Genomic DNA, 53,450 nt, shown 5'->3' with positions numbered 1-53,450 from the left:
TGCAACCGCACGCAGCGCTGGCAACCAATGGGGTTATTCAATCTGGGAGGTGAGATTGACTGGACTCTAGTAAAAAATAATTTCACTTCTTTTCGGTAATTATTTTTTACAAAGAGAACCGCCCGCGATTTTTTTGCGGGCGGTTTTTTACCAAATACTTCGTAACACGTTTGCCATTAGTGTTCCTGTTTCTAAACAAAAACGCCAACGCCAAACTCGTATCGAAGTAGTTTTGCAAGACAAAAAAGTACTAACAAAAAATCAACTAACGGACGACATATCATGTACAAGACCAAATCACTCTTATTAACGTTATTGCTCTCTCTCGGCCTCAGCAGTGCACTCAGCACCCAAGCGGCTGTTATCACGTTTGACGATTTACCCGAAACCGATATTGGCTCAATCAGCGAAGGTTACGGCGGGTTTAACTGGGGAGATTCCTTCCTGACCAATGTTGCTTACGCACACAAAGATGCAATCCCCGGTACTGGTTTTGAAACCGGTGTAGTGTCGGGCAATTACGCCGCGTTTAATTTCCTCGCCACTACCAGCGTCATCAGCGGTGAAAAATTTGATTTCAACGGCGCTTATTTAACTGCAGGCTGGAACGACGGTTTAAACATCGAAGTCACCGGCTTTTTAGATAACCTCGCGCTCTTCACCAAAACAGTTGTAGTCAACACCAGTGCAGCGCAATGGTTTGATTTCAATTTCGCTGGCATCAACTCACTCAGCCTGCGCGCTTGGGGCGGAGTATCAATTGATCCCAATAACGGTGGTGAATTTTTCGTCATGGACAACTTCACCTTCAACGAAACCCCAGCCGCTGCAGTACCCGAGTCATCCTCGCTCGCGTTGTTACTGCTCGGCGTAGCCGGAATTTTATTAGGCCGCAAAAACAAAAAAGCCTAATTACCCAAGTAGTAATAGCGTCCCTGCTTTGCCGCTCCAAGCAATTGGTAGCGGCGTTTTTGTTTTTGGGGTAGAGTCATCGCCTCACTGACTCTAACGAACACATCGCAGTAAGGACTTGAATAAAAATGGATATAAATACTGAACAATTAGCAGCCAGATTCAGGTTACTTGAAACACATGAGCTGTTACGTCTTTCGTCCACCGAACTTAGTGATGCCGCTCGTGCAATTTTGCAACAGGAATTGACGAGCCGTGACATTCCATCAGCAGCTAAAAATGTGCAAGACACTTCCGCAACGACATCACAAGCACTTAGCGTCTATGCCTCATTACCTGAACGAGCTGCTGCCAGACTAATAGACATAGCAATCATCTATCTGATGGTTCTTACAGCAGAATCAAAAATTATTCCCACCGCAATACCTGTTACTTTAATAGTTTTGTATACGTTATTTCAGGACAGTATTTTTTACGGAAAAAGTATCGGTAAATTCATAATGAAAATCACCGTTTTACGTGAGAAAACAAAACTTACGTGTAGCCCTTGGCAATCGCTGGTAAGAAATTGCTTTTTCATAGTTTTGGGAATTATTGATCTTTTGCTACTCATAAACAAAAAGAATCAACGCATTGGTGATTGGGCGGCGAGAACCGTTGTGATTAATGACAAAAGATTTTCTGAATATCAAAGTAAAAAATAGAGAAGTAAAATGATCTACCAAGGCAGCTGCCATTGCGGTGCAATAAAACAATAATCTCAACATTTACACATTCAATACCGGCGTAACCAAACACAAATTCTGCAAAACCTGTGGGATAAAACCTTTTTATCCCACATTCAAATACCTATGGACTGGAGACAAATTTGCGCTTTTTAACATCACAATCTGAATCAATAAAAAAATCCCTTCACCGCACATCACATCGTCTTTTACTCCAATCGATTGTGGCCTTAGCGGGGCTTTGCACGCTGACCGTTGCGGCGGAGGACGAACAGCGTGTACGAGCGCGTGATTTAGGCGTTGCACCAGGTATCTTCAGCACAGGGACTAACAATGCGATCACTGACGTCGCCGGTGTGCGCGTCGGACAGGTAACTTTGCGGGAAGGCGATAATGTTCGCACCGGTATCACCGCAATCCTGCAACATCCCGGTAATACCTACCGTTCACGGGTGCCTGCAGCAATGCACGTGGGTAATGGCTTCGGCAAATTCATCGGCACCACCCAGATCAACGAGCTGGGCGAACTGGAAAGCCCGATCCTGCTGACCTGCACGTTGTGCGTGTGGAAAGCTGCCGATGCCATGGCCGAGTGGATGCTGGCGCAACCGGATATGCAGCAGGTGCGCTCATTAAATGTGGTCGTGGGCGAAACCAATGACGGCAGACTCAATGACATACGTGCTCGCCCGATTACCGCTGCGGCAGTGCGCACTGCATTGGAAAATGCGAAGAGTGGGCCAGTGCAAGAAGGTAGCGTCGGTGCGGGCACCGGCACTACCGCATTCGGCTGGAAAGCAGGTATAGGAACATCATCGCGCAAACTACCTGAAAGCTTGGGCGGCTGGACAGTGGGTGTGTTGGTACAAGCCAACTTCGGTGGTGTGCTACAGGTGGAAGGCGCGCCCGTGGGGCGTGAGTTGGATCGCTATGCATTCCAAAACGCCGTCGCTGCGCGGGAGAACACACGTGGATTGGCCGATGATCGCGGCGATGGCTCGGTGATCATTATTATTGCCACCGATGCGCCTTTATCGGATCGTAATCTGCAACGTGTTGCCTCACGCGGCATGATGGGACTGGGGCGCACCGGCAGTTCCGCATCCAATGGCAGCGGCGACTACATACTCGCATTTTCGACCGCCGAGTCAGTGCGACGCGAGTTTGATGCCGCGCGTTTGCAAACTACCGAATTGGCGAACGAGCAGATGAGCGCCGTGTTCCAAGCCAGCGTCGACGCGGTAGAAGAATCGGTCTACAACGCCTTGTTTATGGCTACCACGATGACAGGCAATGGGCAGACAGTGGAGGCAATTCCGCTGGATCAAGTGCGGAAAGTTTTGCGTAAACATGGGATAAAAAAATGATTTACCAAGGCAGCTGCCATTGCGGCGCAATAAAATTTGAAGTGGAAGCGGCGGACGACGTTGAAGTAGAAAACTGCAATTGTTCGATCTGCAGTATGACCGGATTTTTGCATTTGATTGTGCCGCTGCGCGATTTCCGCCTCATCAGTGGTGAAGATAATCTCACCACTTACACATTCAATACCGGCGTAGCCAAACACAAATTCTGCAAAACCTGCGGCATAAAACCTTTCTACGTTCCCCGCTCCAATCCCGACGGAATGGACATCAATTTGCGCTGCATAACACCGCAACCCAAATCAATAAAAGTCGTGAATTTTGATGGCCAGAATTGGGAACAACATGCGCATACGATTGCGCATAAAAGCCAATAAATCGTAGCCCGTATGGAGTGCAACGGAATACGGGATTTACCACAGTAATCGGCAATTTAAATACCCCGTATTTCGCTAGGCTCCATACGGGCTACGTTTCGGTGAAATCAGGCTTTATGCCCAAGAATCCGCGCAGGTAAAAACAGCACAGCGCGCAGGAAGGCGAAGAACGCATCAAAGGTGATGCCGATCAAGCGGAATGGGAGAGAGATCAGCCAAACGATTGGCCAGAGAACTAACACCAGTAATGCCAGCGGCCAGCAAATGACCCATAACAATAACCAGCAGATAAACGTCAGCATACCAACTCCTCTTGTGTGTAAGCCGTTTTTATCTTAGATGGGGATTAACGCAGATTGGATTCAACCATCGCCGGATTATTTATCCGGGCGATGGTTGGAACAAGCTTGAACCTCGATCTTACTTCAGGCTACTCGATCTTATTTCAGATTCAGAGTACCAGCCATGATGGCAACGTGGCCTGGGAATGAGCAGAAGAAAGTGTAGGCTTCGCCGTCTTTCAGTTTGCTCACCGGGAAGGTTACCGATGCAGTTTCACCGCCACCGATAATCTTGGTGAAAGCAATTACACGGGCATCATTTGGCTTGAGGTATTCGTTAGCTGCACCTGCCGCCATACCATCGCTCGCTACTGCTTTTGAATCGGCAGTCGTGCTCAGCACCCAGTTGTGCCCCATTACGGTTTTTGGCAGCTTGCCAGTGTGGTGCAGGTTGAGGGTGAATTCTTTACAGGTTTTGCTGACGGTAATCGCCTTTTGGTCGAACTGCATAGCGTCGTTGCTATTCAGGTCAAAGGTGCATTCATCGGCCTGTGCGAACTGCGCGCTAGCCATTAATAATCCAGATAAAACAAGAGCATACTTCTTCATAGTAGAGTCCCCGTAACCTTTTGCGGTCGTTAATATAATAAAAAGCGCTACTTTACCTAAAAGCGGTCAATCCATTCATCGTTATTAATGCTTAGATTGGTTAATTATTGCAGACGAATCTTTACCGAGCCTGAAAACGCTGCTTGTTGTTTGTGCAATTTGTCGTTTATCTTAGCCTCCTGCCTATAACGATCCAGGCGACATAGCCGGGACAGGCGCCCCTCGACCACGAACAGCGAGTAAGCACCATATGGATATCCGCTCCAGCGACGACGAAGTCTACTCTACTCAATACGATCAGTTGTTTGATCTCTATCTAAAAGATCGCTTTCGCGATGCATGGGAGCAAGGCTGCAGCTGGTTTGGCGGCGGCCAATGGCCAACACCGCGCCTGCAGTTGCTGGCCGCCCGCATGCTCGGCCAATTGGGCAACCTGCGCAAAGCAGATGCCGCAATTTATCGCCTCTGGCGCCGCCACCCGCAGCTGCCTGACCTCTCCCACTACGCCGTCGCTATTACCCATCGCCGCCAGGGGCCGCTGGTCGCATTGCGCATGCTGCCTTCAGCCGAGGCGAAAGCCCATCCCAATGCAAAAGACCTCGCTTATTTGCGCGGCGAGCAAGCCGAAATCCTCACCCGCTTTCGCGACTTTTCCGCCGCCGAAGAATGCCTGCAAGCGATAGATGCACAAGGCGAGAACTGGCACTTGCTGGCACAAGCCGAATTGAAATACGCGCAGGATGATTACACCACGGCGATGGAACTCACCAATAAAGTATTGGAGCGCGATCACCAATATCGCTCGGCGCTGCAATTCAAAGCGAACCTCCTGCAATTGCAAAATGATTTGAGCGGTGCGATTCATTTGCTCGCCGAGTTTTGGCAAGAATCGCAATCGTTTTGGGTCGGCAAACAATTATGTAATTTGTATATCGAAGACCAACAATACGCGCTCGCGCATGATTGCATTGCGCGGCTGGAAAAATTGCCGGTAATCGACTGCAAAGAAATGCAGCAGAGCTTGCGTGCGATGCGTGCCGATGTGCTCTGTGCCGAGCAGCGTTATGAAGAAGCGCTGGAATATCTTGAGCAAAAAAACTTTTACAACAAATCAGTCATTGAATCGATCAAACGCGCATCCGACACATCAAAACGAAAAGTATTGAATGTGCCTTTTGTGCGACAACATCACATGACTTGTGGGCCTGCGAGTTTAACCGCAGTATCAACTTATTGGGGCGTGCCCGTAACGCAAGAGCATGTAGTTGAAGCGATTTGCTATGGCGGCACCCAATCGGTAGATGAACGCAAATGGGCGCAAAACAATAACTGGTTTGTGCAGGAATTCGAATTATCCTTTGCCGCATTAAAACAATTAATCGATGCCGATATTCCTGTGCTACTCGCCACCGTTGAACCCGGTAGCGCACACTTGCAAATTATTGTCGGTTACGACGAAGCCATGGGCACTTATTTATTGCGCGATCCCTATTATCGCCGCCTGCAAGAAATGTTGATCGACGGCTGCCATAAACATTACGCCTCAAGCGGCCCGCGCTGCATGGTGGTCGCGCCCTTGGCGCTGGCAGACAATATCAACGCGATGAATTTGCCCTGCCGCGAATTGTACGATCAGCTGTATCAATTGAATCTCGCTCTGGATAATAACCAACGCGATAACGCGCTCGCTGCACTTGCGCAAGCACGTGTGCTTGATCCCGATCATCGCATCACCAAAATTTTCGAGCGATATCTTGCCTTTTATGACAGCGATGAACCACGCATTTTGGCGGCGACTGAAAAATTGCTGGAGCAATTTCCGCAGGATGTTAATTTTCAATTGAGCAAAGCCAGTTCGCTGTCTTCATTTGGCTCGGCAAAACAAACTCGGGATTATCTGGAAACCATTGCAACCGGCGACAACATCCATTTTTTAATCAAGAGCCGTCTCGCCGACAATTTACGCTGGGATCAGCGTGAGCAGCCGCGGGTAGAAAAATTATTTCGCCAACTGCTCAGCTACAATCCGCTGCACACGGATTCGTTATACGCTTATGCGGGCGTGCTTTGGGACAAAGGAAATTTTGTCGAGGGATATCAGCTATACCGCTTTGTCACTTGCCTTGACGATAAAAATGAACGTTACGCCGAAAGCTTTTTTAAAGCAGCGCGCTATCACAAACAAACCGAACTGGGATTAAGTTTCTTACGTGATCGCTTTGCGCGCTTCGGTAAAAAATCCTCCGGCCCAGCTATTTCGCTCTTTAATGCATTGGATGGATTGGAGCGCGCCCACGAGGGTTTACCTATTCTCGACCAAGCCATGGCGCTACGCCCTGATGATGGCGGGTTGATGCTATTTGCCGCGCGCAAATTCCTGTATTTGCAGCAATCAACTAAAGCAGCGCAATTGTTGGAAGCGGCACGGCCTTTTGTAAATCCGGTGCGCTATCACGAATTAGCGGCAGAATTTTTCGAGTATAACCTTGATAGCAAACAGGCGATTAATTGCCTTGAACAAGTATTGCAATTGGAGCCGCTGAGCTACAACGCCAATCACGCCATGATGCGCTTGTATGTTGAAGCCGGGCAACGCGAAAAAGCCGAGCAGTTTATTGCGCAGCGATTAACGCAATTCCCTGACAATGCCATGTTGTTGCGTTTGCACATTAATTGGTTGGAAGATACTGAATACCAGGCGCTTGCCACTGCGTTCCAGAATTTTATCCACTATCACCCGGCCGATTCTTGGGGTTATCGCGGATTATCCAATGCAATGCTTAAATTGGAGCGCAACGATGAAGCGCTCGCAGCCGCATTGGAAGCTGTTGCCATCGAAGCGAATAACAGCGGCAACCACGCACAACTCGGCGATATTTATCTCTCTACCCAAAAGCGCAACCTCGCGCGCGTTTGCTTTCGCAAAGCACTTGAAATTGGTTGCGACTACACCTACGCCTATGAGCGATTGATGCAATGCGGCTTGAACCATGAAGCCCAGCAGAAAGATCTGCAATTTATTTACGAACAACTGATGGCGCAAGTCAGTTACGGCGATGGCATTTTGGAGTATCAAAAAATTGCCTGGCAATTATTATCTGCCGCCGATATTTCACGCTTTCTGCAACATGCTGTCGATGCGCGCCCGGACTTGTGGCAAGCGTGGGTCGCACTTGCCCTCGCCTATCGCAACCAAGGGCAAAATGAACAGGCATTGGAACTGCTCACCACGGCGGCGCAACGTTTTCCTTTGTTGCCGCGCGTTGCATTCGAAATCGCCGAAACCCAGCGCGTGTTAAATCGTTTAAGCGATGCAGAATCCAGCTACAAACATGTGCTGGAACTTTCGCCGGGCTGGACCATGGCGGCCAATAGTTTATGCGAATTACTTGAGCGTCAACATCGTTTTGATGAAGCGATTGATTTGCAAAACAATATGATCGCGCGCAATCCGCTGGCGCCAACGCCCTACGGTTTTCTCGCCGATTTATTATTGCGTAGCGGGCGCAAACTTGAAGCGATTGACGCACTGGAAAAAGGCCTTGCACGGGACCCTCACTATCATTGGGCCTGGACAACGCTTAATGGGTTGCTGACCGGAATGGACAAGCACGACCAAGTGTTGGAAAAAATTAGCGCTGTTAGAAAACAATTTCCCGACGCTGCCTCACTTGCGCTGGTGCACGCCGAAATTTTGAATGATGACTTGCGCGCTTTGGATTTACTGGCCAATTTTTTATTGCGCCAACCTCACAACATCGAAGTTTGTGTTGCTTATGTCCATCGTCAGGCAGATCGGCATCACTTTGATCACGCACTGGAATACACCAGCGAAAACTATTGGAATGGCAATCGCCCCAACGCGATTCTCGGTGCAGAAGCCTGGGTGCTTGCACAACAAGGCAATTTACCCGAAGCCATTAAACGCATGGAGCAGCTCGCGGCGATTAACGAAAACCATTATGACGCGTGGCGATTATTGGCGCGCTGGTACGTCGAGATTAAAGACAAAACCAATGCGTTGCGCGCGATAGACCATTGCCAGCGACTCTACCCCAATGATGCGTCGGTACTGTGTTACGTCGCCGAAAAATTGCAGGCGATTGAGGGCAATAAACAGCGTATCGGCGATTTGTTGCGCCGCGCATTTGAATTAAATCCCCTCAGCCAATACAACGGCCTGACCTTTATCGACTACGCCATTGAACAAGGTGATTACGCGCAAGCGGAACAGGCGTTAATCCTGTTGCACAAACATAATCAGGATGTATACACGCGCTATCGTGAATTACAAATTGCTGTTGCCGCTGAGCGAATGGATGATAGCCTGCAAATTTACCAAGCTATCCTACAAGACAGTGCGACCAATGAATGGTTTGTGCTCAACGGTTGGAAAATTTTGGAGAATGCAAAACAGGCTGCACAGACAGCTGAATTAATTCGTCAGTTGCGCGCATCACAAGCACCTATTGCCAATGAAGCTGGCCGCTGCCTCGCACTTTATGAATTTGAACAAACAAAACCGGCAAAGTTTGAACAGCAATTATTGCAGCGTGCAATCAATGATAACTTTGATCAGCGCTACCTCGAAGGTTATTTACAGGGTTTGGTAAATACCAAACGCGATTTGCCCTGGAATATTTGCGAAAAATTTAAAACAGAATTTGTCGCCGATGTGGAAAATTGGGGTTTGATTGGTTACCACAAAGTATTGCTCGGCCGCTGGGACGAGGCGGTGCGCTGGTTTGCGCTCGGCTACCTCTATCCAAATAATAAACCCCGCACAGATGCCAAAGGCTGGATGCTGTATTTTTACAGCTTGGCCTTGCGTGAAACCGGACGCTGGGACGAAGCCATCAGCGTAGCCGCCGATGCATTCCAGCGCGCACCAGACAATTATCGCGCCGATATTGTTATCTGGTATTCACTGGATCAATTGCTGGAAAATAAACCGGCACCGCTCGCTGAATTGTATTATGTTGATCCAGCTGATCTCGCCGGCATGAGCCGTTATCCGCTCGCGGTGGTAAATACCCTCGCCGCTCTGGATGGCAGGTCATTTGCGGAAGCACACGATGAAATTGCACCGCAATTACGCGAGTGCAAAGCGCAATGGCAAAACCTCAGTTATTCGTCGGCCTGTCGCCAAACCAAAAAGCGCACACGCCGGTTTATGGCCAATGGCATCCAGCAAACCTCGCTGCAAAAATTGCTGTGGTTGTGGAAAATTGCCAATCGATTTTAATTAAAGGAGTAAGCATGATTATTCGCCCCTGTAGCGCCAGCGATGTTGCCGCTGTCTGCGCGATCTACAATCACTACATTGAACACACAGTAATCACCTTTGAAGAAGTACCGCTCACCAGCGCGCAAATGCACGAGCGGATTGATACCTATACGAAACTCTATCCCTGGCTAGTATGCGAAGACGCCGGTGAAATTATGGGTTACGCCTACGCCAGCAAATGGAAAGAGCGCAGCGCCTATAAACACACCGCTGAAGTCACCGTTTATTTGAAGCATGACGCGACACAAAAAGGTTATGGCAGCGCACTTTATGCGGAATTAATTGAACAACTTAAAGCAAAAGGTTGTCACACATTGCTCGGATGCCTCGCAATTCCCAATGAGCCCAGCGCAAAATTGCATGAACGCTTTGGCTTTAAACAAATCGCCCACTTCACAGAAGTAGGCCGGAAATTTGAGCGTTGGATTGACGTAGGTTATTGGCAAAAAGTGCTTTAGCCAAATCCGTTATTTTATTGGCCATCCATTTAAGGAGTCTTAACGATGAACATTAAAATGATTAGCTTATTATCAACGCTAGTGTTAGTAACAACAGCCTGCGGCCCCAAGCAAGAAGACGCAACCAACCCACCACAACACGTTACGGTAACGCCCGCATCTGCAGCTGCTGCACTGGCAGAAGAAGTGAAACAAGCAAAAGAAGCAGAGACTGACAACACGGTTGATCTTGTAAATTCTTATTGGAAACTTATTGAATTAAACAATTCCAAAACCACCGTCAGCGATAACCAGCGCGAACCCCATATTGTGTTGGATGCAGAAAATCGCGTATCAGGCTCCGATGGCTGCAACCGCATGATGGGGAGCTACACACTCGACGGAAACAAACTAACTCTGGGCCAATTAGCCGGCACCAAGATGGCGTGTATGGATGGAATGGAACAATCCGCCGCATTCAATGAAGCGCTGACCAAAGTGGCAACCTACAGTCTGAAAGGCGACCAACTCGACCTGCAAGATAATTCCGGCCAAGTTATCGCCCGCTTCAAATCCGTTGCCCTACCTTAATTCCTACATAATTGCGACCAATAAAAAAGCCCGCTGATTTATCGAGCGGGCTTTTTTATTTAGCCTTGCAAATGATCAGCTTGATTGACTCGCATCACCGCGCTGGCGGAATTCGGTGGGGGTTACGCCTACCATGCGTTTGAAAAAGCGGTGGAAGGCGGAAGGGCTATTGAAGCCGGATTTATAGATGATCTCCAGAATGGTTTCATCTTTTAATTCAGGTGATGCCAACAAACGCTTGGCTTCTTCTACGCGATAGCGATTGATGAACTCGAAAAAATTCGATTGATAGTGCATTTTCAGTATTGCCGAAATATCGCGCGGCTTTAAACCAATCTGCTCGGCAAAACGCTCGAGATTGATATTGCTCTCCAGGAACAATTTATCTTCATGAATCGCTTTTTCAATGATGGTCACTTTGTGATCCATCTTGGTTGGCTGCACGGGTTTGGCAACCGGCACCACATGTACGCTGAGCAATTGGCGGGTGTTGATCAAACCAAACACGAATAACCCGTTAACCAAAATCACGGTGAGATAGTTATCGATAATACCCAGCGTATCGCTCACCGATGCACTCACCATGCCTTCGAGAATATAAGCAAGCAGCGACCAGAGCCAATGCAAACAAAAACCAGCGAGCACTACATCGGCGAGTTTTAATTCCGAGGTAGAAATATCGGCGTACAGGTGTTTTAAATTATCGCGCAATTTATATTCCGCAATCACACACGCGATGATGTAACCGAGCGGCGAGAGTTTTACCAAGGCCCACACGAATGCAACGACTGCGTTTTCTGCGCCGGTTAATTCGGTGACTGGTTGCCACTCAAGGCTATCGATATCAAAGATCACCAATAAAACAGCGGCGATGCACGCGGGCAACAAATGAATCAAATTTCGCCAGCGCAACACTTCAACCGATTGCGAAAGCGAGCGCATATAAAAATAAAGTACCGGCCCTTGCAACAATAAGCAGGCCGATAAAATCGTAATCACAAACGGCGAGTGATTAATCGGAATATCTTTTAGATCGCCATTCCAGACAATCAAGGTGGTTGTCAGTACCAGTGCAATCAACAAAAAAAATGACGATAAAATTCGGCGCGGCTGTAAATGTTTGGCCGGTATCAAATTTAATAATACCGCCAATACACAGCACTCGACCGCGGTGAGGACTAACACCAGGTCGTGGATATTTAGAAAGTTGGTTTTCATTGGGCCTTTCTCATTTAAGCGCGGCCAACCCTCGTGGCAGGGGTAGTCTAACCGGCTGTGGATTCTAATTATAAATGCGAGCCAGTGGCTTATTTAAACACACAATGTTTGGCGTAATCCTTGGCCTCATTCAAGGTGAGATCGCCCTTGGGTTTTTCTTCGATGGCTTTACACCACTCCGGGCTGCCCACCTTGGGTGCGCAAGCGGATACTACGTGAACCAGTGTTACAACCAGCAGTAACTTAACCATTCTTAAAATAGTAGGCATAAAAAATCCGATTATTAATATTATGCAGGCGCCGCTTGCCGTGCGGGCAGAGAGAATTCGTCAGGTGAATTCACGGGACTTTAGTTCACAGACTAAGAATTCCCAGAGCAAGGATAGCAGAGGCTATCACCAATAAAAAACGCCCACGGGATGAACGCGGGCGTTTTCAGACTTGCGGTAGGTCTCGCCGCACTGAAAGGCACAGGCCTTTTGAGCCTATGCCTTTCAGTGGGACTTAGTGCTTATGGCAAGGTTTTCAGGTAGTTACCGACCGGGATGGAGAAGATACGGCCATCTTTCACGTCCCAATTGATCGACCAGGTCATCACGCCACGGAAATCAGCATAGGCAACCAAGGGCACGGTATTCGCGCAATTAGTGCGTTTTGCCAGACATTCAACCGCACGGTTGATATCCGCCGTGCTCGCCTGTCCTGAACCGGCAGCGCGTGGACCAGATGGCAGACCAAGGGCAACCTGATCAGGACGTAGGCCTTTAAATGCACCCGCAGAACCATAGGCCAGTGGGAAGCCTTCAATCAGCATACGTGCCGAGGCCACCATCATGTCCACAGTACCTGCTTGGTAGGCTTGCGCAGAGTATGGAGTCGCCAGACCGCCGTTGTTGTACAGCTGCACGTGTAACAGATCCAACTCGTTACGCAGTTGGTCGATCATCGGCAAGTAAGCGCCCCAGATGCCGGAGTAAGCCACATAACCACCCTGCACATAGGGATGCTCAGGCGCCATAGACACATAGAGATCCGGGAACATGGCATGCAGTTGTTTGATCGCCGACACCATATTGCCGATCACTGGTGCACCGTGCATAACACCAGCGCCGCTTTCCAGATCGATATCCACCCCATCAAAACCGTATTCGTTGACGATTGCCGCAGTGCTGTTAACGAAGTTAGCCAGGTTAGTGGAGTTATTCAGGGTCACAGTGCCTTTCTCACCGCCGTACGACAGCACGATATTTTTGCCTTGCGCGCGTTTTGCAGCAACATCGGCAATGAACTGTGCTTTATTCAGCGCGGGATCAAGACGGAACTCCACGTTACCGTTACCGGCGTCATCCACGAAGGCGATAACAATCACATCCCAGGATGCATCGACATCCGCCAAACGGATCAAACCGCTGCCGTTATCGAAGTTGTGCCAATAACCGACCAATGCATGTTTCGGTAGCGCGGCTGCATCACCCGGAACGCGGCCACCGGTATTACCAGTAGAGCTTGAAGATCTGCTCGATGGAATCGCGGAACGACTTGAAGAGCTGGAACTTGGAGCAACACTGCTGGGCGTACTGCTTGATACCGCACCACAAGAGCGAACCAACTCCCAGGCCATTTGCCAGTGGGCACCAGTACCTGGAGCATAAGCCCATGCAGCGGTAGAACCACACCAACCGGCGACGGTGCAGCGATATTCACTGCCTGAGTTTTGCGCTAGTTGCCCGGCAGAATAATTAGTGCCAGCCGCATATTGTGGCGATGTGCAATTGCCGCCGGAGATAGATGAACTGGTAATTGCAACTGAGCTGGATGAGCGCGAGCTAGGCGCAATACTGGAAGAAGGTTGAGTCGAACTCCTCGATGATGACGACACAGCGCCATCGCAAGCGCCCACTAATGACCACTCTTGCCATTGGCCAGAAAAATTAACCGGATTGTGACCTTGCGACCACCAATTGGCTTTGTAAGCATTTCCCGCTTCTTTTACTTGTGAACCGCTACCGTAGGCAGCTGTGGCATTCCACGCGGGCAAACTTGAACAATCGACTGCGAGCGCACTGGTTGATATGCCGCTCACACAAAGCGCGGCAAGTGCTAACAAATACTTTTTATTCATTTTATTTTTCATATTCCCCTCACTCTCTTTGTATTTTTTTAGGCAAAAGAATCCCGCAAAGAAATAAGAAAATTTCTTTGGATTTAGCGGTGTCTTTTGAGATTTTTTGGGTGTCCCGTGGAGCAGTACTGATTTATTTTCAGCGTCAAATAAACTAGTCGTACTATCAAATAAATTCGCCGTACTTTTAAATAAATCACTGTACTTGGGGAAACACACCTATCCTGGCAACTCGGGCATGAGTTCCTTCTGGTCACTATCATCAGGTTTATCCAAACCCGATTTACTGCTGGATTATTATTTTTAGGGCAAAACAGCTAATGACAACGTTGCCTTATATATCACCCGTTTTCAGGTATGGCAATGAGGAATGTGACCAAAAGATAACAGTTACGCGAAATTTTCTTTTCATTAGAAGAAAACTTCGCGTAACTCAGCAAAAAGAATGAGGGATATATGATTGGGAAATATAGACGTGGCGCGCAATTTATTTTAAATACTTGCGCGCCAGTGTTCGAGAAGGCGGCTTAACTCTTGCGGCGCTGACGCACTGCTTCAAACAAACAAATACCTGTCGCAACCGATACATTCAAACTGCTTACCGTGCCCGCCATAGGAATATTCATTAGGTGGTCGCAGGTATCTTGCGTGAGGCGACGCAAACCATCGCCTTCAGCACCCATCAAAATACCAACCGGACCGGTGAGGTTGGAATCGTAAACCGAATGCTCCGCTTCACCCGCCGCACCAAACAACCAGATGCCTTTTTCTTGCAGGTTCTTCAAAGTACGCGCCAGATTTGTCACCGGAATAAACGGCAACACTTCAGCCGCACCACAAGCCACTTTACGTGCGATGGGCGTTAAGCCTGCCGATTTATCTTTAGGTGCAATAACCGCATGTACACCTGCCGCTTCCGCCGAGCGCATACATGCGCCAAGGTTATGCGGATCAGTCACGCCATCAAGGATCAACAAAAACGCCGGCTCGTTCAGATTTTCAATCAAATTAAACAGCCAGGCTTCATCGTATGTTTCACCGGGCGTACAGACTGCAATAACGCCCTGGTGATTTTCATCACCAACCAGATCATCCAATTTGTTGCGGTTTACCACTTGGCAATGAATGCCATTGCTCTGCGCTGCATTGACAATTTTTTGCAAGCGCTGGTCATTGCGTCCCTGCACCATGTAAATTTCGATTACACGTTGCGGCGCGCTTTTTAATAATGCCTGCACAGCGTGCAAGCCAAAAATATGTTCACGTTTCAAAACACTTACCTTAACGATTAGGCGATTGCGCCCATTTGTTTAACGCTCGGATATGCGCGTTTCACGCTCGCGCAAAATCCGGTCTTTCACTACATAAATTTCACGGTTTAACGTTTCGTCGAAAACAAAGTTCTCACTTTGCAACCAACGATCACTCCTTTGCCTTACCCTTAGCCACCGGTCTTTTAGTAACTGGCGTCGCAGGCTTAGCGACAGCCTTTCCCTTTGCAGCCTTTGACGCAGGCGATTGAACTGTTGCTGACGTTGCCTTGATTGCAGCTTTCGCATTTTTACGGCCATGATCAACCTCACTTTTGGGTTTAACAGTTGCAGCCTTGGCTCCCGTTACTTTTTTGGGTGCTGCTGCGCTCGTCTCTGCCACTTTTTTCACAGGCTTTTTACTAACAGCTGCTTTAGCTGCTGATTCGTTTGTTACCGGCACTTTACTAGCAGCCACTTTGTTTGCAGATGCTTTTACTACTGGCGCCTTCTTCGCGGGTGACTTTGCAGCTGGCGTTTTGGCTGCAGGAGCAGCATCAGCTATTTTTTTCACCACTACTTTTTTTGCGATTTCTGTTTTTACAATCGCGGTGCCTGTGGTCGATTTTTTACCGCCCGCTTTGGTTTTAGCACTCGCTTTAGGAGCAACTACTTTTTTCGCAGATGGCTTCTTCGATGAAGGCTTTTTAGCTGCGGGTTGTGCAGTAGATTTTTTGCCAGACGATTTTTTTACCGCCGGCTTTTCATTCTCCACTCGCTTCACCACTAGCGTTGATGCTGCAGCTTTTTTGCCACTGCCAGCAACATCTGCAGTTGTTTTTGCAACGGATGCGGCAACTGCTTTATCGCCAGCCAGCTTATCGGTGAAGGATTTTTTGCCCGTCGGTTTTGCACCGCGCTTGGCCACTTTCGGTTTAACGGATGATTTGGGGCGACGAATAGCATTGGCAGATTCGAGTTCAAAATCGATTTTGCGATTATCCAGATCCACACGCACAACCCGCACGACCAATTCATCGCCCAGACCAAACACTTTGCGCGTACGCTCGCCAACCAAACGCTGTTGCGCTGGCTCAAAGCGATAGTAATCGTGCGGCAATGAGGTAATGTGAATTAGACCTTCGACATACAATTCATTGAGTTCAACAAACAAACCAAAGCTGGTAACAGCACTCACGTGACCATCGTAAACCGCGCCCACTTGATCACGCAGATATTCACACTTCAACCAGCTCACGACATCGCGTGTTGCTTCATCCGCGCGGCGCTCAGTGCGCGAGCATTGTTCACCAAATACCACCATGTCGCTGGCGGTATAAGGGTAAATAAATTTTTTCGGAATTGCTTTCGCAGTATCAACACGGCGCACATGAGTGCTCGGTTCAGTGCTGCGCACGATCGAACGGATTGCGCGATGCACCAGCAAATCGGGATAGCGGCGAATCGGTGAGGTAAAGTGCGTGTAAGCTTCATAACCCAAACCAAAGTGGCCGTGGTTTTCTACTTGATACATCGCCTGACGCAAACTGCGCAGCATAACCGTCTGGATCAAATGCCCATCGCTGCGGCCCTGGATCATTTGCAACAATTGTTGGTAATCGCCCGGCGTTGGTTTATCGCCACCCGCCAAACCTAACCCCAACTCCGACAAATATGCGCGCAAATTCGCGAGCTTGGTTTCGGTCGGACCTTCATGCACACGGAATAAACCGAGCAGATTATGCTTCTCGATAAATTTAGCGGCACAGACGTTCGCGCACAGCATGCACTCTTCAATTAATTTATGTGCATCGTTACGTTTGATTGGAACAATGCGTTCGATTTTACGATCTTCATTAAACTGGATGCGTGTTTCCGTTGTTTCAAAATCGATTGCGCCGCGCTCATCGCGCGCAACACGTAAACATTCATACAACTTGTGCAGCAATTCCAGCTGCGGAACAACAGCTTTATATTCTTCGCGCAGCGCAGTGCGGGCATCGCCTTCACCGGTGAGGATTTCGCCCACTTTGGTGTAGGTCAGACGCGCATGGGAATGCATCACGCCTTCATAAAATTGATAACCGGTAATGCGCCCGGAATCACTAATGTTCATCTCGCACACCATGCACAAACGATCAACATGGGGATTCAACGAACACAAGCCGTTTGAAATTGCCTCGGGCAACATGGGCACAACATAATCGGGGAAATACACCGAGTTGCCGCGCGCGCGCGCTTCTACATCCAGCGCACTTTCCACCGGAACATAATGCGATACATCGGCAATCGCTACATACAAACGCCAGCCGCCTTTGCGACGTTCACACAAGACCGCGTCATCAAAATCGCGCGCGTCTTCACCATCAATTGTGACGAAAGGTAAATGACGCACATCAACACGATGTAATTTATCTTTCTCCAGCACTTCATGGGATAACTGCGCCGCTTCTGCCAGCGCTGCGCTCGGCCACTCGCTCGGAATGCCGTGCGCCTGGATCGCCAATTCGATCTCCATGCCCGGCGCCATATGGTCGCCCAACACCTGGATAACGCGGCCGGTCGGCAAACGATTTTTATCCGGCTGCTGGGTGATTTCCGCCACCACGATTTGCCCGTGTTTCGCACCGCCATAGGAGCCAAACGGAATCATAATGTCGTGGGTGATGCGCGGGTTTTCCGGGCGTACAAACTGCACGCCTTCTTCATTGAAAAAACGCCCTGCCAATTGCGTGGTATTGCGGATCAGCACATCGACAATCGCGCCTTCCTCCTTACCGCGATACTGCTCGCCCGAGAGCCGCACAATCACTTCGTCGCCATCAAACACTTTGCGCATCTGGCGGTTGTGCAGATATATGTCCTCGCCCCCGTCAGCGCGAATCACAAACCCGTAACCATCGCGATGCCCTTGCACCCGGCCACGCACCACATCGATCTTATCGAGGCGCACATAGGCATCGCGGCGGTTGCTGATCAGCTGTCCATCGCGCGCCATGGCGATCAAACGGCGGCGCAGGGCTTCAATCTGGTCGTCGCCCGTAAGCTTCAACATCACGCACATTTGCTCGTGTGTAACTGGCTGATCGGCGCTATCGAGAAGGTCGAGGATATACTCGCGGCTGGGAATGGGATTTTCGTATTTTTCGGCTTCGCGCGCGGCGAAAGCATCGCGGGGCGGGGCTTTACGTTTAGTCAATTGGGCATCCTGTGATCAATATTGGCGGTTTTCGAACGTTCCTGGCGGTCATAAAAGGATTATAGGGCAGCAATCATGACAAACCTACAAATAAAACCGAAAACCCTGTTGACAGCCCTATGGCCGCTATTTATAGTGCGCGGCCTCAGCTTGCTGAGCATGCCCAGGTGGTGAAATTGGTAGACACGCCAGCTTCAGGTGTTGGTGGCCTTACGGCCGTGAAGGTTCAAGTCCTTTCCTGGGCACCACATATAGAAAAGCCCCGTTATGCAAATAACGGGGCTTTTTTTTGGCATTAATTCCATACTTTAGACAGACTTGGAGTTCAGACATAAACCGCGAAAATAAAAATATACAATTTCGCTTAGGTTAGTTGTATGGCCTATTCAAATCTTTAGTTTTTAACTGATTGGTTGCAGTAGGGATGCGTCAGTTGACAATTGTCAACACCACCAAGCCCACCGTCTCTTACTCGCTCAATATGATCGTATGATACCGACTTCTCAACATCCAAATAACCTTGGCAGATTGGACATTTCAAAGCACTATTCAACGCTACATTTATAAAAATTTTGCTCTTTGTTTCATCCGATATTCTTGATGTATTTGACCTAAAATCGCCAGCAATAACTTTTCCCTCTAACTGAGAAAACTTTACCAAATCATTCGACTCAACATTCATTCCTTTAGATAAAGAATCCACAAGTACTTGTAAAAAATCATGGTATTTGGCCACACGGTTTCTGCTCAAATGCTTTTGAATTATTGTTGCCACAAGTTCTTTATTCTCGATAAGAATTACTTCAAGACTATGCCTAACCAAAGTAAATTTCTTAAAAAAATCTGAGTCGTTATTGGCAATTTTTTGACCTATTAATGAGACTGTCCCCAAAAACATAGGACTAGAGTGCCTTCCGGATGGTCCATAAAAATAGATAGCAGGATGAAGCCCCAAACTTCCATCACCATTCCCTGTTATTCGAGAAATTAATCTTTTAGCATTTTTCAATACCGATACAGTAAGTACCCCGTCTACATCTTCAGCAAAGCTTTCAATTACTGGCAATGGCTTCTGTTGTTGCCTATTCGCAATTAACATTAGATCAATTAAAACTTGAACGGCATTTCTCACACCCTTAGATCCACCCAACGGAAGATCTAAAGTTCTAATTGGCTTTTCAATTTCCGGACTGAAAAGAAGTTTGTGGATTTTTGAAGCTTCATTTTCAATAAGGTCCGTTTTCTCCAACTGAAATCTTGACCAGTATCTATGTCCCTTGCCTGCTCTAATTATAGCCCGCGCTGCTATTGGAATGGGACGCTTCCGATTCTTTAACAGCAGCTCTTCAATATCATCAAGGGGAGTTCCCTTCATATTAATATTAAAAAATGATGTTTCTGCTTTATCAGCATCTCCTTTTACCCATTGTACTGAAAGACCTCTGGTAGTAATGGTAGATAACCTCCGCTTCTGTTCAGGGGTAATATTTTCGTCATCATCCAGAAGAGTTTTATAATAGCTCCATGAACCGACTTTTTCATTAATCAGCTTTCTTGTCTTTTCTGCAGCCTTTCTTTGCTCCGTAGATATATCATGGCCAAACAATTTATGAGATATCGGGCCATCTCCATAGTCGTCTTCAATCCAAGCTCTTATCACACTCAACCTATGCCCCCCATCAATCACAAAAAGATAAGTTGGAGACTTCCACAGAATTACGGATGGAATTAAATCACCATTTATGTAACATTCTAAAAGGGAGACTACTTGCTCCGGAGCCCAGTGGTTTGTCTCGCGCTGAAAATCAGGCTTTCTCAAAAGAGAAACTATAGGATTCCCAGAAGCCAACTCTCGGGCAGGAATGCTATTAAAAGTTTCAAAGGTTGTTGCGTCATTATCTTCTGAGGCAAAATCGGCCCTTTTTATCATTGCATCTAAATTTACTAAATTTGATTTGGAAGCCATTTTTTATTTCCTGCTAATTCACAGATTGACAAAGCAAAATAGTAACATGAGGTACTTTCCTCATCCCAATATCCTACCCAAACTACAACCTTAATCTCGGTCGGCACGTAATAAATATCGCGCCTTTACACGCCTGCCTCAATTAGCCAGTGCGCTTCCGATACAATACAAAGAGGTACACCAACATTTCTATATTCAATGGCTTTTTCTATTTTTCTTCCGAATGTTTCATGAGCCCAACTATCAGTGACATACGTTCCTAGCACTAAGTAATTTAAGGATTTAGTGACGCTACCAGCATTAACTCCACCTAAAGATTCTATGATTTCTTGGCATTGCTTCCTTGAGCCAAAAGCGCATGTTCCAGTAAATAGAAAACCATTATTTTTAAATAGTATTTTTGGCGCGGGAGCATTGATAGGAAGCGAAGTAGTTTTTGCTAACTCGCCTATTTCTGATGCATCACCGGATATGGATCGAAGAATAGAAAAGAGCTCAGCTGATTCATCCGCATCAAGCTGACCATCCGCATCAAGCTGACCATCCGCAAGCATTGAGTCAACTTTCAAAAGTAAATTTTGAATTAACGGATTTGCCGAAGCAGCCTGGTTTTGAATTAGCCATGAATAAAGAAAATTAGCTTCGTCTTTATTGACTATCCCATCTGCAGTCAGCCCCTTACTTAAACCAATCAATGTATCTATTTGGCGGTCATGTATATCTTTTCTATTATATTTTGTGAAAATATCCATAAGTTTCCTCGGGCTGTTGCCAGTGTTACCTAATATTTTTATTCCATATAGACGTGATATCGCTCTCTTGGTGTGAATGAGACGATAGTGCTACGAATTGAAGCATATGCCATCTCTCATAAGATTAAAATAACGCCACATTTCAATTTACCACTCTCGTTGACAACCCCACCCTCATCCCCTAACCTGCCCCCGCTGCGGTAAATCCCGCAGTCGGGATTCTGACCCCCGCGTCCAAACCGGCATTAGGTGCAAATCTAATGTCCTCGTACAGCTTTGCCTGTTGTTATGGCGGCTGGGCGGGGCCACCTTCGGGTGGGCCGGTGTGGTTTGGTCCGGTGGTCAGAACCCTGTTCAGTCGCCTCCATGATTTCTGACCTCATGGAGTGCGAATGCCACACAACCAAACTACGAGATTTTTATTATGGATAATACGATTTCCCCTCCTCCGTTCCCCACGTCTGTTGTTATTAAACTCGATCAGCTCCAATACACGTTTTTCAAAAAGTCCCGCCTTGAAATTCATTCGCCTGAGGGCAAAGTGCTGACTGTTATTTGCAAACCATTGCCCTCCCGAACAGATGAGGATGCGATTTACCAGTTGTGGGCGCAAGCGTGTTTGCTGGAGGTGTTGTTTGATGAGATTAATGAGCGGGTTAAATTACCGCAGCGAGCAATCAATTGCCTCTCGCATGTGATTGACAGGATTGATGGGCACCTTAGAAAGCAGTTGTCGAAGTAGATTGTAATTTAGAGCCGCGCACAACTTGCGCGGCTCATTCGGTACATCTCTCCCCGTTATTCTTCACAAGAAAACAATCAGATAAATGTTTTTTCTTTTACACACTAAAAATAAAATAATTTCGCTTAAACACACATAAACAAATGCGCCGTTCTCATTTCTTGGGAATTATTTTTCGTGAACTAGCAATAAATAAATATGGTGCTAGGGTCATTTTGGGGCCTAACCAGCCTCAAGGAAAATCAACATCGGCAAAAAATGTCATACAAATTTTATTTGTATTCCACATTTTTTAACACAACAGCTCTATGAGGATAATAATATGAAATTCATTAATTCCCGGACAATCAGCCTATTAGGTAGCGCGTTACTTTTTGGGTATGCAAATTTTGCAAACGCAGGCTACCCAAGTATTACCGGCCCTAGTTCTGATTCTGATGGCAGCTTTCTGCTGACACCATCTTTACCGGACACGCCTTATTTTTTGAATGATATTTGGATAAGAAAAGATAACGGCGGTTGGCAACCATTTGTGGTGGGTTATCGTGATTATTCAGTTAATGTAGATCTCAGTGCAGTTGGGATTTACGAATTTCAAACCAGATGGCACAACCCTAGCGCACAGCAAGGTGCCTATAGCGGATTTAGTAGTACGCATGTGGTCAACGTTACCGGCATAGCCGCACCGGATGCATCGGCAATCAACGTTCCGAGCACTGATACTGATGGTAATTATGTTGTGTCCTGGAGCAAAGGCGCGCGCGCAGATCAATACAAATTGGAGCGCTCTTTTAACAACGGGACTTGGGCACTTGTGCAACAAAATTTGAGTTATAGCTACACCGCATCCAATCAGTCAGCAGGTAGTTACAGCTATAAAGTTAGCGCATGCAATTTAAGCGGTTGCACGCCTTCAACTATCAGCACCATAAGTGTAACCACCACAACCACACCAGTACCTGCCATGCCTTCGCCTAGCAGAGTACCAAATGTAACTGTAATCACTTGGCCTGCGGTAGCAAACGCGAGCTACTACGAAACTGATGTTTATCAAAATGGTAATTGGATACGTATCGCATCAGGCGCAAGCAATAGCGCGTGGTATGGCGGTTATACACCACAGCAATACCGTGTGCGTGCGTGTAACGTCAATGCGGCGTGCAGTGCATTCGCTTATGGATATTAATAAAATGTAGATAGTGTAATTAAGATAAAAATTAATATTTATGATTCTTAATTAATGTGAAAAAAGCAGATGCATGAAATATTAAGTGCATCTGCTTTCGATTTTTGAGACAAGATTATTTTCAATAACTCAAACGCTCGGCAATAAAATCAATAAATACCCGCGTGCGAGCTTGGAGCACAGCTCTACGCGCGCGCATGAAGAAAAAATAGTAAAAGCACATCCAATTCCATTAGAGCAAAATTAAAAATCCCTCACAAGAGGGATTTTCAATCACATCAACATCAATTTTTTATGGTCAGATCCTGATATTGGCTGCCATAGTAACTATGGACATTCTTGGCCCATGTTTCATCTGCCATATCAGGCCAATCATCCTTATCAAACCCAGGAGCGTTTTGAAGGCGTTCCTTGCTGACGTCAAGAATGAATCGTTTGTTTTCCGTATCCAATGTGAGCGCACTCCATGGCACTGCAAATAATTTTCCACCAACACCTAAAAATGAGCCGAAAGACAATACTGCATAACTAATCTTTCCGTTAGCAACGTCAAGCATAATTTCTTTAATGTCGCCAAGATTTTCTTCGGAGCGATTATAAACGTCATTACCACTCAAAGTGTCAGCGCCCATCAAGCGAGGACCAGGACCTTTACCGTCGCTGTGCAGAGGGTTCGTTTTATAAATGCCGTAAGTGTCACGAGTTTCGTAATTCATAATGATTTCTCCTATATGACTGACTGTTTCATTGCTTTTGAACAAAACAGACCGTGGAAGCGGTAATGTACTGCAACCACAATATTCATCCGTTCGCCAGCGAACGCTTAATATTTAATAAATTAAAATGTGAAACTCAAAAAAATCTGAAAATATTTTTATTACATAAAAAATGTCGCATAGAAAAAATAATTTTTATTACGCGTGCAAACGAACGGACTGCCCTCGCCAAACAAGGATAATCAAAGCATTTCTAAATTGATGATGACTTCATAAACCATTTTAAGCGACCACTCGTCATCCCATACTGATTTTACAACCGTATAGTGGAGAGAAAAATGTCCAAGAAAATTGAACACAATATTGGCGCGGGATCTGTGTTAAGCACCGTTGGCGGACCATCTGCATCGCCACCAAAAGATGTAGGCAGCGACAATCTGGAAGCTCAGCGACTTTTGGAAAAAGTAACAGGTACCCAGGAGCTTGCAGCGGCAATGCCACACAACCAAAATAAACCATCCGAATACGGTGAAGGAACATTAAATCCTAGTGCTGGAGTAACTGCTGAACCAACATCACCAGCAGTAACATCAAGTACCACCTCTGAAATAAATAATTCTGAAAAAGTAGGCGATGATAAACCTGTCATTGGCGACAACAACACCATCGACTCTTTGGATAGAGTTCGCGTTGACAGCACAGGGCAGGCGTTAACGACTAATCAAGGCGTTCCGGTTGCTGACAATCAGCATTCGCTAAAAGTTGGTTTACGTGGCCCCACTGCATTGGAAGATTTTATTCTTCGCGAAAAAATTACGCATTTTGATCACGAGCGAATTCCCGAGCGCGTAGTTCATGCGCGAGGTTCAGCAGCTCATGGATACTTTGAAAGCTATGGAGCTTTAACTGATATTACCCGTGCAATTCCATTTTCAGAGGCAAATAAACGCACACCTGTTTTCGTCCGTTTCTCAACGGTGGCAGGCGAGCGAGGCTCAGCTGACACCGTCAGGGATGTGCGCGGATTTGCGGTAAAATTTTATACGGAAGATGGTAACTGGGATTTAGTGGGCAATAACATTCCCGTGTTCTTTATCCAGGATGCAATGAAATTTCCTGACCTGGTACACGCAGTGAAACCCGAGCCACACCATGGGATGCCACAAGCTTCCAGTGCTCACGATACCTTTTGGGATTTTGTATCGCTTACTCCAGAATCCACCCATATGTTGCTGTGGCAAATGTCTGACCGCGCTATTCCGCGTAGCTATCGCACAATGCAAGGCTTCGGTGTACACACCTTTCGACTAGTTAACTTTGCGGGCGAATCTGTTTTTTGCAAATTCCATTGGACGCCCCTCGCAGGAACACATTCACTGGTGTGGGATGAGGCCGCAAAGATTAATGGAGCTGATGCGGATTATCACCGCCGCGACTTATGGGAAGCAATTGAGGCAGGAGAATTTCCAGAGTGGGAGCTGGGTATTCAGATTTTTACCGAGGAGCAAGCCGACGCATTTCCTTTTGATGTACTTGATCCAACGAAAATTGTTCCCGAAGAGTTAATTCCTGTAACACCCGTTGGAAAAATGGTGCTCAATCGAAACCCGGATAATTTCTTTGCAGAGACGGAACAAGTAGCATTTTGTACTGCGCATATTATCCCCGGCATTGATTTTACGAATGACCCTTTATTACAAGGAAGAATACATTCCTACGTTGATACGCAACTCAGTCGGTTGGGAGGGCCAAATTTTCACGAAATTCCAATCAATGCCCCGATAGCAAAAGTTCACAACAATCAACGGGACGGCATGCATCGACAAGCCATTGCGCGTGGTCGCGTAAGTTACGAACCGAATTCTTTAGCGGGAGGATGCCCTTTTCAGGCAGGTGCATCAGGCTATATAAGTTACCCGCAACACACCGAAGGGGATAAGGTGCGTGGAAAACCAGAATTATTTTCCGATCATTATTCGCAAGCCCGCTTGTTCTGGCACAGCCAAACAATCATCGAGCAAAATCATATTGCTGCGGCATTTCGCTTTGAACTAACGCGAGTTCAAATCCTTGCGATCCGCAAACGTGTTGTATCACTATTGCGTAACGTCGATGAATCACTGGCTGCCCGTGTAGCAAATGATTTAGGCTTCGCAGTGCCGGATGCCGCACCACTTGCATCACACCTGCCAATACATAACTACCCAATTTCACCTTCGCTATCTTTGCTATCACGCCCTGGATGTACCAACGTGCGCACACGCCGCATTGCGATTCTGGTTGCAGACGGTGTAGATGCAGAAGCAGTCCAATTTATCTATTCATCTTTACTGGACAGCGGGGCAATTCCACGCTTGGTAGGTTCACGCCTGGGATCGATTAAAACAGTCGGCGGTGAATCATTGGATGTGGAAATTACTCTGGAAGCATCACCCTCGGTATTGTATGACGCTGTTGTAATCCCGAGCGGCTCAACCGCTGTCGATGCGCTCATTGCAGATGCGCATTCACTGGAATTCATTCGCGAACAATATCGTCACTGTAAAGCAATTTTAGCTGTAGGTGACGGCAATAATTTACTGTCAGCGGCGGATATTCCTGAGTTGTTACCAGATGGTTCAACTGACCTCGCCGTAGTAACAACAAATGAGTACTCGCTAGAGATTGCATTAAATGCGTTCAAAGCCTCTGTTGCTGCGCACAGAGTCTATCTGCGTGAGAACGACCCTCCGGTAGTGTAACGACACCCTCCCAGCGAGGGGCAGAAGCCTCTTGCTGGCAACTCAATGTTCGTATGCTGAGGAAAACATTATGAACGATTATATTAACCAACCCCTTTTGCTAATTGGCTTTATCCTGCTAATTGTTATTTTGACGGCAATCGCCTTGATCCATAACCAGGCCTCGAAAAAAGATCGGGTAAATCGCACCGAACGGGATACTATTGAAAATAGCGTGTCCATTACGCCACCGAAAGAAAAGCGCAAACTTGATTAAAAAATTTTAACCAGCCTTATATTCCTATCTCCGAGCATTAATGAAATGTGTTCGCCGTAAACCGTTTTATATGGCAACCGACGCACCAGATCGGTGCCTGCCTTTACATAGAAATCGCTCCGATAACTCTAACCCGATAACTCTAAAAAAGTCGCTAATGTTGGCAGCCGCACCGAGTTCACTATACTTACCGACTTAATATCCATCCATTTTAATTCGCACTTTTAAAATATCGGGATCATGATAGATGCAAAGTTGAAATCAGCCCGCAAGCCTACTTGCTGCAATCTTCATAACATATTTTATAAACGCAACATAAGAGTGCTAACACATTTAACGGATTTTGATCATGGCGATAGTTATTAACGCATCCTCTGCCCCATACCAAACTCCTGGCTTTCTTTCGGGTGGCGGCGTCATGGGTGAGCTGATGCGGAGTTATGACTGGGAGCGAACTTGCCTCGGCTCGCCGCAGAATTGGCCATCAACACTTAAAACCAGTTTGCGCTTATTACTCACAAGCAACCATCCGATGATTATCTGGTGGGGATCTGAACTTATCCAGTTTTATAATGATGCCTACCTTCAAACAATGGATGCCGGTGGACGGCACCCACGCGCCCTGGGTCAACCAGGCCGCGAGTGTTGGGAAGAAATTTGGACAATCATCGGCCCGCAGATCAATTATGTAATGTCCGGCCAGGGTGCCACCTGGCATGAAGAGCAATTACTTCAAGTTACCCGCCACACCGAATTACATGATGAATGGTGGACATACGGATTCAGTCCTATAGAGGACGATGCGGGTGTGCATGGCGTGTTAGTTGTTTGCAATAACGTTACAGAGCAACATCAAGCCCGCGAAAAACTTCAGCAACTTAATCGACAACTTGAGGAAGAAATAGAGCATCGCAAACAAGCCGAGGCCCGCTTGGCGCTACAGCATCAAGTGGAATTAAATCGCGAGCAAGAGCGCAGCCACAACATATTAAGAACGCTTAAAGATGGCTTTATGCTCATGGATTCCCATTTTCGGGTCCTTCAAATTAACGCAGCTGGCCTGATGATGAGTGCCATGTCGGAAGCGGATGTTGTTGGCCGCCTCCACTGGGATGTATGGCAAGGTTCTGAAAAGTTGGATGTTGGCGATACTTATCGATATGTCATGCGTGAACGCCAAGCTTCCACCCTTAAGGGGTGTTATGAACTCGCCGATAAAAAAGTATGGCTCGATATTTACGTTTATCCGTATGGGGATGGAATCGCTGTTCTCTTTCGCGATATCACTCATCAAGTAAATACCGAACAGAATTTGGCAGAGGTCAGTTTCGAGTCAGAACAGCGAAAGCGTTTTTATGAAACCTTCCTGTCACACACACCTGATTTGGCTTATGTATTTGATCGCAATCATAAGTTCATTTATGCCAACGCCGTACTCCTTAAAATGTGGGGAAAAACCTGGGAGGAAGCAATTGGAAAAAATTGCCTTGAATTAGGTTATGAACCTTGGCATGCAGAGATGCATGATCGTGAGATCGAGCAGGTTATTGCGACCAAGCAAGCAGTGAGGGGGGATGTACCTTTCAATGGAACATTTGGTCGTCGTATTTATGATTATATTTTTGTGCCTGTGCTTGGCCCTGATGGCGAAGTAGAAGTTATCGCCGGTACCACACGTGATGTTACCGAACGCAAAGAACATGAAGAAAGGCTCCAGCAACTCGCCGATGATCTTGCTGAAACCAATCGACGCAAAACCGAGTTTTTAGCTACTCTGGCCCACGAGTTACGCAATCCCTTAGCTCCAATTAGAACAGGGCTGGAACTCATGCGCATATCGCAACCTAATGCTGCCTCGCACAGCAAAGCATTGGAGATGATGGGCAGGCAACTTAATCAGTTAGTGCGATTAATTGATGACCTGCTTGAAATTGCACGCATCAATAGTGGAAAGATAGAACTCAAAAACCAAAGGGTTGATTTCACATCGATTGCGACCACAGCAGTTGAAGCCGTACTCGGGCAAATAGAGTCAGCAGGACATAAATTGGAAATCCAGATTTGTGATGACACTATCTGGCTAGACGTTGATCCTGATCGTATCGCACAGATATTAAGTAACCTGTTAACCAATGCCATTAAATACACACCAGCACGTGGCCACATAATTTTAAAAGCCCAGCTTGAAGGTGATTTTGCTACTATCTCGGTAATCGATAATGGTGTTGGAATTCCACAGGATGCTTTGAATCAGGTTTTCGATATGTTCAGCCAGGTTTCACAAACCAAGAATCATTCACAAGGCGGACTCGGAATTGGCCTGTCACTAGTACGTAGTCTGGTACAAATGCATGGGGGAACGGTAATAGCTCAAAGTGATGGTGAAGGCAAAGGAAGCACATTCACCTTAAAATTACCTTTAGCGAAAAGTTTGACACCCGCTACTACAGCCATACCTTCGCAAATACCTGGCGAAGGTTTTTCACAAAACGCCCTACAGATTTTGCTGGCAGATGATAATCAAGATGCTGCAAATACATTGTCGAGCCTTTTATCGCTTTTGGGACATTCTGTAGCAATTGCCTACGACGGCAATAAAGCACTCAACATTGCAACACTGAATTATTTTGATTTGATTATTTTAGATCTCGGAATGCCAGGCTTAAACGGATACGAAGTCGCTGCGGAAATCAGAAAAATCCCTCGTCTGAAAAAAACCATGCTAGCTGCATTAACCGGCTGGGGAAGTGAGAATCATCGCGACAAAACCAAGGAAGCAGGATTCGACGTACATTTGACCAAACCTGCTACCATCATTGAAATTAATCAATTGCTATCAGCTGTAACTACCAATAGCAGTTAAATAGTGCTACGGAAGATCCTGCTTCAGCGAATAACAACACGAGAACCATAGGCAAGATTATTTTCAAGAACTCAAACGCTCAGCAATAAAATCAATAAATACCCGCGTGCGAGTTGGCATATTACTGCCGCCAATAAATACCGCGTGGATTTGATCTACATCACCGGGATTAAATTCTTCCAAAATGGGAATCAGACGTCCGGCCTTAATATCTCCTTCCACACCAAATACTCCGAGACGGGCGATACCCACACCAAGCAATGCAAGTTGACCGAGTGTTTCTCCACTGTTTGCTTCTATCCCGCCTTTAATTTCCAACCAGGTATATTGGCCATTAACACGAAAAGGCCATCGGGTTTCCGAGCGACGAAAATTAAAGTTGAGACAGTTGTGTGCAAGTAAATCGGCAGGTGTTTGCGGTGTTCCGTAGCGGGCAAGATAATCGGGAGAGGCCACAATAACGCGGCGGTTTTCGCTCAACTTGCGGGCAGTTAATGCACTATCAGCGAGAGGACCAAACCTGATCGCAACATCGGCTTGACCAGCGGCAATATCGACCAACGCATCGGTCAACGATATGTCGATTAAAATCTCGGGATACAGTGCTGCGAATTCCTTAAGCAACGGAACCACGAACAACCGGCCATGTGAAAGTGAAGCGCTTATTCTTAGTCGGCCACGTGGCGCACCTTGATTGGCAACCTGAAGCTCTGCGTCATCCAGCTCCAACAAAATGCTGCGAGCAGCCTGAAAATAGGTCCGCCCTTCTGCAGTCATCGACAGGGCACGAGTCGAGCGAAGCAAAAGCCTGACGCCGAGCCTGCCTTCAATTCGGTCAATAGTGCGACTCACGGCAGACGCACTCAATTCCAAAATTCGGCCAGCGGCGGAAAAACTCCCGCACTCAACCACGACCGCGAATATTGCCAATTCGCGAGCACGATCTACACCGGCAATGGCCTTTGCGTCACGCGCAAAGCTGCTCAGTTTTTCAGATGGATTATCAAGCATTACGTATTCTGCCACTATGCCCCCCTATCATCAACGCAAAGATGCAGCCAACCGATACTGGCGCTGGCATCCTGTTTCACCCGGAAAGGGGTTAATTATGAAATTGAATCCAGGGCTGTTTGCCCTCTCTATCGGCGCCTTTGGAATCGGCGTAACCGAGTTTGCGCCAATGGGATTATTACCGGTCATCGCCGCAGATCTCGGTGTCTCCATTCCCACCGCCGGATTATTGGTCAGCACTTACGCGTTGGGCGTTTTAATCGGCGCACCACTCATGATTTTAACCACCGGGAAATTGTCGAGACGAACCTTATTGATTCTATTGGCGGGCATATTTACGTTGGGAAATTTTCTGTCAGCAGTTGCCAGCAACTATGAAACATTGCTCGCCGCAAGGATCATAACCTCGCTGAATCACGGCGCATTCTTTGGCGTAGGATCAGTGGTAGCTGCAGGCCTGGTATCACCCGAGCGCCGCGCTGGCGCAGTAGCAGCAATGTTCATGGGTTTGACCATCGCCAATATTATCGGCGTTCCAATTGCCACTTGGGTCGGCGAACAATTCGATTGGCGCTCAGCATTCTGGGGGATCACTCTGCTAGGGGTGTTGGTGATGATCACACTACGCTTTACTCTTCCTGCTTTGCCCGCAACAAAAAGTGTAAATGCAAAAATGGAATTGCGCGTTCTTTCTCGCAGTTCTGTGTTGTACGCACTGCTACTGACTGTAATTGGATCAAGCGCGATGTTTACCGTCTTCACTTACATCTCGCCAATTTTGCGCGAGGCCACTCACGCATCACTAGGCTTTGTAACGGCGATGCTTGTCACCTACGGCGTTGGATTAAGTATTGGTAACTGGTTGGGTGGAAAATTTGCAGATCGTTCAGTTGATCTAACGCTTATCGTTTCACTGGGATCATTAACCCTGATACTGATCGCTTTTGCATTCATGATGCCCTCTTCTGTCGCCATCGCCATTTTGATTTTCTTATGGGGCATTGCAAGCTTCGCGTTAGTTCCGCCATTGCAGGTTCGTGTTATGAGTGTTGCGGCCGATGCACCAAATCTCGCATCGGCAGTCAACATAGGTGCATTTAATCTTGGCAATGCTTTTGGAGCAGCACTTGGCGGAGGAGTAATTGCATTGGGGCTTGGATATCCAACTGTTGCTTTAGCTGGCGCTGCTACATCTGCTATTGGATTAATTTTGGTACTCATTGCCATTCGCCCGAGCAAAGAAAAAACATCACTTCAGTTGTGCGATTCTACTGAATAGGTTTGTTCTCTAAAACAGAGTAAAAGGCGGCTAATTGCCGCCTTTTTACTTACGGATTATCACCTCTGCTCCATTCTGCATTACATCCTGCCCATACTTAAACATGTAAAAATAAAGTAGCGTTTTTATTATTTCCACCCTAAATGCTCATGAGCTATCATTCCCCTCGCCGCTAAAAACCAGCTATGAGATGCAATTACATGATCATGCGTTTATTCAGAAGAGTACTGATATTGAGCTTACCGATATCAGCAACCATCAATGCACAATCCATATTTGTAGATCCGGCAGACTTTACGATAAACAAATCCTGCAGCGCCTACGATTCCATCAAAAAGGAAAACAACCCTACTCCTTTGCAGATTGGAAAATCCTATATATCCATCGGTGAAAATAAAGCGGACGGTGCAACCCACGCCTTTATTAAAATTGATGGCAAGAAGAAGTGGGTAAAGCTGGAATGTGGCTCTTATGTAAATGGCAAACCGGGTTTTGGCAACTCGAATCAAACCAATAGCGGTAATAAGACGAGCGACAGGAATAACGCGACCTGCTTAAAATTTTTTGACAATGAATCCAATCCGATTAAAACAAGAACGGGCTTTAAAGATATTACTCCTCCGGCACCAAAGCTTACTAAGTTTGACAAAGATGTATTACAGTTTTGCGGCTCCCCCGGAAAAGTTACGACTGCTGAGGGCTTTAAATCCCTTATGAAGTCGAATCCCGACGTGCTGAAAAGTCTATTCGATTTTACCAGTGGGAAAATATTTCAAGACAAGAACACCAACACCGACGACTACTTAAATGACCTCACCAAAGTTTGGTATTCACTTCACGGGTTCGATCATATTTTTTGCGGAGAAAAAGACGGTCGCAGCATAGGTGGCCTGCATTTTCATGGTCGCTACCAGCAGCTGGAGAGCACCAACCAATTATGCAGAATGAATAACAGCAGCAGTAACGAAGTGATAGACGGTAGCGTTTATTCAATGGGCGTAGAAATGAAGCTCGCCAATAACGAAACCATAAGACACTCGATAAAAGGATACGGCTTAACACTTAACGCGAGCGATATTTTACTGAGCGCAACCAAAGCATTCACTGAAAACCAAACCAGCAGCAATAAAAGCGAAGCTTGCATTCTAAAATTGTATGACAGCAAAACCGCATACGACATGGTTTTTGTACGCCGCAGCAATGGCATCAGAACCTATTACCCCGATGCCACTCCCGGAAAAGATAATCCGTGCAAAAAGGCAATATCTTTAAAGTAATTAATCGTGAAAATATAGAAGTGTGCATGGAAATCATGCCCAAAAATAAAAAATTAACTCGCCTTATGACTCAATCATTAATAATGAATTCATGAAGCGTGGCAATTTCTGGAGGAAGATTTTCACGCACAGAATTAAAGGGTAAACGGGCAAAGGTATTGCGCCAGAAGTTTAGCGCGTTAGTGTCTTCCCTAAAAACGCAGATCAACCAGGGATGATCCGAATTTAAAATTGTGGTGCGAATTAGCTGGGTAGCAATTCCAAGACCGCGATATTTAGGAAGGATATAAATATCAGCAAATTCCCGAATTGACTTACCACCAATGTACTCATCCGCAACAATAAGAAAACCGACAAGTTGGTTTTGATACTTAATTATATATCCCCAATCAAACGTATCTGCAGTACCCACACGCGCTAAAAAATCAGCGAGTGAGCCATACCGACCATAAGTATCCACATCCTCTTTTGACCAAAATGAAGATTCAAATTCGTAGAATTGCCACAGGTTATCGATGATCGATTTATTGGCTGCATCAACCGGTTCAAGATTAATTTCAACTTCGAAAATCACGTCAACACTCCTTGCGTTAGCTGCGATCTGTTTATTTTATTCAGGTTTTATAAGTTTGGGACGCCCATCGTTATTTAGCATTGAGCCAGAGCCATAAAAAAACCCTTTCTTTTAACCCCTAATAGTCAGTCAAAAGCATACTATAACAACACTCACAGAGAAGGACTTGAAATGTATATGAGTGCCTATATATGAGCAAACATATATTTATTTAGGGATTAGTATGAAGCTGTTTAAAAAAATAATTTTTATCGTGATGGCTTTTATCATATCAATCGCCGCTATTTGTGGGGTTTTAAAAGCGATAGGTAAAGACCAAAAATTTTTAATTACCGCCGTCGGTTACTATTTTCAGCCAAGTGAAGACTTTGACCCAAACACAATGGCGAAAAAAACGGATTACTCAGCTGACAGTAATTGGTTAACCCTGCCTGCGCGAGTAGATGAAGCTGATTTAACGCCCTTAGGAATAGCATCATCCATTAATGATGGTAGCGCTCCTGCGGATGTTTTTTATATTCATGGAACGGGTTATACAAAGCAAACATCCTGGACTTATTCAATCTCTCCGGGTACAGCAACTGGAGACAACGCAAAATTTTCCCTTGCAAACGAAGCCAGCATTTTTAATGGGTGCTGCAATATTTATGCACCTCATTATCGCGAAGCATCCATATTTGCCTACATTGGGTTATCGAAGAAAAAGCAGGATATTATTCTGGATGCGATATATGAAGATATTGCCGATGCCTTTGATTACTTTGTTAAACATCACAATCAAAATCGCCCAATTGTGATTGCCAGCCATAGCCAGGGAACCCATCTTGCTATGCGTTTGCTGCGGGATATTGATAAAGATCCAGTCTTGGCAAGCCGCGTTGTTACAGCTTATTTAATTGGCAGCGGCCCCGTATCTTTGGATAAAGACTACATCAACTCACTCACACATTTTACAATTTGCACATCACCCAGCACGATTAACTGCCTCGTACATTGGGACACATATGGGGAAAATGGCAGCGCCAAAATATTTGCAAGCCCTGAAAAATCAATCTGCATCAATCCCCTGAGCTGGCAGGAAGACGAGCAGCGATCTCCCGCCACCCAACACTTGGGAGCGGCATCAATATCGGGAACCTACACATTAAAAATGGACGGCGAAGATAAATCAGAAAACGTTATATTTCATCGCCAACCCCAATTAGCAACTCAATATACTTGGGCACAATGTCGTGATGGTTTTTTATATGTTGAGGATCAATCAGGCACAGATTATGAAAAACTCGGAAAACTTCCAGACAAATCTTATCACGGAATAGACTTTCCGCTGTTCTACGGGAATATTCGGGAAAATATTCAGAACAGAATTAGCCAATATTTGGAACTGTAGATGTCACCAAAGGCTCTAGCTTTACTCAATTAAGAACCTAGCTGTGATAAAAAATAAGACGTGGCCTTTTGAGCCACCTCTTTTCTATTTTAATAACGAATCGAAAACGTTATAAATTATGTTTTTCAGAATTACCATCCAAAAAAACATATTTACGGAGCACCCATCGTCAACACAGTAAAAAACGGGGCAAATGGTGGCCGGGGATATTTATTGCCTACCAGCTCTTTTCTAAAGCAGCGCGTTTTTCTATTGTCATTTTCCGCAATTAGCTCCTGAATTATCCCTTTCTCATTTTGAATAAGAATGAAGCGCTCCTTGGCATCAGTAGCAAAATAGCATCTCGCCTCAAAGGGATTACTGTTAGTATTTTTGAACCTCAACCATTCGCCAACAAAGCTTATGTACTTTTCATCATCCTTATGCTGAACCCATTGCTGGTCGTATAGCCCTTTAGCTTGACTAAATGACATTGAATTTTGTACAGGGCTTTGATTTGCACATGAAAATAGCAGGGGTAGGAACAGCAGTATTGATATCTTTTTCATTTCTTCTCCATGATAGTTTTTTATCCGATCGTGATTTTTATCAGCTTTAGATAAAAATCAAAAGACTCTTTTTAAAAATCGACTCCCTTTACTGCCACATCAACACCTAATTTTCAAATATAAAAAATAAACCAGTATCTTTTTATCAACGAGCCACGCCCTGCCTCACAACGCACCATTGTTTAACTGATTTCAGCATCCTTGCTGAAGAGTTAATTAGAAATTCACGTTGATCGATCCCATAATCATACGCGGCGTGCCTAATGCAATGCGATCAAAGCTACCGTAGGTAGATGGATAGTAGCGTTTATCGGTGGCATTGCTGACATTGAGCTGGGCTTTAACCGGATATTTCGATATCTGGAAATCATATCCCACCATCGCATTTACCAAGGTATACGCATCCAGCATATAAGGATAAAGCGCAGGATTGGTTTGACGCTGCATAGCAAGACGCTCGCCGCGATACACAACACCGCCACCTAAACTCCAGCCACTTTCACCGAAGCGATAACTATTCCACAAGCTGCCGCCATGACGAGGAATACTGTGTATTGGTTGCCCCTGGAAGCGATCTGATTTGGTGTAACGCACATCGGTATACGCGTAAGAAGCGATCACACTCCAGTTATCAGTAATCTGCCCGGTGACATCCAATTCACCGCCTTTTGACGTAGCCTCTCCAGCAAGAATAGTTCTTTTGGGATCATTCGGATCAGCCATGGTGAGATTATCTTTAATCAATTCGAACGCCGCCAAGGTAATACCGAGGCTTGGAGTGATTTCAATTTTGGTGCCGATTTCATATTGGTTTGATGTTTGCGGATCAAATTTTTCGCCATTGGCAGAAATATTTGATGCACCAAAACCTTCAACGTAACTCGCGTAAATAGATGCATCCGGTGTGAGTTTATAAAGTACACCGCCGCGCCAGGTAGTCGCTTTATCATCGGAACCCATTTGGGTTGCATCATAAAGATAATCATATTTTGCTGAATCATGACGCACACCAACGAGCACATGTAAACGCTCATCGAGCATTGTCATTTGATCTTGCAAATAAAACCCGGCGTTTTTGTTGGTGTACCAGTAAGGCACGCTGACATAATCTTTATCGTAAGGCGCATCGTCGTGATTAGGATTGTAGATATTGCCCGGCAGCGCAGTTCCATCGCCAGCCCAACCACCGGAATCATTATCTTCATCAAAATAATCAACACCAGCAAGTAAAGTGTGCTTGATAAATCCCGTCGCAAATTTCCCAGTGAGATCAATATTGGTTGAGGCTATTTCAGCTTGCTCATCATCCCAGCCCCAATAATCGCGCGAATAATTTCCGCTTGCATCTGCGCGATACAACCACGTCCCTTCTGCTTTACTGCTGCGATCTACATAAGTGATGCGCTGTTGTAATTGCCAATTTTCATCGAATGCGTGCGTCCAGGTGAGAAATACACTGAGACTGTCGTCTTCATAGTAGTCATCTTTATCGTGGAGATTAGTGCTGATTGGTAAATCTTTTATTGGGCCATTTGAATTGCCGATAGTGCCGTACGTCAACGCCCATGAACGGTCATTGGTTTGGTATTCCAAGCCTGTGCGCACGCTGGTTTTCTCGCTCGCCTGCCATTCAATTTGCGGCGCGATAAAAGTGCGCTTATTGTGCGTGTCATCCTTAAATCCATCTGCATCCTCAACAGCCACATTCACGCGATACAGCAATGTGTTATCGCTGGTCGCACTACCGTTAGTGTCGATAGTTGTGCGGAAATAATTATCGCTGCCGACTTGCTGCTGCACTTTTGTGAATTCTTCTGCTTGCGGTCTTTTGCTAACGCGATTGATCATTCCGCCAGGTTCGATTCGGCCGTACATAATCGCCGCAGGTCCTTTAAGCACTTCAATTCGCTCAAGGCCGGCAGTCTCTTTCGGCGCACGGGAAAAATCTTTCACGCCATCCCAATAACTGGAGGCAGTGCTGACCGTAAAACCGCGAATATTAAACATATCCGATGTACCACCGTCCGGTCCCTGACGAGTGTAAACACCACTGACGTTCGCGGTGGCATCAGCCAACGTAAGCACTTGCTGGTCATCCATTACTTCACGACTGATCACCTGTACCGAGACGGGCGTGTCCTTCAGTGGAGTATCGGTTTTGGTTCCGGTCGCGCTTTTTTTAGCATGATAACCAACCACCGGACCGCCTGCGACTTCAGCATCCGCATCTACTTTTACCGTTTTTAAAACATTCGTCTTTTTGGGCTGGGTACTTTCAGCCTTCTTCCCTGAATCCGCAGGCTCTTCCTGAGCAAGAACTGTTGAACAATAGGGCAGCAGGAACGCCGCCAACAAAATGGGGAGTTTTTGGTGTGTTTTCATAGGATTTGCCGTGAGATTAAGTGTGCTTGAGACTAACCGCGCCACTTTAACAAGAACTATTCTCACTTGAAAGTTGTTTTTATATAGAAACAGAAGCCTCAAGATGGGAGGCAGCAATACCGAAGGGGATTGAAAGTGTAAAACTGGATGATGAACTAGTCAGCGATGAGATTTCATTCTCGGGTTGGTGATAAATATCACCACTATTAGACCCTACCCATCGATGATAGAGAATTCGTTTTTATTTAATAGATTCACATCAATTATGAATAGGCTGGGTAGTCACTTGCGCATTACGCGCCAAACGAGCAGCGATAAAAACACAAATGCATACCACAATAAAATGTGAGAAAAGTAGAATGGAACTATTTTTAGAAAAGTGCTGATGATACAAAGGATTAAATAACCAGGAATATGAAATCAGTGTTTCAGTTGCGACAAAACCTATCGCCGTATACAGCCAGATTAACGAAGAAAATCTTAAAAGAAGATAAGTTGCAAGCGCGGCCAATATGCCAATTCCTAGCAACTGAACCACAAATAAGTCCCAAACGAAAAGCACAGAAAAAACTACTGAGTTCTCAGTGGCCCAATTAGCAATCGCGGAAGGAAGAGTGATCGCCGAGGTGAATCCAATTGAATAAACTGCGATATTAAAAATTATGGCTCCCAAGATAGAACCAACAACCAGACTTTTTAATTGTATGTTCATGGCACGCTCCTTTTTTTGCCGACTCAATATCAAACCACACCCCAGACGTTGCTCTGATGAAATTAAGCAACCCATTAAATCTCAGAAGCATAGGCCATATTTACGGAGATTAAAATAAAGGCGATTGTTGGTCGCCTTTATTTTTTCTTAAATCGCGTAACGTTGAACTGCTTACCCGATAAGCACCACCGCCTGTGATCCAATCTTTAACGCGCGACCATTATGTTCCCACGCATAATCCTGCGCCTCTTCGAAAGTTGAGAACCAGAGGTTGGGATATCCGGCGGCGCGGGAAAGTTGGTCGAAGTGCGACACTTGTTCCGCATTCATATCATCCAGCGCGTGACGATAATCTTCCCAGCAGTCGAACCCTGCCTCAATCGCCAGCATGCGCAATACATGTTTACGCTGGACGATATCGCGTCGCCGTTGTAATTCAGGCAACGAAATTTCAGTCAAGGTTTTTGTAGCGAGAAGACGACGCAGCACGGGCAAGGATATCGCCAGAGCATCGGCATTAACGGCACGGTGAAGATTGCGGGCAATGCGCAGAACAATCTCTGCTGCAGATTCAGTTTTTTGCGGTGTTTGTAATTGAGAGTGCATACCAGCTCCAATAATGTTTTGGCCTGCTCGCTCTGGCCAAGGAGGGTATGCAAGCAAATTGCTTGCGATTACTTCAGGTACATAGGTTTTCGCGAGGCGGGCGTCCTGGAAGCCCTGCGCGTATTTTACGCAAATGCATATATGATGATCAAGTAGTTCAAACGCCTCCTACGGTGGATTAGATAGGCCATGCCGTAACTCTATGTTTGTCTGACCCTAGGCTCGACCATTAACCCTTAATTCAGAAAACTTGTTTCTCTTGATATTAAATTTCACACCAAAAAAGCAACTGCCGCCATCATAGATAGTAATAAAATCGTTAGTTAACTGGTCGAGGGTAAAATCAGGTAGCCTGCCGATATCATCTATTCCAGCCTTACTCGATACGCACAATGCATTAATGTAAATTTCATGTTTATTTATCTGCTTATACTGAAATTTATAACTTTCTTGCGGTTTAAATTCCTCCTTTGTTTTGGCATTCAAAAATTCCCACAGTTTGACCTCAAGTGCTGCAGTATCAATTTCGGCTTCAGGTTTTTCAGAGCCAACAAGATACCAATCACCAGCAAAGCTGAATGGTGAAAGCAATATCGTAAAACACATCAAAATACATTTTCTCATTACTAACCACCTTCATCCCTTCCAGTTTGGTAAGTTGGCTGGGATCATCACATTTATCACGTCCAATAGCCAGAAGGTTTAATACCGGCTCACTGATCCATATGAGCCGCAAAATAAATTAACTTTTTGCGCGCGGCCCGAAGAAAATGACCAGCAAAGTTCCCAGGCTAATCGCAAACATTGCGAATACCGGGCCACCTAATGCGCCGATATAATCCACTAACAATCCGCCACCTATAGCGCCGCTGGCGATCGCAATTTGAAAAGCGGCAACCAGTAACCCGCCCGCTCCTTCTGCCTGGTCTGGCGCAGCGCGAATAATCCAGGTTTGAAAACCAATCGGAAAGGCGCCGAATGCGAATCCCCACAACGCAATTGCAACGGCAGCAACACCGGCAATATTGCCTGCAATTACCAAGGTAATCGCCATCGCAATAACCAGCAGGCCACCAAAAATAATTGCATGTCGTTCACTGCGCTCAGCGATAAAACCACCGGCGAAATTACCAAAGAATCCACCAATGCCATACGCCAGCAAAATTGCAGAGAGCGCACTCACCGACACTTGGGTTACATCTTCAAGCAGCGGACGAATGTAAGTGAAGCCAGCGAAATGCCCGGAGATCACCAATATCACTGCCACTAATGCGACGCGCACATTTGTGCGACCCAATAATTGGAACAGGATGCGCAAGCTCGGATTATCTTTTGGTGGCAGCGCAGGAATAGCAAAAAATTGCGTGGCGATTGTCACCAGACTCAAGCAACCGGCAGCGATAAACGCGCTCCGCCAACCCCACAATTCACCCATGTAAGCCCCCAAAGGCGCGGCGCAAACAGTGGCAATGGATACACCGGTGAGGATGACCGACATAGCGCGCGCAAATAAATGATCGGGCACCAAGCGCATCGCCAGCGCCGCCGACATCGACCAGAATCCACCAAGGGCAACGCCCAATAACACGCGGGCGATCAGCAGTACAACAAAATTGTTCGCGGTCGCGGCCAACACGTTGGAGAACAGCAGTAACAGCGAAAGGGAAAGCAGCACAACCCTGCGATCCAGATTGCGTGTGAGCACGGGAATCGTAGGTGCGGCTATGGCGCCGACCAAAGCTGTCGCAGTGACCGCCTGACCGGCGGCGCCGACGGAAATATTGAGATCGCTCGCCATAGCGGTGAGCAGACTGGCCGGCAAAAACTCGGCGGTGACCAAACCGAAAACGCCCAGCGCCAGGCTGGTAATACCAGCCCAATTAGCGCGATTGGTGTCAGGGGTATCTATAGCAAGAGGAATGGACGGGCAGCTGGGGCAAGTAGTGTCGTTCATGGAGAGCCTGAAGTCAGTGAATCGTAGCCGCAGTGTAGGGTTATGATTTTGGCTTTTCTATGATATAAAATCCGAATTACATGATCGTTTATCCAAACAGGCTTGGCATTATGCGCGATACCCTGACTGAAATTCTGCTCGGACTGCGCCTTGATGGTGTGGAGTATGGCCGCTGTTTGTTGCAGGCACCTTGGGCAGTAGCCTTTCCGGTGCAACGTGAAGCGCGCTTTCACTTTGTCGCACAGGGTGGCTGCTGGCTGCGTACCCGCACAACCGATTGGGTAAAACTGAATCCCGGCGATGCAGTGCTTTTTCCGCGCGGTGAGTTCCATATTCTCGCGAGTTCACCGGACGTGCCAGTGGTAGATATAGATACGCTTACGCGTAAACCTGTGTCGGATAATATCTATCTGGTGAATGGTGAATTGCGCGCAACTGACCCCGAACCCGATGTGCTCTTCAGCGGTGCCATGCGTTTTAACCTCGACCCGCTGCATCCACTTATCGCCATGATGCCCGACATGATGCGCACCAGCGACCTCGCTACGCGCGATCCGTCCGTGCCGGTTTTATTGGAAGCGATGGAGCGCGAGATTGCGCTGGATCGTATCGGCGCCTGCGGCATTTTGGCACGCCTCGCCGATGTGTTAGCAGCCAGTATTATTCGCGCCTGGGTCGAGTGTGCCTGCGGTGATTCAAGCGGTTGGATTGCTGCGGTACGCTGCCCGCAAATCGGCAAAGTATTGGCGGCGATCCATATGCAACCGGAGCTGGATTGGTCAGTCGCAACCTTGGCTAATTTGATGGGCGCATCGCGTTCCAGCTTTACCGACAAATTTACCCGCACACTTGGAGAGTCGCCCGCCAAATATGTCGCGCGCGTAAAAATGTTTCAGGCTCGCCACTGGATAGCACGCGATGGTATGCGCATCGCAGTAGCAGCCAATCGCCTTGGCTATGATTCGGAAGCCTCATTCAGCCGCGCGTTCAAACGCATCATCGGCCATCCGCCCAGTGAAGTGCGCGAAATGTTATCGCGTAATTTTTAAAACCTGATTATGCCAACGCGGTTTCAAACAAGGTTAACAAACGATTCCATGCGCGCTCTGCCAACGCCGAGTTGTAAACGCGCGAGTCCAGCGGGCACCAGCCGTGCAGTGCGCCTTCGTACACTTCTACTTCTGCTTTTATCTTTGCGTCTGCAAAACTTTTCCGTAACACATTTTTTGCTTCCAGATCGCGCTCGTCATCGTTCAGGGCGATAGCAATCAGGAATTGTGCTTTTGTTTTCGGGATTAATAAATGCGGGCTGTCGGGAGTGGTATTCACCAAGCCACCACCGTGGAAGCTGGCTACAGCGCCGATGCGTTTCGGGATTGCAGCAGCGGTGCGAAATGCAATTGCGCCACTCATGCAGTAACCCATGACGCCGACTTTTTTGCGTGTATTTACGGCAGATTGTTTATCGAGAAACGCAACGAATGCGTTGGCATCGGTGACGTGGGTTGTCGGGCTTAATGTTTTTGCCAGGGTAGTCACTGCTGTGCGTGTTACTTCATCCTCATAAGATGCACCTTCGCCTACGACAGGGGCTTTTTGGTTTCGATAAAACGGATTCACCACCAACACTGCATAACCGCACTGCGCCAAGCGTTTACCCATTAATTCAAATGCGGGGCGCAAGCCGAGAATATCGGGCCATAAAATCACCGCAGGATGTTTACCGTTGGTAGGATGAACAAAATAACAATCTGCATCGCCATCAGGTGTTTTTACTGATACGTAAGATTCGCTCACGCCAAATGCATTTGCATTGACGGGTAAATACATCGCTAAGCTAACGCCAACCATGCCCGCCACAAATTGTCGGCGATTGAGTTGTCCGCTTGCCTGTGCGTAGCGCTCGTTATCTTCTGCAGTCAGTTCATCACACATGATGCGATCCTTATTCGTTGGGTGTTTTTTAAAAATGTAACGCTGTGAATTACATAATCGACCAGACTATCGCAACTGAAATTGCTATGCCGATGATCAGGTGAACAAGGCTGCCAGATTTAATCGGTGCAGCAATTGCCGCTTTGCCGTGCAACATAGCAGCGGTTAAATTTTGGCGACGCCACAGGAGATAATAAATTACTGCAACAATATGCAATGCAATAAAACCTAACAGCACATTAAACGTGATCTCATGCCAGCCCGTTACCATGCGGCTGGTTTTAAAACTGAGGTAATCCGCAAAAGGTCCACCATCAAAACCATCGACATCAATTGCAAACAGACCAAATACGATTTGCAGTAATAATAAAAATAAAAGTGCCAAGGCGCTGTAGCCGCCGATGGGATTGTGACCTGCCGATAAAGGCACATTGCGCTGAGCCAGATTTTTTACATAGCGCCAGGCAGCAGGAGGGGATTGTAAAAAGTGGCTGAAGCGCGCGCTACTGCTACCAAAAAAGCCCCAGTAGATACGGAATATCACTATCGCCAGCAATGCGTAAGCGCAGTAGCTGTGATAGACAATTTCATGATTTTCTGCCGTCCACCAACAGGCGATGACCAACAACACAATTGACCAGTGACAAATGCGCACTGGCCAATCCCATAACAACTTTTTGGTAACAACTTCAGTAGCAGGCGCATTCATGAGCGATTAATCCACACGGAAGCTGTCGTGGCAGGAAGAGCAGTTATCGCGAATAACGCCAAGCTTTTTTTGCAACGCAGATTTATCGGCGCTTTTTGCGAGAAGAACTAATTCTCTGCTAGCGACAATTAATTCTTTGCTGATTGCATCGAATTTTTCTTTGTTCTCCCAAATGTAATCGCGCGCGTCGGTTTTTACACCGGATGCTGGGCCGCTACCCGCAGGAAACCATGCAGGGACTTTATCGGCCAGCTGCGCTAATTGCTCAGCGGCAGCGGTGACAGCAGCGGTATCGGTCTTGTCACTTTTCAGTTGGTCGCGCAGGGTTTTCATTGCAGAACCCATATCTTTAAAACCTTGCTGGCGCGCGTCCACAATATCTTGCTGGGCGTAGGCAGGCATTTGTAAAAATACCAGGGCACTTAGTGCGGCGATTTTTAAGAGCGATGATTTTGCTGCGGCTTTACACGGTGTAATTCTCATAATTTTACCTTTGGTGATAAATGAAAGGCCTTGGCAAATTCTGCCTTGGCTTTAAAGTCTTCACGCTTGGCGATATCCAGCGGCGTTGTTCCGCTGCTGTCAGCAAGGTTGATATTGGCTCCTTGCTTGGATAACACGTCGAACATTGCTGCAATTTGTTCAATCGTGAGCGGCATATAAAAACTGTAACCCAGCAGCACATGCAGTGCTGTCCTACCATTTTTATTGGCGATGTTGATATCAGGCGCGAGCGACAGTGCCAGCGATAATGTTTCGGCATTACTACTCACTGCCGCCAACACCACACTGGTGCCATCCTCTGCCTTGAACTTCACATCTGCACCGGCTGCAACCAGTGCACGCATAATATCGGTAGCGCCAAGCTCCGCCGCCAATAATAAAGGCGTTTTGGCATAACTAACATAAGGTCGGCTGGTGAAATTTACTTCATAACGCCAAACTACCGCGGATTTTCCCGTTAACGCATTCGGATTTGCGCCCTGTGCCAGCAGCGTTTCCACCAAGGGCAATTGTTTACTGCGCACAGCAGCATGCAGCAACTGGTTGCCGTTGCGATCGTAGCTGGTGAGATCAACGCCGCGCTTTATAAGTTCCCGCGCAAAGGCAAATTGCTGCTGATAGATCGCCATTTGCACAAGACTGGTTCCATCGGGCGCGACATAATGTTCATCAGCGCCCGCGTTGAGCAGCGCTAAAGGTGCTTGTGGATTGCCACTGGTCAGCGCAAAAAATAATGGAGTAAAACCTTTGGGTGTAACGCGATTAATATCAGCGCCTTTATCAAACAACAATTGCATGCTATCCAACTGGCCTTTAGCCGCTGCCCACATCAACGGCGTCTGGCCGGTTTCATCCGCAGCATCCACTTTTGCCCCGAGTTCAAGCAAACGTTTTACGATGGCTGCGCTGGAATAGCCGGCACACAATGCAAGCGGAGAAATACCGGTGTTGGTGGTGCGATTAACGTCTGCTTTGGCATCCAGCAGTGCAGCGACAATTGTCGGTTCGCCGCGCTGGCAAGCAACCGTTAGTGGAGTGAAATGTTGTGGCAGTTTGCCATTCACATCCGGCTTTGCGCCTTTATCCAACAGCAATTTTACCAGCGCAGGATTTTGACTCTCTGCCGCCCAAGCCAAAGGTAGCGAACCATCCGGGCGCTGCGAATTTAATGTCGCTCCCGCTTTTAACGCCTGAGTTACTTTTGCGCTATCGCCTGCATGAATCGCACGCATCAGTGCGTCGTCAGCCGAATCTGCTTGCACCTGAATCGATACCAGCGCAAGCGCAGTGGTCAGGACAGAAATTAATTTCACCATAACATCCAACTCATTTTATCGATCAGGCGTAGAGGGCTTTTAATGGCCCGGTGCTATCACCAAAACTTTCTGCTGCTACACCCATTTCATGCATCAACGACAACATTAAATTTGCCATAGGCGTGTGTTTGGGTTCGATGATGTGGCGGTTACCGCGTAAGCCACCGCCGGCAACTAACGCAGGTAAATTCATATTGTCGTGGTCATTGGGTTCACCCAAACTTGCGCCGCCCATTACCAAAGTAGAATCGAGCAAACTGCGCTCGCCATCGGCAGTTGCACTTAATCGATCAAGTAAATAACCGAATTGCGCCATGTGGTGTTGATTAATTTTTACCAGCTTTTCGATTTTCACTTCATCGCCACCGTGATGGCTAAGCGAATGATGCGCATCGGGCACACCAATTTCGGTATAGGCGCGATTACTCAGTTCACGCCCAAGCATAAAAGTACTTACGCGAGTCATATCACTTTGTAGTGCGAGCACTTGCAAGTCGATCATGATGCGCACGTGCTCTTCAAATGATTGCGGGATTCCCGCAGGCAAAACTAACTGGCTGGTATCCACTTCGTTTGTTTGTTGATTGGCTTTTTGAATGCGCAATTCAACAGTGCGAATGGAATCTAGATATTCCTCTAATTTACGGCGATCATTCATGCCTAAACGCGGAGATAAACGCGATGCATCTTCCATTACAAAATCGAGAATACTGGCTTTGGTGGCGAGCTGCGCTTTGCGACTTTTTTCATCAAGCCCGCGCGTATCGCCAAACAAACGTTCAAATACATCACCCGGTTTTACTGCCACCGGCAAAGGTGCGGTAGGGCTACGCCAGGAAAGTGTATTGGTATAAGTGCAGCTGTAACCAACATCGCAACTGCCGAGCAAACTGGGTGGTTCAATACCCAGCTCAAGCGACGCTAATTGTGTGTGCTGCCCAACGTGATTGGCGATGACTTGATCCATCGAAATGCCGCACAAAATATCTGCGCCCTCAGTGCGTTTTGGATGCGCACCGGTGAGATAAGCACCACAACTACGACCGTGACTGCCGGGGCCATCACCCAATGCATTTGCGTTGTAGTGCGCGAGGCCGGAGATGACCGCGAATTTATCGCGATGGCGCGCAATGGGTTCCAAAATTGGCGTCAGCTCATAATTGCTGCCTGCAATTGCAGGTGTAAATTTCGGCATGCGCAATCCGTTGGGCATATAAAACACGCTCAATTTTTTCGGGCGCGACTCCATTGCAGTGTTTGCGAGTGCTGATGGAATTAAGGATTCCATCAGCGGCAAACTGATTGCAGCACCGAGTCCGCGCAATAAAGTGCGGCGGGAGACTTGCATCTTACTTAAGGGCAGCGGTGGTTTTTTCATGTTGTGGCACCATTCTGTAGTTGAAAGGTTCGCTGGTTAAAATCCCCAAAATAATCTCGTGCATGGGGTAATTGTTTGCTTTCGCAGCGCGAATAATCTGACGCACTTTCGGTTGATCATTTGCTTCCAATCCGCGCCCTAATGCGTAAATCATCAAGCGCTCGGTAAATGCTCCGGCAAATTGGTCGCGGCTTTCCATCAGCACATCTTGCAAGCCATACAGGCCTTCAAATTTGCGTCCGTTCGGCATTGCGGTAGTCACATCGATGGGGCGGCCAGCATCAAGTGCGCGTATACGGCCAATTGCATCGTATTTTTCCAGCGATAAACCAATCGGGTCCATTCGCACATGGCATGAATGACAAGCGGGATCTTTACTGTGTTGCGCTAATTGTTCGCGCGCGTTCAGCGCCTTACCACTTGATGATTCCGCTTTTAATGCAGGCACATCCGGCGGTGCTGGTGGTGGAGGCGCAGCGAGTAAATTGGCGAGCACCCATTGACCACGACGCACAACGGACGTGTGGTTTGCGTAAGAAGTAACGGTGAGAATACTGGCTTGGCCTAGCAGGCCGCCGCGCATCGAGTCAGGCGCAAGCGCAACACGGCGCAACTCTGGACCTGTGACGCCGGTGATACCGTAATGCTCAGCAAGACGTTCGTTCAGGAAGGTGTAATCACTCTTAATAAAATCGAGGATGCTCGCGTTGTTGCGCACAATCGATGAAAAAAACATTTCACTTTCGCGTTTCATTGCATCGCGCAGCGGCACATCAAACTCAGGGAATTCTTTTACGTCCGGACGATGAAATTCCAAGTTGCGCAAGTACAGCCATTGCCCGGCAAAATTTTGTTCGAGCGCTAGCGCACGGTCATCTGCCAGCATGCGCGCTACTTGCTGCTTCAAAATATCCGGCTTGCGCAATTTTCCGGCTTCTGCCAATTGCAACAATTCTTCATCCGGTAAGCTGCTCCACAAAAATAAGGCGAGACGTGAGGCGTACTCCAAATCGCTAATGCGATGCACAGTGCCGGGTGCTGCATCTTGTGGGTCGCCTTCGTACAAAAATAAAAAACTTGGCGATACTAAAATGGCTTGCACTGCTGCAGAGATACCTTGCTCAAAACCACCTGATTCCTGCGCATGGCCGTACACTTTCATCAAGCGGGAAATGTCGCTGTCGTTGATCGGGCGACGATAAGCTTGACGAGCGAGTTCGCCGATAATTTTTTCGGCGCAGTATTTTTCATTGAATGGCCAAAAGCTGGGCGTACAACTGAAGATTTTTTTGCGGCTTGCGGTATCGCCTGGGCCTGTAACCGCATAAGGGCCAGCGACATTAATTTCCAATACATCGCGCGGGAAATTTTGCTGTGCATAACGTTGCGACATGAAATAAGACGGCACTTGGGTATTACCCACGCGCGCGCCATCCACCACAAAATCTAACGTCAATGAGGTTGGTGGTGCTGTGGGCAGCGGAACTTCTTCAGTAGTGTTGCGCAGGATTTGTACGCGCTCATCCAGCGCGAGATCTTTGCGGAACGTTAAACCAATCGCGTGAGAGCCAGCAGTAAGTGGCACACGCAGGCTCACACGATTTTCTTCAAGTCGATCTACTTCGTTGTTGGTGTTGGAGTTGAGATAACCGCTGATCTCGTATTCGCCATCGTGCGGAGCGTAGTAATTAAATGCGCCGCCGCCGCGTGAATCCAGCGGCAAATTATTGCTCATGCGTTCATCGTAAGAAGGAACGCCCTGATTGAGAATGGAGCCATCTTTGGGCAGCGGATAAGTGGTGGTGTAAGGTTGATCAGAACCCAAACCCACAGCGAGACGACTGACTTTTCCGGCGACCGCGAGGTAGCGATCCATCAATACCGGCGAAACAGAAAGCACATCGGCGATATTATCGAAACCGTAACCCGAATCGTCAGCAGGTAATGCCTCGCTCAGATCGACATTCATATCTAACAAATCGCGCACCGCATTGCTGTACTCATTGCGATTCAAGCGGCGCAAGGTCGCGCGACCGGGATTGGGATTTGCAATGGCGTATTGATCGAGCGAACCCTGCAGCCAATCAATAAAACCGGTTAGCTCTTCATGCTTGGGTTGTGGCCTGCTTGCTGGCGGCATTTCACCGCGCTGAGTCACACGCAATACACTTTCCCAATCCGTTAAATTCAAACCCTTGGCAACATCATCCATGCTGACATCAGACAGCGTCCAATTACCTGCCATACGTTCGTCGTTGTGGCAGCGGGAGCAATGTTTTTCGAGAAAGGCCTCGGCATCGCTGATACTGGGCGGCGCATCCGCCAGGGATTGACCACTCAAGGCCGTAAAGAGGCAAAGCGCAGTAGTGCGTAATGCGTGAATTCGGATGGACATCATATTGTTTTAGCTACACGGGTTAGGCGAAACGATTCGATTATTAGCATCGCCCTACGCAAACTGGAGCGACAACTACGCTGCCAGATGAATAGCAAAACCCAGTCCAATTACATGACCATATGGTCAGTTATTATTGTTAAGTTTTATTTATCGTTTATAAATCAATAACCTGAAAGCACAAATTTACTGCCTTGTTAAACAGTTTTAGTTATCAAGCAGAAAGTAAATGCACAGCCTGGGTGCACAAAACAAGGAGGTGACCCACGGGTGGGCGCGAGGTAAAAAGCACTAGTTTTTATTGAGTAGATGTTTAACGGTGGACTCAAGTGCGTCGAGCGAAACCGGCTTGGTAAGATGACCGCTAAAACCGGATGCGAGCGCCTGACGAATATCTTCTGCTTGCCCATAACCGGACACAGCGACAATCACCAGCTCAGGATAAGTCGCACGTATTTGCTGCGCGACCTTGTAACCATCGATATCGGGCAAGCCGATATCCAATAGCACTGCATCAAATTTTTCCGCATCTACCTGCAGCAATGCATCTGCGCCACGATATACCACCCTCGCCTCGTGGCCGACCGTTTGCAAAAGCATGGAAAGTGAATTGGCAGCATCTTCGTTGTCATCAACCAACAAAAATTTCATTGCCGGTAGCGCTGCGTTGGCCTGCTCGGTGGTTGTGGCTTGCCTGGTTCCGGCGAGAGGTAAACGGATCGAAAAAGTGGCTCCCAAACCTAGCCCCTTACTCTGCGCACCGACGGTTCCGCCGTGCATTTTAACGATGGTGTTAACCACCGACAGGCCGATCCCCAAACCACCACGGCTGCGATCAATGGATTTATCTACCTGGATAAACAAATCAAAAATTTTCTCCAGCATATTGGCTTCGATCCCGATACCGGAATCAGCCACGTCGATAACCGCTGTGTTTTCATCGCGATGCAAACGAATACTAATGTTGCCGCCATCCTCAGTGTATTTGGTAGCATTGATCAGGATGTTCACCACGCTTTGCACCAGACGCGCGTAATCGCCATTGACCTGCAGCTGCGCATCGGCGCAATCGTAGGTAAGGCGCAGCCGCTTTTCCAACATCACCATGCTGGTCGATTCAACGGCAAAACGGATCACTTTATCGAGCACTACCGGGCTGATTTGTAATTCCATACGCCCTTGCGATATACGCGAGACTTCGAGCAGGTCGTCGATCAAACGGGTCAATTGAATGACTTGCCGTTGGATTAATTCACCCAGCGAATGCGCGGTGGTGCCGTAAACACTGGTCTGGGTTAGCAGCTCGCTGGCATTGCTAATGGGTGCTAAAGGATTGCGCAACTCATGGGCAAGCATTGCAAGGAATTCATCTTTGCGCCGATCCTGCTCTTCAAGTGATTGTTGCGAGAGTATGCGTGCAGTTACGTCATAACCGTTGGCGAAAATACCGGTGATCTGGTTGTCGCGGTTGCGAATGGGCTGCAACACAAAGTCGAGAAAAACATCGCGCTCGACGCCGTTTTCATCGCGAAAGGTAACTGGCGTTGCCGTGCCGATATGGGATTCACCACTGGCATAAATGTAATCCAACAAATCACCAAAACCCTGCTCAAACACTTCCGGCACCACTTGTTCCAGACTTTTTCCAACCACATCGGTACGCCCCACCAATTCGTAATAGCGGGTATTGGCGTATTCATAAATGTGGTCGGGGCCGGTATAGATACACATGAAGGAAGGGGCATTGATAAACAGATCTTGCCAGCGCGCCTCCACTTCTTTTTGGCGTTTCTGCTCCAACACATGATGGGTTGTTTCGGTGACTATCACCAGCACACCACCAACCTGATGTGGTGCCTGCTCGTCATAAATAGGATCGTAAGAGTAGGTCCAATAACCGTACTTCACTTCACCATCTTTAGTCACTGGCACCAAACAATCCTCGCGCCAGACACTGCCCTCACCACTCATAACCTGCTGGATTTGCGGGCCGATCGTCGGCCAGATTTCATTCCAACAAATCTCACCTTCCTGACCTAGTGCACTCGGGTGTCGCTCGTCACCAATGTAAGCTCGATAACGATCGTTATAAAACTGGATCAGACCTTCGCCCCACCAAATAAACATCGGGTGGCCGGAAGACAACATTAGCCGCACTGCCGTTTTCAAACTCTGCGGCCAGGTAGATGGATTTCCCAAGGGGGAGTTATCCCAATCGAACTCACGAATACGCTGCCCCATCTCGCCGCCATCGGCCAAAAATGCGGGGGTATGCAGGTGTTGATTCATATGCCAGCCCTGGAGGAAATACGAAAGCTGGCGCTACTAAAAACCAGCTCACTAATGTGCGTAAGAGTAGCTTATTCAGTAAAACTTTATAATGACGGCGAGTACTTTTACTCTTAATGTCTCGCGGGCATTACAATGCTGACACCTTTAAAAATCACCCTACCAATAGAGAAAGACTGTGGATCACTGCGCTCAACCCGGCCTGCTGCCAATCGAGGAAGCTCTCGTCCGTATTTGCAATCAATTAAATCCTGTTCAGGAAAGCGAAACTGTGCCGCTGCATGCAGCACTCGATCGCGTACTCGCTGCAGCGATTGCAGCGCCGATTAATGTACCCGGCGGTGATAATTCGGCAATGGATGGTTATGCGGTGCGCGTACTGGATTGTACGGGTGAAATTAAAGTTATCGGTCAATCACTTGCCGGTCATCCATTTACGGGCGAGATAAATGCAGGGCAAGCCGTGCGCATTATGACCGGTGCATTAATTCCCGCCGGGGCCGATGCGGTGGTAATGCAAGAAAATGTGCAGCGCGATGGCGATTCAATCACAGTTAATCACGCACCGGAGTTAAGCGAAAATATTCGTCGCGCTGGTGAAGATATTGCGTCAGGTAGCCAAGTGTTTGCGGCGGGTCATCGCGTAACAGCATTGGATATTGGTTTGCTCGCCTCACTTGGGCTTGCACAAATTACTGTTGTGCGCCGCTTGCGCGTAGCGTTGCTCACAACTGGCGATGAATTATTAGCGCCCGGTACAGCACCCGAAGCGGGAAAAATTTACGATAGCAACCGCCCCTTGTTAGGCGCACTTTTAACGCGACTCGCAGTTGATGTATTGGATTTAGGTGTAATTGCCGATCAGCCTGATGCGTTGCGCGCTGCATTTAATAAAGCAACGCAGTGGGCAGATGTAGTCATCTCCACCGGCGGTGTTTCAGTGGGTGATGCAGATTACACCAAAGAGGTATTAGCAGAATTAGGGGCGATTGATTTCTGGAAAATTGCGATGAAACCCGGAAAGCCATTTGCATTTGGCAAACTCGGAGCAGGATGGTTTTTTGGTTTGCCGGGTAATCCGGTTTCCGCTGCAGTCACTTACCATCAACTGGTTGTACCGGGGCTGTGCTATCTTGCGGGCGAAACATTTGTTGATGCCGCCACCAGCGCGAACAATACCCTCACCGCAATAACCGGCCATGCAATAAAAAAACAACCGGGACGCACCGATTTTCAGCGCGCCATCTTCACAAATGAGAATGGTATTAATGTGGTTACCAGCGCGGGATTACAAAGCTCGGGAGTGCTGAGTGCGATGGCGAAAGCGAATTGCTATATCCGCCTTGAAGCAGAACGTGGCGCAGTGGCAAAAGGGGAAACGGTTACTGTGATTCCATTCGATAGGTTTATTCGCTAAACATTTACTAGCCACCATTTTACCAGCCGCCACTTTACCGGCAACCAAGAGGCGGCCGGTAAAAAGGATATCAAATCGTTAAACTTAACGACGTGACAGCAAGTAGCCAACCAGGAAACCAACACCGGCGCTAGCGCCGATTGCAGGCCATGGTTGCTCATGCACATAATTGTTTGCGCT

Annotated in this window: 43 protein-coding genes and 1 tRNA gene; 18 read left to right on the top strand and 26 right to left on the bottom strand. The window is 47.3% G+C overall.

The genetic code is table 11. The features are described 5' to 3' along the window. Positions 1-282 precede the first annotated feature (282 nt). The 4 genes from AAGC78_RS17230 to AAGC78_RS17215 all read left to right on the top strand — a co-directional run bounded on the left by AAGC78_RS17230 (position 283) and on the right by AAGC78_RS17215 (position 3,378). Positions 283-912, top strand: a complete 630-nt coding sequence (locus AAGC78_RS17230; protein ID WP_435785340.1) for a PEP-CTERM sorting domain-containing protein — start codon at positions 283-285, stop codon at positions 910-912. Between the two features lie 128 nt (positions 913-1,040). Continuing rightward, positions 1,041-1,616: an RDD family protein gene (locus tag AAGC78_RS17225; RefSeq protein ID WP_435785339.1), complete on the top strand. Its 576-nt coding sequence runs from the start codon at positions 1,041-1,043 to the stop codon at positions 1,614-1,616. A 164-nt stretch (positions 1,617-1,780) separates the two neighbouring features. Further along, entirely contained in the window at positions 1,781-3,004 is a 1,224-nt protein-coding gene (locus tag AAGC78_RS17220) for a P1 family peptidase (RefSeq protein WP_435785338.1), read from the top strand. Continuing rightward, the gene (locus AAGC78_RS17215) at positions 3,001-3,378 is read left to right on the top strand and encodes a GFA family protein (protein WP_435785337.1); all 378 of its coding nucleotides are present in this window, start codon (positions 3,001-3,003) and stop codon (positions 3,376-3,378) included. Before AAGC78_RS17220 ends, AAGC78_RS17215 begins: the two co-directional genes overlap by 4 nt. Before the next feature lie 107 nt (positions 3,379-3,485). Here the strand turns inward: AAGC78_RS17215 and AAGC78_RS17210 are convergent, their stop codons facing one another. Next, complete coding sequence (locus AAGC78_RS17210; protein WP_435785336.1) at positions 3,486-3,680, bottom strand: hypothetical protein; 195 nt, start codon at positions 3,678-3,680, stop codon at positions 3,486-3,488. Between the two features lie 138 nt (positions 3,681-3,818). Then, on the bottom strand, positions 3,819-4,268 hold the full coding sequence (gene azu, locus AAGC78_RS17205) for an azurin (protein WP_435785335.1): 450 nt from the start codon (positions 4,266-4,268) through the stop codon (positions 3,819-3,821). Between the two features lie 250 nt (positions 4,269-4,518). Here azu and AAGC78_RS17200 point away from each other — a divergent pair, with 250 nt between their 5' ends. Genes AAGC78_RS17200 through AAGC78_RS17190 form a run of 3 tightly spaced genes read left to right on the top strand, consistent with a single transcriptional unit; the run spans position 4,519 to position 10,583 of the window. After that, on the top strand, positions 4,519-9,513 hold the full coding sequence (locus tag AAGC78_RS17200; protein WP_435785334.1) for a tetratricopeptide repeat protein: 4,995 nt from the start codon (positions 4,519-4,521) through the stop codon (positions 9,511-9,513). Between the two features lie 14 nt (positions 9,514-9,527). Further along, positions 9,528-10,013: an arsinothricin resistance N-acetyltransferase ArsN1 family B gene (locus AAGC78_RS17195; protein ID WP_435785333.1), complete on the top strand. Its 486-nt coding sequence runs from the start codon at positions 9,528-9,530 to the stop codon at positions 10,011-10,013. Positions 10,014-10,058: 45 nt separating this feature from the next. Next, complete coding sequence (locus tag AAGC78_RS17190) at positions 10,059-10,583, top strand: META domain-containing protein (RefSeq protein WP_435785332.1); 525 nt, start codon at positions 10,059-10,061, stop codon at positions 10,581-10,583. 75 nt (positions 10,584-10,658) lie between these two features. Here AAGC78_RS17190 and AAGC78_RS17185 read toward each other — a convergent pair whose 3' ends face one another. From AAGC78_RS17185 to rnr, 5 genes are all read right to left on the bottom strand, one after another. After that, positions 10,659-11,801 carry a helix-turn-helix domain-containing protein gene (locus AAGC78_RS17185; RefSeq protein WP_435785331.1) on the bottom strand — a complete coding sequence of 381 codons (1,143 nt, stop codon included), beginning with the start codon at positions 11,799-11,801 and terminating at the stop codon, positions 10,659-10,661. Positions 11,802-11,890: 89 nt separating this feature from the next. Then, on the bottom strand, positions 11,891-12,070 hold the full coding sequence (locus tag AAGC78_RS17180; RefSeq protein WP_435785330.1) for a DUF3012 domain-containing protein: 180 nt from the start codon (positions 12,068-12,070) through the stop codon (positions 11,891-11,893). Positions 12,071-12,312: 242 nt separating this feature from the next. Continuing rightward, positions 12,313-13,935 (bottom strand): chitinase, encoded by a 1,623-nt coding sequence (locus AAGC78_RS17175; protein WP_435785329.1) that lies wholly within the window; start codon positions 13,933-13,935, stop codon positions 12,313-12,315. 515 nt (positions 13,936-14,450) lie between these two features. Beyond that, entirely contained in the window at positions 14,451-15,194 is a 744-nt protein-coding gene (gene rlmB / locus AAGC78_RS17170; protein ID WP_435785328.1) for a 23S rRNA (guanosine(2251)-2'-O)-methyltransferase RlmB, read from the bottom strand. 151 nt (positions 15,195-15,345) lie between these two features. Further along, on the bottom strand, positions 15,346-18,372 hold the full coding sequence (gene rnr / locus AAGC78_RS17165; RefSeq protein WP_435785327.1) for a ribonuclease R: 3,027 nt from the start codon (positions 18,370-18,372) through the stop codon (positions 15,346-15,348). Positions 18,373-18,533: 161 nt separating this feature from the next. Here rnr and AAGC78_RS17160 point away from each other — a divergent pair. Further along, positions 18,534-18,620, top strand: a tRNA-Leu gene (locus tag AAGC78_RS17160). Between the two features lie 146 nt (positions 18,621-18,766). Here AAGC78_RS17160 and AAGC78_RS17155 read toward each other — a convergent pair. Both AAGC78_RS17155 and AAGC78_RS17150 read right to left on the bottom strand, forming a co-directional pair. After that, positions 18,767-20,338, bottom strand: coding sequence for a GmrSD restriction endonuclease domain-containing protein (locus tag AAGC78_RS17155; RefSeq protein WP_435785326.1), 1,572 nt, complete (start codon positions 20,336-20,338; stop codon positions 18,767-18,769). Between the two features lie 125 nt (positions 20,339-20,463). Continuing rightward, the gene (locus tag AAGC78_RS17150) at positions 20,464-21,090 is read right to left on the bottom strand and encodes a BRCT domain-containing protein (RefSeq protein ID WP_435785325.1); all 627 of its coding nucleotides are present in this window, start codon (positions 21,088-21,090) and stop codon (positions 20,464-20,466) included. A gap of 424 nt (positions 21,091-21,514) precedes the next feature. Here AAGC78_RS17150 and AAGC78_RS17145 point away from each other — a divergent pair, with 424 nt between their 5' ends. Beyond that, positions 21,515-21,832: a hypothetical protein gene (locus tag AAGC78_RS17145; protein WP_435785324.1), complete on the top strand. Its 318-nt coding sequence runs from the start codon at positions 21,515-21,517 to the stop codon at positions 21,830-21,832. 322 nt (positions 21,833-22,154) lie between these two features. Beyond that, positions 22,155-23,018: a hypothetical protein gene (locus AAGC78_RS17140; RefSeq protein ID WP_435785323.1), complete on the top strand. Its 864-nt coding sequence runs from the start codon at positions 22,155-22,157 to the stop codon at positions 23,016-23,018. Positions 23,019-23,302: 284 nt separating this feature from the next. On the opposite strand, the gene AAGC78_RS17135 is transcribed toward AAGC78_RS17140, so the two are convergent. Next, positions 23,303-23,734 carry a PRC-barrel domain-containing protein gene (locus tag AAGC78_RS17135; RefSeq protein ID WP_435785322.1) on the bottom strand — a complete coding sequence of 144 codons (432 nt, stop codon included), beginning with the start codon at positions 23,732-23,734 and terminating at the stop codon, positions 23,303-23,305. Positions 23,735-24,072: 338 nt separating this feature from the next. Here AAGC78_RS17135 and AAGC78_RS17130 point away from each other — a divergent pair, with 338 nt between their 5' ends. The 3 genes from AAGC78_RS17130 to AAGC78_RS17120 all read left to right on the top strand — a co-directional run bounded on the left by AAGC78_RS17130 (position 24,073) and on the right by AAGC78_RS17120 (position 29,594). Continuing rightward, entirely contained in the window at positions 24,073-26,475 is a 2,403-nt protein-coding gene (locus AAGC78_RS17130; protein ID WP_435785321.1) for a catalase, read from the top strand. A 70-nt stretch (positions 26,476-26,545) separates the two neighbouring features. Continuing rightward, positions 26,546-26,731, top strand: coding sequence for a hypothetical protein (locus tag AAGC78_RS17125; RefSeq protein ID WP_435785320.1), 186 nt, complete (start codon positions 26,546-26,548; stop codon positions 26,729-26,731). 349 nt (positions 26,732-27,080) lie between these two features. Then, complete coding sequence (locus AAGC78_RS17120; protein WP_435785319.1) at positions 27,081-29,594, top strand: hybrid sensor histidine kinase/response regulator; 2,514 nt, start codon at positions 27,081-27,083, stop codon at positions 29,592-29,594. A gap of 63 nt (positions 29,595-29,657) precedes the next feature. Here AAGC78_RS17120 and AAGC78_RS17115 read toward each other — a convergent pair whose 3' ends face one another. Then, positions 29,658-30,620: a LysR family transcriptional regulator gene (locus AAGC78_RS17115; protein WP_435785318.1), complete on the bottom strand. Its 963-nt coding sequence runs from the start codon at positions 30,618-30,620 to the stop codon at positions 29,658-29,660. Positions 30,621-30,702: 82 nt separating this feature from the next. Here AAGC78_RS17115 and AAGC78_RS17110 point away from each other — a divergent pair, with 82 nt between their 5' ends. Together AAGC78_RS17110 and AAGC78_RS17105 are read left to right on the top strand one after the other, a co-directional pair. Further along, a complete protein-coding gene (locus AAGC78_RS17110) occupies positions 30,703-31,884 on the top strand; it encodes an MFS transporter (RefSeq protein ID WP_435785317.1) in 1,182 nt (393 codons plus the stop codon). A gap of 200 nt (positions 31,885-32,084) precedes the next feature. After that, the gene (locus AAGC78_RS17105; RefSeq protein WP_435785316.1) at positions 32,085-33,161 is read left to right on the top strand and encodes an EndoU domain-containing protein; all 1,077 of its coding nucleotides are present in this window, start codon (positions 32,085-32,087) and stop codon (positions 33,159-33,161) included. 70 nt (positions 33,162-33,231) lie between these two features. Here AAGC78_RS17105 and AAGC78_RS17100 read toward each other — a convergent pair whose 3' ends face one another. Further along, positions 33,232-33,735 (bottom strand): GNAT family N-acetyltransferase, encoded by a 504-nt coding sequence (locus AAGC78_RS17100; protein ID WP_435785315.1) that lies wholly within the window; start codon positions 33,733-33,735, stop codon positions 33,232-33,234. A gap of 223 nt (positions 33,736-33,958) precedes the next feature. Between AAGC78_RS17100 and AAGC78_RS17095 the strand changes: the two genes are divergently transcribed. Beyond that, complete coding sequence (locus AAGC78_RS17095; protein ID WP_435785314.1) at positions 33,959-35,125, top strand: DUF3089 domain-containing protein; 1,167 nt, start codon at positions 33,959-33,961, stop codon at positions 35,123-35,125. 152 nt (positions 35,126-35,277) lie between these two features. Here the strand turns inward: AAGC78_RS17095 and AAGC78_RS17090 are convergent, their stop codons facing one another. From AAGC78_RS17090 to AAGC78_RS17065, 6 genes are all read right to left on the bottom strand, one after another. After that, positions 35,278-35,673 (bottom strand): hypothetical protein, encoded by a 396-nt coding sequence (locus AAGC78_RS17090; protein ID WP_435785313.1) that lies wholly within the window; start codon positions 35,671-35,673, stop codon positions 35,278-35,280. Between the two features lie 216 nt (positions 35,674-35,889). Beyond that, positions 35,890-38,055, bottom strand: coding sequence for a TonB-dependent siderophore receptor (locus AAGC78_RS17085; RefSeq protein WP_435785312.1), 2,166 nt, complete (start codon positions 38,053-38,055; stop codon positions 35,890-35,892). A gap of 259 nt (positions 38,056-38,314) precedes the next feature. Then, positions 38,315-38,767: a hypothetical protein gene (locus AAGC78_RS17080; protein WP_435785311.1), complete on the bottom strand. Its 453-nt coding sequence runs from the start codon at positions 38,765-38,767 to the stop codon at positions 38,315-38,317. 171 nt (positions 38,768-38,938) lie between these two features. Further along, positions 38,939-39,373 carry a hypothetical protein gene (locus AAGC78_RS17075; RefSeq protein WP_435785310.1) on the bottom strand — a complete coding sequence of 145 codons (435 nt, stop codon included), beginning with the start codon at positions 39,371-39,373 and terminating at the stop codon, positions 38,939-38,941. 216 nt (positions 39,374-39,589) lie between these two features. Further along, the gene (locus AAGC78_RS17070; protein WP_435785309.1) at positions 39,590-39,997 is read right to left on the bottom strand and encodes a hypothetical protein; all 408 of its coding nucleotides are present in this window, start codon (positions 39,995-39,997) and stop codon (positions 39,590-39,592) included. 118 nt (positions 39,998-40,115) lie between these two features. Then, a complete protein-coding gene (locus tag AAGC78_RS17065) occupies positions 40,116-41,327 on the bottom strand; it encodes an MFS transporter (protein WP_435785308.1) in 1,212 nt (403 codons plus the stop codon). 110 nt (positions 41,328-41,437) lie between these two features. Here AAGC78_RS17065 and AAGC78_RS17060 point away from each other — a divergent pair, with 110 nt between their 5' ends. Beyond that, positions 41,438-42,376: an AraC family transcriptional regulator gene (locus tag AAGC78_RS17060; RefSeq protein WP_435785307.1), complete on the top strand. Its 939-nt coding sequence runs from the start codon at positions 41,438-41,440 to the stop codon at positions 42,374-42,376. A 7-nt stretch (positions 42,377-42,383) separates the two neighbouring features. Here AAGC78_RS17060 and AAGC78_RS17055 read toward each other — a convergent pair whose 3' ends face one another. The 7 genes from AAGC78_RS17055 to AAGC78_RS17025 all read right to left on the bottom strand — a co-directional run bounded on the left by AAGC78_RS17055 (position 42,384) and on the right by AAGC78_RS17025 (position 51,853). Beyond that, positions 42,384-43,262, bottom strand: coding sequence for a dienelactone hydrolase family protein (locus AAGC78_RS17055; protein ID WP_435785306.1), 879 nt, complete (start codon positions 43,260-43,262; stop codon positions 42,384-42,386). Positions 43,263-43,311: 49 nt separating this feature from the next. Continuing rightward, positions 43,312-43,971, bottom strand: a complete 660-nt coding sequence (locus AAGC78_RS17050) for a cytochrome b/b6 domain-containing protein (protein ID WP_435785305.1) — start codon at positions 43,969-43,971, stop codon at positions 43,312-43,314. Between the two features lie 6 nt (positions 43,972-43,977). Then, the gene (locus tag AAGC78_RS17045; protein ID WP_435785304.1) at positions 43,978-44,454 is read right to left on the bottom strand and encodes a c-type cytochrome; all 477 of its coding nucleotides are present in this window, start codon (positions 44,452-44,454) and stop codon (positions 43,978-43,980) included. Next, positions 44,451-45,791, bottom strand: coding sequence for an ankyrin repeat domain-containing protein (locus AAGC78_RS17040; RefSeq protein WP_435785303.1), 1,341 nt, complete (start codon positions 45,789-45,791; stop codon positions 44,451-44,453). The genes AAGC78_RS17045 and AAGC78_RS17040 overlap by 4 nt, the downstream gene beginning before the upstream one ends. Before the next feature lie 22 nt (positions 45,792-45,813). Next, positions 45,814-47,169, bottom strand: a complete 1,356-nt coding sequence (locus AAGC78_RS17035; RefSeq protein ID WP_435785302.1) for a DUF1552 domain-containing protein — start codon at positions 47,167-47,169, stop codon at positions 45,814-45,816. Further along, positions 47,141-49,567 carry a DUF1592 domain-containing protein gene (locus AAGC78_RS17030; protein ID WP_435785301.1) on the bottom strand — a complete coding sequence of 809 codons (2,427 nt, stop codon included), beginning with the start codon at positions 49,565-49,567 and terminating at the stop codon, positions 47,141-47,143. The genes AAGC78_RS17035 and AAGC78_RS17030 overlap by 29 nt, the downstream gene beginning before the upstream one ends. A 288-nt stretch (positions 49,568-49,855) precedes the next feature. Continuing rightward, the gene (locus tag AAGC78_RS17025; protein ID WP_435785300.1) at positions 49,856-51,853 is read right to left on the bottom strand and encodes a hybrid sensor histidine kinase/response regulator; all 1,998 of its coding nucleotides are present in this window, start codon (positions 51,851-51,853) and stop codon (positions 49,856-49,858) included. 178 nt (positions 51,854-52,031) lie between these two features. On the opposite strand from AAGC78_RS17025, the gene moeA reads away from it, so the two are divergent. Continuing rightward, positions 52,032-53,270: a molybdopterin molybdotransferase MoeA gene (moeA, locus tag AAGC78_RS17020; protein WP_435785299.1), complete on the top strand. Its 1,239-nt coding sequence runs from the start codon at positions 52,032-52,034 to the stop codon at positions 53,268-53,270. Between the two features lie 84 nt (positions 53,271-53,354). Here moeA and AAGC78_RS17015 read toward each other — a convergent pair whose 3' ends face one another. Further along, positions 53,355-53,435 carry a DUF883 family protein gene (locus AAGC78_RS17015; protein ID WP_435785341.1) on the bottom strand — a complete coding sequence of 27 codons (81 nt, stop codon included), beginning with the start codon at positions 53,433-53,435 and terminating at the stop codon, positions 53,355-53,357. Positions 53,436-53,450: the final 15 nt, after the last annotated feature.

The sequence above is a fragment of the Cellvibrio sp. genome (genome assembly GCF_039207905.1).
In the GTDB taxonomy this organism is placed as follows: Bacteria; Pseudomonadota; Gammaproteobacteria; order Pseudomonadales; family Cellvibrionaceae; genus Cellvibrio.
The sequence above is the reverse complement of the archived record's forward strand: the minus strand, read 5'-3'. Positions and strand labels throughout refer to the sequence as shown.

What these genes read in the sequence shown, in the direction of transcription:
- AAGC78_RS17230 (WP_435785340.1), top strand. Translation starts at nt 283, where the DNA reads ATGTACAAGACCAAATCACTCTTATTAACGTTATTGCTCTCTCTCGGC.
- AAGC78_RS17225 (WP_435785339.1), top strand. Translation starts at nt 1,041, where the DNA reads ATGGATATAAATACTGAACAATTAGCAGCCAGATTCAGGTTACTTGAA.
- AAGC78_RS17215 (WP_435785337.1), top strand. Translation starts at nt 3,001, where the DNA reads ATGATTTACCAAGGCAGCTGCCATTGCGGCGCAATAAAATTTGAAGTG.
- AAGC78_RS17210 (WP_435785336.1), bottom strand. Translation starts at nt 3,680, where the DNA reads ATGCTGACGTTTATCTGCTGGTTATTGTTATGGGTCATTTGCTGGCCG.
- azu (WP_435785335.1), bottom strand. Translation starts at nt 4,268, where the DNA reads ATGAAGAAGTATGCTCTTGTTTTATCTGGATTATTAATGGCTAGCGCG.
- AAGC78_RS17200 (WP_435785334.1), top strand. Translation starts at nt 4,519, where the DNA reads ATGGATATCCGCTCCAGCGACGACGAAGTCTACTCTACTCAATACGAT.
- AAGC78_RS17195 (WP_435785333.1), top strand. Translation starts at nt 9,528, where the DNA reads ATGATTATTCGCCCCTGTAGCGCCAGCGATGTTGCCGCTGTCTGCGCG.
- AAGC78_RS17190 (WP_435785332.1), top strand. Translation starts at nt 10,059, where the DNA reads ATGAACATTAAAATGATTAGCTTATTATCAACGCTAGTGTTAGTAACA.
- AAGC78_RS17185 (WP_435785331.1), bottom strand. Translation starts at nt 11,801, where the DNA reads ATGAAAACCAACTTTCTAAATATCCACGACCTGGTGTTAGTCCTCACC.
- AAGC78_RS17180 (WP_435785330.1), bottom strand. Translation starts at nt 12,070, where the DNA reads ATGCCTACTATTTTAAGAATGGTTAAGTTACTGCTGGTTGTAACACTG.
- AAGC78_RS17175 (WP_435785329.1), bottom strand. Translation starts at nt 13,935, where the DNA reads ATGAAAAATAAAATGAATAAAAAGTATTTGTTAGCACTTGCCGCGCTT.
- AAGC78_RS17155 (WP_435785326.1), bottom strand. Translation starts at nt 20,338, where the DNA reads ATGGCTTCCAAATCAAATTTAGTAAATTTAGATGCAATGATAAAAAGG.
- AAGC78_RS17150 (WP_435785325.1), bottom strand. Translation starts at nt 21,090, where the DNA reads ATGGATATTTTCACAAAATATAATAGAAAAGATATACATGACCGCCAA.
- AAGC78_RS17145 (WP_435785324.1), top strand. Translation starts at nt 21,515, where the DNA reads ATGGATAATACGATTTCCCCTCCTCCGTTCCCCACGTCTGTTGTTATT.
- AAGC78_RS17140 (WP_435785323.1), top strand. Translation starts at nt 22,155, where the DNA reads ATGAAATTCATTAATTCCCGGACAATCAGCCTATTAGGTAGCGCGTTA.
- AAGC78_RS17135 (WP_435785322.1), bottom strand. Translation starts at nt 23,734, where the DNA reads ATGAATTACGAAACTCGTGACACTTACGGCATTTATAAAACGAACCCT.
- AAGC78_RS17130 (WP_435785321.1), top strand. Translation starts at nt 24,073, where the DNA reads ATGTCCAAGAAAATTGAACACAATATTGGCGCGGGATCTGTGTTAAGC.
- AAGC78_RS17125 (WP_435785320.1), top strand. Translation starts at nt 26,546, where the DNA reads ATGAACGATTATATTAACCAACCCCTTTTGCTAATTGGCTTTATCCTG.
- AAGC78_RS17120 (WP_435785319.1), top strand. Translation starts at nt 27,081, where the DNA reads ATGGCGATAGTTATTAACGCATCCTCTGCCCCATACCAAACTCCTGGC.
- AAGC78_RS17110 (WP_435785317.1), top strand. Translation starts at nt 30,703, where the DNA reads ATGAAATTGAATCCAGGGCTGTTTGCCCTCTCTATCGGCGCCTTTGGA.
- AAGC78_RS17105 (WP_435785316.1), top strand. Translation starts at nt 32,085, where the DNA reads ATGATCATGCGTTTATTCAGAAGAGTACTGATATTGAGCTTACCGATA.
- AAGC78_RS17095 (WP_435785314.1), top strand. Translation starts at nt 33,959, where the DNA reads ATGAAGCTGTTTAAAAAAATAATTTTTATCGTGATGGCTTTTATCATA.
- AAGC78_RS17090 (WP_435785313.1), bottom strand. Translation starts at nt 35,673, where the DNA reads ATGAAAAAGATATCAATACTGCTGTTCCTACCCCTGCTATTTTCATGT.
- AAGC78_RS17085 (WP_435785312.1), bottom strand. Translation starts at nt 38,055, where the DNA reads ATGAAAACACACCAAAAACTCCCCATTTTGTTGGCGGCGTTCCTGCTG.
- AAGC78_RS17080 (WP_435785311.1), bottom strand. Translation starts at nt 38,767, where the DNA reads ATGAACATACAATTAAAAAGTCTGGTTGTTGGTTCTATCTTGGGAGCC.
- AAGC78_RS17075 (WP_435785310.1), bottom strand. Translation starts at nt 39,373, where the DNA reads ATGCACTCTCAATTACAAACACCGCAAAAAACTGAATCTGCAGCAGAG.
- AAGC78_RS17070 (WP_435785309.1), bottom strand. Translation starts at nt 39,997, where the DNA reads ATGAGAAAATGTATTTTGATGTGTTTTACGATATTGCTTTCACCATTC.
- AAGC78_RS17065 (WP_435785308.1), bottom strand. Translation starts at nt 41,327, where the DNA reads ATGAACGACACTACTTGCCCCAGCTGCCCGTCCATTCCTCTTGCTATA.
- AAGC78_RS17060 (WP_435785307.1), top strand. Translation starts at nt 41,438, where the DNA reads ATGCGCGATACCCTGACTGAAATTCTGCTCGGACTGCGCCTTGATGGT.
- AAGC78_RS17055 (WP_435785306.1), bottom strand. Translation starts at nt 43,262, where the DNA reads ATGTGTGATGAACTGACTGCAGAAGATAACGAGCGCTACGCACAGGCA.
- AAGC78_RS17050 (WP_435785305.1), bottom strand. Translation starts at nt 43,971, where the DNA reads ATGAATGCGCCTGCTACTGAAGTTGTTACCAAAAAGTTGTTATGGGAT.
- AAGC78_RS17045 (WP_435785304.1), bottom strand. Translation starts at nt 44,454, where the DNA reads ATGAGAATTACACCGTGTAAAGCCGCAGCAAAATCATCGCTCTTAAAA.
- AAGC78_RS17040 (WP_435785303.1), bottom strand. Translation starts at nt 45,791, where the DNA reads ATGGTGAAATTAATTTCTGTCCTGACCACTGCGCTTGCGCTGGTATCG.
- AAGC78_RS17035 (WP_435785302.1), bottom strand. Translation starts at nt 47,169, where the DNA reads ATGAAAAAACCACCGCTGCCCTTAAGTAAGATGCAAGTCTCCCGCCGC.
- AAGC78_RS17030 (WP_435785301.1), bottom strand. Translation starts at nt 49,567, where the DNA reads ATGATGTCCATCCGAATTCACGCATTACGCACTACTGCGCTTTGCCTC.
- AAGC78_RS17025 (WP_435785300.1), bottom strand. Translation starts at nt 51,853, where the DNA reads ATGAATCAACACCTGCATACCCCCGCATTTTTGGCCGATGGCGGCGAG.